The following is a 57,671-nucleotide window of genomic DNA, read 5'->3' as shown; positions in this document are numbered from 1 at the left end:
CCAGGTCGACCCGCGCGTCACCGGCCTGCCCGCCGGCGGCCCGCGGCGCACGCCGGGGCTGCGCCGCGAGGAGGTCGCCCTGCTGTCCGGGGTGAGCTCCACCTGGTACACGTGGCTGGAGCAGGGCCGCGACATCCGCCCGTCCCGGCAGGTGGTCGACGCGTTGGCCCGCACACTGCGCATGACCCCGGCCGAGCACGGCTACGTGCTGCGGCTGGCCGGCCACGGCGGCGCCGCACCCGGCGACCCCGACGGCGGGATGCCCGGCCACGTGCAGCGCCTGCTGGACGCGCTGGGCCCCTCCCCCGCCTACGCCATCACCACCGACTGGTGGATCGCCGGGTGGAACCGCGCCTACGCGCGCTTCTACCCCGGGGTGGCGGCCGCCCCCGCGGACCGGCGCAACCTCCTGGAGCTGGTCTTCACCGACCCGGCGGTGCGGGCGCTGCTGGCGGACTGGGCCGGGGACAGCCGGCGGTTCCTCACCCAGTTCCGCGCCGAGGTGGGCCCGCGGCTGGCCGACCCGGCGGTCGTCGACCTCGTCACCCGGCTCGAGGCGGCCAGCCCGGAGTTCCGCGCCGGGTGGGCCAGCCACGACGTCGACCGGTTCAGCTCCGCCGAGCGCCGCTTCGAGCACCCCGAGGTGGGCAGCCTCCTGCTGGAGCACCACCAGCTCACGCCCGCCGACGCCCCCGGGCTGCAGCTGGTCGTCTACACCGCGGCCGAGGGCAGCGAGAGCGCCGGGCGGCTGCGCGCGCTGGCGGGTCAGGCCGCCGGGGGCTGAGGGACGTCGAAACGGCCGCCGGACCACCCCGCCAGCCGCGGCAGGTCGCGGGCCCGCAGGACCGGCAGCGGCACCTCCCCGCCGCCGGTGGTGACCAGCCGCAGCCGGGCGTTGCGGCCCACGCGGATGCCGGCCAGGTCGTCCCAGGGCACCCGGCGCTGCCCGACCAGCCCGCGCGTGGTGATCGCCTCCTCGTCGACGTCGACGCCCACCCGCAGCACCCAGACCGCCGCCAGCAGCGGGAGCAGCAGGACGAGCGCGGCCCACGGCGAGGCGGCGGCGAAGGGCAGCACGCAGACGGCGAGGAAGACGACGGGGAGCAGCGCGACCCGGCTCAGCCGCATGCGCGCGAGGGTTGCCACGTCCCCATGATCCCGCGTGGCCGGACCCCGTTCCCGTGATCCGGCGTCAGTAGTCGCCGACGACGTCGGCCAGGGACTCCCCGGCCAGCACGCGGCGCAGCTGCGCGACCACGGCGGCCTCCGCGCGGGCGGCGGTCTGCGGCACCGCCCCGCCCACGTGGGGGGTGAGCAGCAGTCCGGGCGCCGACCACAGCGGGTGCCCCTCGGGCAGCGGCTCGGGCTCGGTGACGTCGAGCGCGGCGCGCAGCCGGCCCGCGGTCAGCTCGGCCACCAGCGCGTCGGTGTCGACGACGACCCCGCGGGCGGCGTTGACCAGCAGCGCGCCGTCCCCCATCGCGGCGAGGAAGTCCGCGTCGACCAGGCCGGTGGTCTCCGGGGTGACCGGCACGACGAGGACGACGATGTCGGCGTGGGGCAGCAGCCGCGGCAGCTCGTCGGTGCCGTGGACGCCGTCGCGGGCGGTGCGGGCGACGTAGGTCAGCTCGACGTCGAAGCCGGACATCATCGCGCCGATCCGGCGGCCGATGTCACCCGCGCCGACGACGAGCACCCGCGCGCCGACCAGCGAGGAGAACGTGCCGGGGCTCCACCGGCCGGCGTCCTGCGCGCGGACCAGGTCGGGCAGGCCGCGCTGGGCGGCCAGCGTCGCGGCCAGCACCCACTCGGCCGTCGACGGCGTGTGCGCGCCGCGGGCGTTGCACAGCACGACGCCCTCGGGCAGCCGGCCGACGAACCGCTCGGCGCCGGCGCTGACCAGCTGGACCAGCCGCAGCCGCGGGAGCGCGGCGAGGAACGCCTCGTCCGGGCTCGCGCCGCCGCTGGGCGGCACCCACACCTGCGCCCGCGCGGCCTCCTCCGGCGGCGGGCCGTCGGCGGGGTCGGCGCGGAAGGCGCGCACGCGCGGGGACAGCGCCTCCACCGCCGCGGCCATCTCCCGGGTGGGCACCAGCACGGTCAGGGTCTCGTCGGGGCCGACGACGTCGGACCCGCGGATCTCGGGAGCCACGGCTCCCGACCCTAGGAGGCGCCGGCGGCGACCCCCGGGCCGGGAACCGCCTGCGGGGCGAGGCCCTGGGCGGTGGCGATGCGCGCGTCCTCGGGCCGGACCACCGACAGCTGGGTGGACTCCGGCGGCAGCACCGTCTGGAACAGCCAGTCGGCCGCGACCCGCACCCGGTTGGCCATCGCCGGCATCGCGTAGAGGTGGTAGCCGCGGGTGACGACCTTGGCCAGCGGCCCGGTCAGGGGCACGCCCAGCGGCCGGGCCACGGCGTCCCAGCCGCCGAGGTCGGCGACCAGGCCGAGGTCGCGGTGCCGGTACCGGCGGGGCCGGCCGACGCCGAGGCTGGCCGCGACGTTGCGGCCGAGGACGGCGCCCTGCCGCTGGGCGTGCTGCGCCGTCGGCGGGGTGTCCGGCAGCTCGCCGTCCTGCTCCCCGGCGGCGAGGTCGGGGACGGCGGCGGCGTCGCCCGCGGCCCACACGCCGGGCGCCCCGGGGACGGCGAGGTCGGGGTCGACGGCGAGCCGGCCCCGGCGCAGCGGCAGCCCCAGCCGGCCGACCAGCGGGTGCGCGACGACCCCGGCGCCCCACACCAGCGTGCGGGTCGGGATCGCCTCGCCGTCGGTGAGGACGACGGCGTCCTCGTCGGCGGAGACCACCGACGTGCGCAGCCGGACGTCGACGCCGCGGCGGGCGAGCACGTCCAGCGCGCGGCGGCCGAGCTCGGGGCCCAGCTCCGGCAGCACCGCCGGCGCGAGGTCGACGAGCACCCACCGCACCTCGGCGGCGCGGGTGCGGTCCCACCGGCTCTCGATCCGGCGCAGCCAGCGCTGGGTCTGGGCGACCACCTCGGTGCCGGTGTAGCCCGCGCCGACGGCGACCACGGTGAGCCGCGCGGCGCGCTCGGCCCGGCCGGCCGGGGTGTCGGGCAGGGCGTCGGCGAGGTCGAGCTGCTCGAGCAGGTGGTCGCGGAGGAACACCGCCTCGACCAGCGTCTTGAGCGCCCGGCCGTGCTCGGGGACGCCGGGGACGGGCACCTGGCGGGTCACCGCGCCCGGGGTGAGCAGGAGCCGGTCCCACGCCATCGCCGTCGGGGTCCCGTGCGCCGGCCGCAGCGTGAGCGACCGCGCGGCCAGGTCGACCTCCTCGACCCGGCCCAGGACCAGGCGCACCCGGGGCAGCAGCCGCCGCAGCGAGACCGCGATGTGCCGGGCCTCGACCACGCCGGTGGCCACCTCGGGCAGCAGCGGGCTGTAGAGCAGGTAGTCCGTCGGCGTGACCAGGACCAGGTCGGCGGCGTCCGGGGGGAGCAGCCGCTGCAGCCTGCGCAGGGCGGTGAGTCCGGCGAAGCCGCCGCCGACGGTGACCACCCGCGGCCGCCCGCCGCCGTCTCCCGCGATCCGCATGCCGGCCTCCGCTGCTCGCCCGGGTGAGGACGGCAACCTACCGGGGACGGGCACCGCTCCGGGGCGCTGCGCGCGTGCCGGAGCGGTGCCCGGCGTGCGGCTGCCGGTGGCGTCGCGCCCGTACTGTGGAGCGGGTGAGGCGGCAGCGGGGACGGCGCGGCGCCGCGGCGGGCTGCGCGGTCGCCCTGGCGCTCGTGCTCGCCGGCTGTGGCGAGGACGGCTACGAGCCGGCCGGGCCGTTCCGGCCGCTGCCCGAGGGGGCGCCGCCCGAGGTCGGGCCGCCCACCGAGTCCTCCCCCGCGCCCTCGCCCGGCGACCCCGCGGACCCCGGCTCCGGCACCACCGCCGGCGACCCGAACGTCGTCGCCACCGACCTGCTGGTGCCCACCGGGCTGGTCGTGCTGCCCGACGGCAGCGCGGTCGTGGGCGAGCGCGAGACCGGCCGGCTGCTGCACGTGTTCCCCGACCGGTCGCCCGCGCAGGAGCTCATGGTCCTGCCCGGCGTCGACACCGGCGGCGACGGCGGGCTGCTCGGCCTGGCGCTGTCCCCCACGTTCGACGAGGACGGGCTGTTCTACGCCTACGTGTCGACGGCCACCGACAACCGCGTCGTCCGCTTCCCGCTCGGCGGCACGCCCAACCCGGTGCTCACCGGCATCCCCCGCGGCGAGGTGCACAACGGCGGCGGGCTCGCGTTCGCCCCCGACGGCACCCTGTTCGTCGGCACCGGCGACACCGGCAACCCGGCGCTGGCGCAGGACCCGGCCTCGCTCGGCGGCAAGGTGCTGCACGTCGACGTGTTCGGCCAGCCCGCGACCGCCTCGGGCCCGGTGTACAGCCGCGGCTTCTCCGACGTCACGGCGGTCTGCCCGTCCGGCGACGAGGCGGGCACGCTCTACGCCGTCGACGAGTCCTCCGCCGGGCCCGACGAGCTCAACGAGCTGGTCGAGGGCAGCGACCACGGCTGGCCGGCCGCGGGCCCCGGGACGATGGCGCCGCTGTTCGAGGTCGGCAACGCCGAGGGCGGCCTGGGCGGCTGCGCCGCCGCGGGGACCACGGTGTTCCTCGGCGCGCTCGACGGCCAGCGGGTGCACGTCGTCCAGCTCGACGGTGACGGCGGGATCAGCGGGGACCCGACCGAGCTCATCAGCGGCCGCTACGGCCGGCTGCGCACCGTCGTCCTCGACAGCGAGGGCGCGTTGTGGGTGACCACGTCCAACCGGGACGGCATCGGCGCCCCCGCCGAGGACGACGACAAGGTGCTGCGGATCCTGCCGCCGTCGTCGACCGGCTCCTCCCCCGTGTGACCGTGCACTCCCGCGGACCCGCACGGCGCGGATCCGCGGGAGTGCCCGCAGGTCAGCTGCCGAGGACGCGCTCCTCGAGCATCCGGCGCACGGTCGGGGCGTCGGCCTGGCCGCGGGTGGCCTTCATGACCTGCCCGACCAGCGCGCCGAGCGCCTGGACCTTGCCCGAGCGCACCTTCTCCACGACGTCGGGCGCGCCGGCGATCGCGGCCTCGACGGCGGCGACGAGCTCGTCGGACTCCCCCATCACCGCCAGGCCCCGGGCCTCGACGACGGCGCGCGGGTCGCCCTCGCCGGCCAGGACGCCGTCGAGCGCCTGACGGGCCAGCTTGTCGTTGACGGTGCCCTCGGCGACCAGCGTCGTCAGCTCGGCGACCTGGGCCGGGGTGACGGCGAGGTCGGCGAGCTCGACGCCGGCGTCGTTGGCCCGGCGGGCGAGCTCGCCCAGCCACCACTTGCGGGCGTCGGCCGGCGTGGCGCCGGCGGCGACGGTCTGCTCGACCAGCCCGAGCGCCCCGGCGTTGACCAGCCAGGTCATCTCGGTGGCCGACAGGCCCCACTCCTCCTGCAGCCGGCGGCGGCGGGCGGCGGGCAGCTCGGGCAGCCCGGCGGCCAGCTTCTCCACCCACTCGGCGTCGGGCGCGAGCGGCACGAGGTCGGGCTCGGGGAAGTACCGGTAGTCGGTCGCCTCCTCCTTGCTGCGGCCCGGCGAGGTGCTGCCGGTGTCCTCGTGGAAGTGCCGGGTCTCCTGCAGCACCCGCCCGCCGGCGTCGAGGACGGCGGCCTGCCGGCGCATCTCGTAGCGCACCGCCCGCTCCACCGACCGCAGCGAGTTGACGTTCTTGGTCTCGGTGCGGGTGCCCCACTCCAGGCTGCCGATCGGCGCGAGCGAGGTGTTGACGTCGCAGCGCAGGCTGCCCTGCTCCATCCGCACGTCCGAGGCGCCGAGGGTCTGGATGATCTCGCGCAGCTCGGTGACGTAGGCGCGGGCGACCTCGGGGGCCTTGGCGCCGGCGCCGGCCACGGGGCGGGTGACGATCTCCACCAGCGGGATGCCGGCGCGGTTGAAGTCGACCAGCGAGTGGTCGGCGCCGTGGATGCGGCCGGTGGCGCCGCCGACGTGCAGGTTCTTGCCGGTGTCCTCCTCGAGGTGCACCCGCTCGATCTCCACGCGGTAGGTCTCGCCGTCCACCTCGACGTCGAGGTGCCCGGCGGTGCACAGCGGCTCGTCGTACTGGCTGGTCTGGAAGCCCTTCGGGATGTCCGGGTAGAAGTAGTTCTTCCGGGCGAAGCGCGACCAGGACGCGATCCGGCAGCCCAGCGCCAGGCCGATCCGGATGGTCGACTCGACGGCGGTGGCGTTGGCCACCGGCAGCGACCCGGGCAAGCCGAGGCAGACCGGGCAGGTCTGGGTGTTGGGCTCGGCGCCGAACGTCGTCGAGCAGCCGCAGAACATCTTCGACTCGGTGCCCAGCTCGACGTGGGTCTCCAGGCCGATGACCGGCTCGTAGCGGGTGAGGACGTCGTCGAGGTCGACGAGGGGCTCGGTCACGGGGTGGGCCCTCCCTTCGGGGTGGTGCTTCGGCCGGTGACCCAGGCACCGAGGCCGGTCAGCACGCCCAGGACGATGAAGACGGCGAAGACGGCCCTGCCGGTGACCAGCCAGAGCACCAGGCCGGCCAGGACGACGAAGGCCACCAGGCCCCAGGCGGCCTTGAGCGGGCCGGTCACGCGGCACGCTCCGCGAGCCGGTCGGCGAGCGGCGCGCCCTGGGCCGCCTCGACGGCGGCGGCCACCCGGTAGCAGCGGTCGTCGGCCAGCGCCGGCGCCATCACCTGCAGGCCGACCGGCAGCCCCTCCGACAGCCCGCACGGCACCGAGATGGCCGGGACGCCGGCCAGGCTCGCGGGCAGCGTGCACAGGTCGGCGGCGTACATGGCCAGCGGGTCGTCGACGCGGGCGCCGATCGGCCAGGCCACCGTCGGGCTGGTCGGGCTGACCAGCACGTCGACGCCGCCGTCGAAGGCGGCGGAGAAGTCGCGGGTGATGAGCGAGCGGACCTTCTGCGCCTGGCCGTAGTAGGCGTCGTAGTAGCCCGCCGACAGCGCGTAGGTGCCGAGGATGATGCGGCGCTTGACCTCGGCGCCGAAGCCCTGCTCGCGGGTGAGCGCCATGACCTCGTCGATGTCGCGGGTGCCGTCGTCGCCGACCCGGATGCCGAACCGCATGCCCTCGAAGCGGGCCAGGTTCGACGACGCCTCGCTCGGCGCGATCAGGTAGTACGCCGGCAGCGCCAGCCCGAACGACGGGCAGGAGACCTCGTGCACCTCGGCGCCGGCCGCCTCCAGCAGCGCGACCGACTCGGCGAACCGCTCGAGCACGCCGGCGTCGTAGCCCTCGCGCGCGCCCTCGCCGCCCAGCTCCCGGACGACGCCGACCCGCAGGCCGGACAGGTCGCCGCCGGCGCCGCGGCGGGCGGCCTCGACGACGGTGGGCACGGGGGCGTCGATGCTCGTGGAGTCGCGCGGGTCGTGACCGCCGATCGCCTCGTGCAGCAGGGCGGCGTCCACGACCGTGCGGGCCATCGGGCCGGCCTGGTCGAGGCTGGAGGAGAAGGCGATCAGGCCGTAGCGCGACACCGAGCCGTAGGTGGGCTTGTGGCCGACCAGGCCGGTGACCGCCGCGGGCTGGCGGATCGAGCCGCCGGTGTCGGTGCCGAGCGCGAACGGGGCGAGCCGGCCGGCGACCGCGGCGCTGGAGCCGCCCGACGAGCCGCCGGGGATGCGGTCGCGGTCCCACGGGTTGCGGGTGACCTTGTAGGCGGAGTTCTCGGTGGACGAGCCCATCGCGAACTCGTCCATGTTGGTCTTGCCGAGCAGCACCGTGCCGGCCTCGTGCAGCCGGGTGGCGACGGTGGCCGAGTACGGCGGTCGCCAGCCCTCGAGGATCCGCGAGCCGCTGGTGGTGGGCACGCCCTCGGTGACGAAGACGTCCTTGAGCGCGACCGGGATGCCGGCCAGCCCCGTGCCGGCGGTGCCCGAGGCGTCGATCTCGCCGGCCCGCTGCAGCGCGGCCTCGGCGTCGACGTGCAGGTAGGCGCCGAGGTCGCCGTCCTCGGCGGCGATGCGGTCCAGGTGGGCGCGGGTGACCTCGACGGCGGAGGTCTCGCCGGCGGCGAGCGCGCTCTGCAGCGCGGTGACCGGCAGGGCGGTGAGGTCGCTCACTCCTCCTCCCCCAGGATGCGCGGCACGCGGAAGCGGCCGTCCTCGGCGGCGGGCGCGCCGGCCAGGACGGCGTCGCGCGGCAGGCACGGGGTGGCGACGTCGTCGCGCAGCACGTTGGTCAGCGGGACGGCGTGGGTCATCGGGGCGACGTCCTCGACGTCGGCGCGCTGCACCTGGGCCACCGCGTCGAGGACCGCGCCCAGCTGGCCGGCGAAGCGGTCGAGCTCCTCGTCGGTGACGGCCAGCCGGGCCAGCCGCGCGAGGTGCGCGATGTCCTGGCGGCCGAGGGCGGGCGACGCTCCGCGGTCGGGCGTGGTGGGGCTCATGCTGGGGGAGGACTCCTGTCGTCGGCGCCGGCCGGCGCCAGGGACGCAACCTGTTCACTGTACGTGGGGCCGGTGGGGCGCCGGTCCGGCCGGGCGCGGTGCTCGACCCGGGGCTCCGTATGCGGGAAGCTGCTCGGACCCACGATCGACGGAGATCGGCTCACCTCGTCGCCTGCGGAGGCACCCGTGTCCTATCTCCTGCGGCTGGTCGTGCCCGACCGCCCCGGTCTGCTCGGCGCGGTGGCGACCGCCCTGGGCACCGCGGGCGTCGACATCGTCTCGGTGGACGTGCTGGAGCGCGGCAACGGCGTCGCCGTCGACGACGTCGTGGTCGACCTCCCGCCCGGCCGGCTCCCGGACAGCCTGATCACCGCCGTGCAGTCGGTGCCCGGCGTGGAGGTGGAGACGCTGCGCCCCTTCGCCGGGCCGCTGGACACCCACCGCGAGCTCGACCTGCTCGAGGAGCTGGCCCGGGCGGCCGAGTCACCCCCGCCCGCCCTCGCGGTCAAGCTGCTGGCCGCCGAACTGCCGCGGGTGTTCCACAGCGGCTGGGCGGCGGTGCTGCACGCCGACGGCGACGGCGGCTGCGAGGCGCTGGCCGCCTCCGACGCGGCGCCGGCGTTCGAGGGCATGCGGCTGCCGTGGCTGCCGCTGTCCTCGCCGCGGCTGCTGCCCAGCGAGGACGACTGGCTGCCCGAGCGCTGGCGGGAGATGGCCGTCGAGATGATGGCCGCGCCCTTCGGCGACCCGCGCACCGCCGTCGTCCTGGGGCGCTCGGGCGGGCCCGCCTACCGCCGCTCGGAGCTGCTGCGGCTGACCCACCTCACCGGGATCGCGGCCAGCGTCGCCCACCTGCCGCCGGCCTGACTCACTCCCCCGCCGGCTGGCTCCCGTCGCCGGTCGTCGCGACCGCGCGGGCGGCCTCGGGCCCCTCCTCGAGCAGCACGCGCAGGCCGTCGTCGTCGAGGATCGGCGCCTTGACCTGCACGGCCTTGTCGTACTTGCTGCCGGGGTCGGCGCCGACCACCACGAAGCCGGTCTTCTTCGACACCGACCCGGTCACCTTGCCGCCGCGCTCCTGGATCGCGGCGATCGCCTGGTCGCGGCTGTAGTCGCGCAGCGACCCCGTGACGACGACGGTGACGCCGGTCAGCGGCCCGGGCGGGGCGTCCTCGCCGGCGTCGGCCAGCTTCACGCCGGCCCGGCGCCACTTCTCCACGACCTCGCGGTGCCAGTCGACGGCGAACCAGTCGCGCACCGAGCGGGCGATGGTCGGGCCCACGCCGTCGGCGGCGGCGAGCTCCTCCTCCGACGCCTCGGCGATCCGGTCCAGCGAGCGGAAGTCGCGGGCCAGCGCCTGGGCGGCGGTCGGCCCCACGTGCCGGATCGACAGGGCCACGAGCACCCGCCACAGCAGCACGTCCTTGCGCGCCTGCAGGTTGGCCAGCAGCCGCTGCCCGTTGGCCGAGAGCGTGCCGTCCTTCTTGGTGAAGAAGTCGGTGCCGCGGAGCTTCTCCTCGGTGAGGTCGAAGACGTCGCCCTCGTCCTCGAGCAGGTGCTCGGCCAGCAGCGCGATCGCGGCCTCGTAGCCGAGCACCTCGATGTCGAAGGCGCCGCGGCCGGCCACGTGGAAGACGCGCTCCCGCAGCTGCGCCGGGCAGGACCGGGCGTTCGGGCAGCGGATGTCGGCGTCGCCCTCCTTCTCGTGCCGCAGCTCGGTGCCGCACTCGGGGCAGTGCGTCGGCATGACGAACTCGGTCTCGTCGCCGGTGCGCGCGGCGACGACGGGCCCGAGGACCTCGGGGATGACGTCGCCGGCCTTGCGGATGACGACCGTGTCGCCGATGAGCACGCCCTTGCGCCTGACCTCGCTGGCGTTGTGCAGCGTGGCCAGCTGCACGGTGGAGCCGGCGACCTTGACCGGCTCCATGTAGGCGAACGGCGTCACGCGGCCGGTGCGCCCGACGTTGACCCGGATGTCGAGGAGCTTGGTGGTGGCCTCCTCCGGCGGGTACTTGAACGCGATCGCCCAGCGCGGCGCCCGGGAGGTCGAGCCCAGCCGGCGCTGCAGCGCGACCTGGTCCACCTTGAGCACGACGCCGTCGATCTCGTGCTCCACCGAGTGCCGCTGCTCGCGGTAGCGCTCGACGTAGGCCCACACCGCCTCGAGGTCGTCGACCACCGCGAACCGGTCGCTCACCGGCAGGCCGAGCGCGCGCAGCCGCTCGTAGGCCTCCGACTGCCGCTCCGGCTCGAAGCCGCGCCGCGCACCGAGGCCGTGCACCACCAGCCGCAGCGGCCGGGAGGCGGTCACCCGCGGGTCCTTCTGCCGCAGCGAGCCCGCCGCGGCGTTGCGCGGGTTGGCGAACGGCGGCTTGCCCTGCTCGACCATGCCGGCGTTGACGTCGGCGAAGGCCGCCGTCGGGAAGTAGATCTCGCCGCGCACCTCGAGCAGCGCGGGCACGTCGTCGCCGGTCAGCTGCTGCGGGACGTCGCCCATCGTGCGCACGTTGGGGGTGACGTCCTCCCCCGTCGTCCCGTCGCCGCGGGTGGCCGCGCGGACCAGCCGGCCGTCCTCGTAGACCAGCGCGACCGCGACCCCGTCGACCTTGAGCTCGCACAGCCAGCGCACGCCCGCCCCGGCGTCGCGGGTGACCCGCCCGGCCCACGCCGACAGCTCGTCGGCGTCGAAGACGTTGTCCAGGCTCTGCATGCGCTCGAGGTGCCGGACCGGGGCGAAGGTGGCGGTGAACCCGCCGTTGACCTTCTGGCTCGGCGAGTCGGGCGTGACCAGCGCCGGGTGGTCGGCCTCGATGGCCTTGAGCTGGGCCATGAGCTCGTCGTACTGACCGTCGCTGACCAGCGGCTCGTCGCGCACGTAGTACGCGAAGGCGTAGCGGTCGAGCTCCTCGGACAGGTCGCGGTGGCGCGTGCGCGCGTCGTCGGGGACCTCGGTGAGGTCCTCCCGCTCGGCGACCGCGGCGACGTGCGGGGTGTCCAGCTCGGCGTCCGTGCTCACGCGGGCACGGTATCCGCCGGGTCTGACTCCGGCGCCGGTCCGCCCGATCGGGTGTCGGTCACTCGGGCAGCAGGTACCGCGCGGCCTCGCGGACGTGGGCCATCGCCGCCCGCGCGTGGGCGGGGCTCGCGCCGGCCAGGCCGCAGGCCGGGGTGAGGGTGACCGCCTCGTGCAGCGTCTCGGCCGGGAAGCCGAGTTCGCGCCACCACGCACGCAGCCGCGAGGCGGTGGCCTTCGGCGCCGGCAGCGGCGCGTCGGTCCCGGGGACGACGCCGGGCAGCAGGTGGGTGCCGGCCTCGACGGCGGCGCCGACGGCGTCGAGGTCCTGGACCAGCCCGAGGTCGAACGACAGCCCGGCCGCGCCCGTGGCGCGCAGCAGGTCCAGCGGCGCCCGGCTCGCGCAGCAGTGCACGACCACCGGGACGGGCAGCGCGGTCACGACCGCGGCGAGCTCCGCCTCGACGTCGGGCGCGGCGACGGCCGGCAGCCGGCCGAAGCCGCTCGCCGTCGGCAGCGCGCCCTGCAGGACCGACGGCAGCGAGGGCTCGTCGAGCTGGACGACGACCTGCGCGCCGGGCACCCGCGCGGTCACGGCCGCGACGTGCGCGGCGATGCCCTCGGCCAGCGACTGCCCGAGGTCGCGGCGGGCGCCGGCGTCGACGACGGCCCGCTCGCCGCGCTCCCGCTCGAGGCCGGCGGCCAGCGTCCACGGCCCCGCGGCCTGCACCTTGAACGGGCCCCGGTGGCCACCGGCGACGTCGTGCAGGGCGTCGAGGTCGCGGGCGAGGAGCTCCTGGGCGCGGCGCAGGTCCCGGCCGGGGCGCGGCACGAGGCGCCAGCCGGCGGGGGTCAGGTCGACGGCGAGGTCGACGAGGAGGGCGGCGCTGCGGCCGAGCAGGTCCGCACCCGCGCCGCGGGCGGGCAGCTCGGGCAGGTGAGGCAGGCCGGGCAGCTCCCCCAGGACGACCCGCAGGGCCTCGGCCGGGTCGGTGCCGGGCAGCGACCCGACGCCGGAGGCCGGCCCCCACGGTGCGGGAGCCGGCCTCGGGTCGGTGCCGGTCGGGTCGGGCTCGGTCGGGGTGGCCACGGCGGCGACGGTAGTACCGCCGCCGCCGTGACCGGCCGGGCCCGGGGTGATGCGGTCGGTCAGACGGCCGTGCTGTGGTTCGCGGGCGGCGGGCTGACCGGGGAGCGGGTCGCGAAGTACGCGACCAGTGCGTCGACGTCGAACGGACCGGTGGCGACGTTCGTGCCGCCGGTGAAGGCGGTGAAGCCGTCACCGCCGCCGACGAGGAACGAGTTGGCCACGACGCGGTACTCCTGCGTCGGCACGAGCGGCGTCCCGTTGATCGTGATCGACGAGTCGATCACCCGCTCGCCGTAGGGCAGGTCCAGGTCGTAGCTGTAGGCGAAGCCCTGCGAGGTGCCCAGGATCAGCTGGCTGTTGCGCGGCCCGGCGTTCTGAGCCTGGAACTGCTGCTCGAGGACGTCGTCGATCTGGGCGCCGGTCAGCGTCAGGGCGTTGACCGTGTTGCCGAATGGCTGGACGTCGAAGAGTTCGCCGTAGGTCACCTCGCCGGCGGCGATGTTGGTGCGCACCCCACCGGGGTTGGTGAAGCCGATGACCGGGCTGCCGAAGACCGGGTCGCTCAGCGCCTCGAGCTGGGCCTGGGCGACCAGGTTCACGATCGGCTGCTCGGTGGCCCGGTTGGCCGACCCGGCGGCGCCGATGGTCGCCGTCGCGCTGCCGACGACCCGGTTGCGGGCCTCTGCCGACCGACCGTTCCAGTAGTCGACGATCGCCTTCACCTCGGCGTCGACCGCGGTCCGGGAGACGGGGACGTTCGTCGCGGCGTAAGTGGCGCGCCGGTCGACGTCACCGGTGTTCGGGTTGATGGTCAGACGGACGTCGGTGACCAGACGACCGTAGAAGCCGGCCTGGGTGACCAGCCGAGGCTCGCTGCCGCGCACCGGCAGCAGGCAGTTGTAGGTCTCGTGGCTGTGCGCGCTGACGATGAAGTCGACCTGCTTGTCCATGCGGGTGTTGAGGTCGACGATCGGGCCGGTCAGGCCGGTGCAGCCGTTGGCCGTGGGAGCCGCGTTGGGGTCGGTGACGTCACCGCCCTCGTGGACCAGGACACCGATCGAGCGGATGCCCAGCTTCTTCAGCTCGTGCGTCCAGCGGTTGACGGCCTCGGCCTCGTCGACGAACTGGACGTCGGTGATGCCGGTCGGCGAGACGATGGTCGGCGTCGTCTCGGTGACGACGCCGATGAGCGCCACCTTCTGCCCGCCGGCGACGTCGAACACCTGGTACGGCGGCAGCATCGGCTCACCGGTCTCCCGGGAGACGACGTTGGCGGCCAGGTACGGGAACTCCGTGCCGTGGAAGGCGTGCTCGCCGGTCCCGAAGCAGCCGTCGACACCGACGACGACGCCCTCGCACGCCGTGACGTCGTCGCTGTAGGTGCCGTCGGTGGCGCCGGAGATGCGGCGCAGCTCCTCGGTGCCCCGGTCGAACTCGTGGTTGCCCACGGAGGAGACGTCCAGGCCCATGGCGTTGAGGGCCTCGATCGTCGGCTCGTCCTTGTAGACGCTCGACTCGAACGGCGAGGCGCTCACCAGGTCACCGGCGCCGACGAAGAACGAGTCGGTCGAGCCGCCGTTCTGCCCGGCGAACTGTGCCTGCAGCGCGTCGACGGTGGCGGCGATGTGCGCGGCGCCGCCGACCGGGGTCGTGACGTCGTCGGTCGTGCCGTAGGCACCATCAGGACCGGGCGCGGTGGCCAGCGAGCCGTCGGCTCCGCTCTGCGGCGTGATCCGCCCGTGGAAGTCGTTCATCGCGATCAGCTGGACCGGGATGGACGGCTTGGGCGCGGCCTGGGCCGCGCTCGGGACGGCCACGAGACCGGCCGTGGTCGCCACCGCGACGGCGGCGGCGAGGGAGAAGCGCGTTCGGCGCAAGGAGTCCTCCGGAGGACATGCGGAGCGGGCAACCGGAGACGGTGGCCCGGGTGGGGTCGTGAGCCGAGCTACGTACCCGTGCTCAGGAAGCGGCTCGGACGACACGGTAGGTGACGGAGGGTTCCGACACCAGGTCCTCCGGGTGACGATCAGGTGTCCGGCGGTCAGCCGGTGACGGTCCCCTGACCGAGCACCAGGTCGCCCCGCTCCGGGTCGGGCGCGTAGAGGACGGCCGACTGCCCGGGCGCGACGCCGCGCTGCGCCTCGTCGAGCGCGACCACCAGGCCGCCGTCGGGACCGGCGGTCACCGTGCAGGGGACGGCGGTCGCGTGCGCCCGCAGCTGCACCTCCGCGCGCAGCGGGAGCTGCGGTGCCGCCCCGGTCCACGTCGGCCGGCCGGTGCGCACCTCGGCGACGCCGGCGAGCTCGGCGGTCCCCACCGTCACGGTCCGGGTGACCGGCTCGATGGACAGGACGTAGCGCGGCCGCTGGTCGCCGACGGCGATGCCCAGCCCGCGCCGCTGCCCCACGGTGAACCCGTGCGTGCCCTCGTGCGTGCCGACGGTGGCGCCGGTGGCGGCGTCGACGACCGGCCCGGGCGCCGTCCCCAGCCGCCGGGTGAGGAAGCCGCGGGTGTCGCCGTCGGGGATGAAGCAGATGTCGTGCGAGTCCGGCTTGGTCGCGACGGCGAACCCGCGCTCGGCGGCGATCGCGCGCACCCGCTCCTTGGTCATCGACCCCAGCGGGAACACCGCCCCCGCCAGCTGGCGCGGGGTGAGCACGCCGAGCACGTAGGACTGGTCCTTGGCCGCGTCCACCGACCGGCGCAGCCGGCCGCCCTCCAGCCGCGCGTGGTGGCCGGTGACGACGGCGTCGAAGCCGAGCGCCAGCGCCCGGTCGAGCACCGCGGTGAACTTGATCTTCTCGTTGCAGCGCAGGCACGGGTTGGGCGTGCGCCCGGCGGCGTACTCGGCGACGAAGTCCTCGACGACGTCCTCGGTGAACCGCTCCGCGAGGTCCCAGACGTAGAACGGGATGCCGAGCTCGTCGGCGACCCGCCGGGCGTCGTGGGCGTCCTCGACGCTGCAGCAGCCGCGGGCGCCGCTGCGCAGCGTCTGCCGGTCCGGCGAGAGCGCGAGGTGCACCCCGGTGACGTCGTGGCCGGCGTCGACCGCCAGCGCCGCGGCGACCGCGCTGTCCACTCCCCCGCTCATCGCGGCGAGCACGCGCACGGGCGCTACCTCCCCGCCCCGCGGGCGCGCTCCACCACGGGGGCGATCACGGCCAGCAGCGCGTCGACGTCGTCGCCGGTGCTCGGCGAGCCCAGGCTGAACCGCAGCGAGCTGCGCGCCCGGGCGGCGTCGGCGCCGACGGCGGTGAGCACGTGGCTGGGCCGGGCCACCCCGGCGCTGCACGCCGACCCGGTCGAGCACTCGATGCCGCGGGCGTCGAGCAGCATGAGCAGCGCGTCGCCCTCGGCGCCGGGGAAGGACAGGTGCGCGTTGCCGGGCAGCCGGCCGGGCCCGCCGGCGACGACGTCGTCCAGCGGGGCGCCGTTGAGCTGCGCGTCGGGGACCTGCTCGAGCACCCCGGCCACCAGCCGGTCGCGCAGCGCGGCCAGCCGGGCGGCCCGCTCGGGCCGGGAGCCGGCGGCGGTGGTCACGGCGACGGCGAGGCCGACGATGGCCGCCACGTCGAGGGTGCCCGAGCGGACGTCGCGCTCCTGACCGCCGCCGTGCAGCAGCGGCATGCACTCCGCGTCGCGGCGCAGCAGCAGCACCCCGGCGCCCATCGGGCCGCCGAGCTTGTGGCCGGTCATGGTGAGCGCGTCGACGCCGCTGGCGGCGAAGTCCACCGGCACCTGGCCGACGGCCTGCACCGCGTCGGTGTGCAGCGGCACCCCCGCCGCGTGCGCCACCTCCGCCAGCGCGGCGACGTCGCTGACCGTGCCGATCTCGTTGTTGGCCCACATGACGCTGGCCACCGCGACGTCCGAGCCGTCGCCCAGCGCCTCGGCCAGCGCCTCCGGCGTCACCCGCCCGGTGGACTCCAGGCGCAGCCAGGTGACCTCCGCGCCCTCGTGCTTGGCCAGCCACTCGGCGCTGTCGAGGACGGCGTGGTGCTCGGCCGGGCTCACCACGAGCCGCCGCCTGCGCGAGTCGGCCTCGCGTCGCGCCCAGTACAGGCCCTTCACCGCGAGGTTGTCGCCCTCGGTGCCCCCGCCGGTGAACAGCACCTCCGACGGGCGGGCGCCCAGCGCCTCGGCCAGCCGCTCCCGGGACTGCTCGGCGGCCCGCCGCGCGGCGCGGCCGCTGGCGTGCAGCGAGGAGGCGTTGCCCACCCGGCCGAGCTGTTCCGTCATCGCGGCCAGGACCTCGGGGAGCACCGGCGTGGTCGCCGCGTGGTCGAGGTAGGTCACTCCGCCCAGGTTAGTCGCGCACGACGGACCCGCTCGGGTGACGCCGGTGACCCCGGAGACGGCGACGGGCGCCGGCCCCCGGAGGGATCGGCGCCCGTCGCTGGTGACGTGCCGGAACGGCCCGCTGCAGGGCCCCGCGCCGCGCGGAGCGTGGTGTGGGGGGCAGCGGGGCCCTTCGACTACTTGCGGGCGGCGATCTTCTCGGTGGCGGCCGGCACCACCTGGAAGAGGTCACCGACGACGCCGAAGTCGGCCAGCTCGAAGATCGGGGCCTCGGGGTCCTTGTTGACGGCCACGATCGTCTTCGAGGTCTGCATGCCGGCGCGGTGCTGGATCGCGCCGGAGATGCCGACCGCGATGTAGAGCTGCGGCGAGACGGTCTTGCCGGTCTGCCCGACCTGGAAGCTGTGCGGGTAGAAGCCGGAGTCGACCGCGGCACGCGAGGCACCGACGGCGGCGCCGAGCGAGTCGGCCAGGGCCTCGATGATCGAGAAGTTCTCCGCGCTGGCCACGCCGCGGCCACCGGAGACGACGATCGAGGCCTCGGTCAGCTCGGGCCGGTTGCTCTTCTGCTCCACGACCCGGTCGACGACGCGGGTCTGCCTCGCCTGGTCGGACAGGCTGACCTCGACCGGGACCTCCTCACCGGCGGCGGGGGCCGGCTCGGGGGTGACCGAGTTGCCGCGCAGCGTGTAGACCGGGGTGCCGGTCGTCACCTTCGAGTGGACGATCTGCTGGCCGGCGAAGACCACCTGGGTGGCGGTGCCGTCGGCGGCGATCTCGCTGACGTCGGTCAGGAAGCCGCTGCCGGTCTTGAGCGCCAGCCGCGCGGCGACCTCCCGGCCCTCCGCGGAGGACGGGATGACGACGGCGGCCGGGGACGCCTGCTGCACCAGCTGGGCGAGCACCTCGGCCTTGGGGGCGACGAGGTACTCGTCGATCTCCGGGGACTCGGCGACGTAGACCTTCGCCGCGCCGTACTGGGCGAGCTGCTCGCGGGCGCCGGCGGCGACGCCGGGGCCGCCGGCGACGACCGCCGAGACCTCACCCAGCGCGCGTGCGGCGGTGAGGGCCTCGAGGGTGCCCTTGCGGACGGTGCCGTCGGCCGGGTTCAGCTCGACGAGGACCAGGACCTCTGCCATGGCTGTTCAGTCTCCTCTTCGCTTCGGATCCGGGCCGGGTCAGACGAGCTTCTGGGCGGCGAGGAAGCCCACGAGCTCCTCGGCGCCGTTGCCCTCGTCGGTGACCTTGACACCCTCGCCCTTCGGCGGGCGGCCGGCGAAGTCGAGGACCTGGCTGGTGGCGGTGGCGAGGCCGACGGCCGAGGCGTCCACGCCCAGGTCGGCCAGCGACCGGCTCTCCACCGGCTTCTTCTTCGCGGCCATGATCCCCTTGAAGGAGGGGTAGCGCGGCTCGTTGATGGTGTCCCAGGTGGACACGATGGCCGGCAGCGGGGCCTCCAGGGCCCAGTAGCCGCCGTCGGTCTGCCGCTCCACCTTCACCGTCGAGCCCTCGACGGTGAGCTTGCGGGCGCCGGAGACCTGCGGGATGCCCAGCCGCTCGGACAGCAGCGCCGGCATGACGCCCATCTGGCCGTCGGTCGACGTGGCGCCCATGAGGACCAGGTCGTACTCGAGCTGCTGCAGCGCCGCGGCGAGGACCGCCGAGGTCTGGACGGCGCACGAGCCGTGGATGGCGTCGTCCTGCACGTGGACGGCCTTGTCCGCGCCCATGGAGAGGGCCTTGCGGATGGCGTCGGTGGCGCTGCCGGGGCCGACGGTCAGCACGGTGACCTCGCCGCCCTGCGCCTCCTTGACCTGCAGCGCCTCCTCGATCGCGTACTCGTCGATCTCGTTGATGACGTTGTCCGCGGTGGCGCGGGCGACGGTGTTGTCCGACGGGTCCAGCGAGCGCTGGGTGCCCGAGTCGGGGACCTGCTTGACCAGAACGACGATGTTCATCGCCAGACCTACCTCCGCAGTCGGTCATGGGGGACGCGGGCCACGGCCCGCCTGGCTCCGATAGTGGAGGTTACTGCGGGGTAACGGAGCGGCGGACCGGGGTGCCGGTGAGCCCGGTCACGCCGTCCAGCGGCCGGTGGCGGTGAACTCCTCGAGGACCGCCCGGTGGGGCGCGAGGTCCAGTCCGTGCTCGGCCACCCAGACGTCGGAGTGGTAGGTGTGCGCGTACCGCTCGCCGCCGTCGCAGAGCAGGGTGACCACGCTGCCGGCCCGCCCCTCGGCGACCATCTCCGCGACCAGCCGGAAGGCGCCCCACAGGTTGGTGCCGGTCGAGCCGCCGGCCAGCCGCCCGGTCACCCGCTCCAGGTGCCGCACCGCCGCCAGCGACGCGGCGTCGGGGACGCGGATCATCCGGTCGACCACCGACGGCAGGAACGACGGCTCGACCCGCGGTCGGCCGATCCCCTCGATCCGCGAGGGCATCCCCGTCGTCCAGGCCGGCTCCTCCTCCACCCAGCCGGGGAAGAACGCCGAGTTCTCCGGGTCGACGACGGCCAGCCGGGTGGGGTGCCGGCGGTAGCGCAGGTAGCGGCCGAAGGTCGCGCTCGTGCCGCCCGTGCCCGCCCCGACGACGACCCACTCCGGCACCGGGTGGCGCTCCAGGGCCATCTGCTCGAACACCGACTCGGCGATGGTGTTGTTGCCGCGCCAGTCGGTGGCCCGCTCGGCGTTGCTGAACTGGTCCAGGTAGTGCCCGCCGCACTCGGCGGCCAGCCGGCGCGCCTCGTCGTAGACGTCGGGGGCGTGGTCGACGAAGTGGCAGCGGCCGCCGGCGAACTCGATGAGCGCGACCTTCTCCTGGCTGGTCGAGGCGGGCATGACCGCGACGAAGGGCAGGCCCAGCATCCGGGCGAAGTAGGCCTCGCTGACCGCCGTCGACCCGCTGGAGGCCTCGACGACGGTGCTGCCCTCGGTGATCCAGCCCGAGCACAGCGCGTGCAGGAACAGCGAGCGGGCCAGCCGGTGCTTGAGGCTGCCGGTCGGGTGGGTCGACTCGTCCTTGAGGTAGAGGTCGACGCCCCACTCCGGCGGCAGCGGGTAGACGAGCAGGTGGGTGTCGGCGCTGCGCACCGCGTCGGCCTCGACGACGGCGATCGCCCGCTCCACCCACGCCCGCCCGGCGGGGTCGGACCGGTCGACGTCGGTGACCCCGTCCTCGGGGCTGGGGCGCTCGCTCACCCGGCCATCCTCGTGCACGGCCCCGGCGACCTGCGGCGACACCGGCGCGGCGCCGGGCACCCTGTGTCGTGGCACCGTCGCCGTCCGGCGGGACGCGGCGGTCCGCACGAGGACCTGCGAGCCGATCCGGTCCGCGCGCCGCCGGCCGGTCCCTACCCTCCCGACGCCCGCGCCACCGATCGGCCACGTCCCGGACCGGCCGCCGAGGGAGCCGACCATGCCCCGTCAGTTCGGCCGCTACCTGCTCGAGGAGATGATCGGCGCGGGTGGCATGGGCGAGGTGTGGCGGGCGCGCGACACGCGCTTCGACCGGCTCGTCGCGCTCAAGCTCCTGCCCGAGGCGCTCAACCGGGACACGGAGTTCGCCGCCCGGTTCCGCCGGGAGTCGTACGTCGCGGCGCGGCTGCGCGAGCCGCACGTCGTCCCGATCCACGACTTCGGCGAGATCGACGGACGGCTGTACCTCGACATGCGCCTGGTCGACGGGCGCGACCTCGGCCGCCTCCTGGAGGACGGGCCGATCCCGCCGCAGCGCGCGCTGTCCCTGCTCGGCCAGGTCGCCGACGCCCTCGAGGCCGCGCACGCCGACGGGCTGGTCCACCGCGACGTGAAGCCCAGCAACGTGCTGGTGACGCCGACCGACTTCGTCTACGTCGTCGACTTCGGCATCGCCCGGTCGGTCGGCAGCACCCGCACCTCGCTGACGATCACCGGCGCCACCGTCGGGACGCTGGACTACATGGCGCCCGAGCGCTTCACCGACCAGCCCATCGACGGGCGGGTGGACGTCTACTCGCTGGCCTGCGTCCTCGCCCAGACCCTCACCGCCCGCAAGCCCTTCGGCGGGGAGGACCTGCCGGCGCTGCTCTACGCCCACCTCTACGCCGACCCCCCGCGGCCCAGCGAGGTCGTCCCCACCCTCCCGCGGGCGCTCGACGACGTGGTCGCGCGCGGGATGGCCAAGCGGCCCGAGGAGCGGTACGCCACGCCGGGCGAGCTGGTCCGCGCGGCCCGGGAGGCCCTCGCGGAGCCGCCGGTGCCGGTCGTGCCGCCCACGGCCCCCCGGCAGGCGGCGACGGCCGCCGCTCCCCCGCCTCCCCCGCCGCCCGCCGCGCCGACGGTCCTCGGGGTCCGGTCCGGGGACGGGCGGCACAGCTCGGTGCGGCCCCTGGCGCCGGCCGGCCGGCCGCCGCACCGGGGCCGCCGCGCCGCCCTGGTCGCCGGCCTGGTGCTCCTGCTCGCCGTCGGGGGGCTCGCCTGGTGGCTGTGGCCGCGGGGGCAGGACGCCGACGGGACGGCGGGGGCCGCGGAGAGCACGACGCCGTCCCCGCAGGACACCGCCCCGCCGCCGAGCCCGCCGCCGCCGGCCAGCCTCGCCGTCCCCACCCGGCTCGGGGAGCCGATCGAGGTCCCGCCGACCCCGGGCTTCCTCGCCGTGGCCCCCAACGGCCGCTATGCCTACACCGCCCACCGGGCGGAGGGGGTGGTCAGCGTCCTGGACACGAACTCGCTGGAGGTCGTCTCCCGGATACCCATCCCGGCCGGGCCGCCGCAGTTCGTCACGTTCTCCCCCGACGGCGGCCGCGCCTACGTGACGGTGACCGACGCGGACCACACCGAGAACTCCGTGGCCTTCGTCGACACCGCCACCAACGAGGTGGTCCGCACCGTGGAGGTGGGCCTGCGCCCCTTCGCGCCGGCGACCTCGCCCGACGGCCGGCTGCTGTACATCCCGCTGCACGACGAGGGCCGGGTCGAGGTGCTCGACACGGAGAGCGGCGACGAGGTCGCCTCCTACGACGTCGCGCCCAACCCGCACTGGATCGCCGTCTCCGCCGACGGCACGCGCGCCTACACCGCCAACCACGAGTCCGACGTGCTGTCGGTGCTCGACCTCACCGACGGCGGGCGGGTGCTGCAGGAGATCCCGGCCGGCGACTCGCCGCACAGCGTGGCCGTCTCCCCCGACGGGAGCCGGGTCGCGGTGGTGGCCTACGACAGCAGCGAGGTCCACCTGGTCGACACCGCCACCGGCGCGGCGGTCAGCGGCCCCGTGGGGCTGCAGCCGCAGGACGTCAGCTGGGCGGCGGACGGCCGGCGCCTCTACACCGCGGACGTCGACGGCGACACCATGTCGGTGGTCGACGCCCGGACCCTGCAGGTGACCGCCAGCGTGCCGACCGGGGACGGCCCGACCAGCGTCGCCGTCTCCCCCGACGGCCTGCGGGCCTACGTCACCAACCTCAACGACGCGACGGTGGTCGTCTACGAGCTGACCGCCTGAGGGTCGGCGCCCGCGGGCTCGACCAGCGCGGGGCGCTCGGCCGGGGTGACGGTGACCGCCGTCCCGGGCGTGAGGCCCTGGCTCCCGGCGCTGGGGACGTCCGCCTGCACCTCGACCCCGTCGGGCAGCGCGACCGCCAGGCGGGTGGTGGCGCCGGAGAACGTGCGGGTGACCACCCGGCCCACCCCGCGCGGGTCCTCGACGACCTCCAGCGCCTCGGGCCGCACCAGCGCGAACGCGGGCCCGGACGACGGGGCGGCGCCGAGCACCTCGCGGCGCACGCCGAGGAACTCGACGTCGCCGTCGCCGAGGACGGCCGGGATGCGGTTCATGGTGCCGACGAAGCCGGCCACGAACGCCGTCGCCGGGCGCTCGTAGAGGTCGTCGGGGGTGGCCACCTGCTCCAGCCGGCCGTCGCGCATGACGCCGACCCGGTCGGCGACCGACAGCGCCTCGGACTGGTCGTGGGTGACGAACACGGTGGTGATGCCCAGCTCGAGCTGGATGCGGCGGATCTCCTCGCGCAGCTGCACGCGCACCTGGGCGTCGAGCGCCGACAGCGGCTCGTCCAGCAGCAGCACCTGCGGCGCCACGGCCAGCGCGCGGGCCAGCGCCACCCGCTGCTGCTGGCCGCCGGAGAGCTGGTGCGGGTAGCGCTGCCCGCGGTCGGCGAGCCCGACCAGCTCCAGCAGCTCCGCGGCCCGCCCGGCGCGCTCCTCCCTGCCCCGGCGGCGCACCCGCAGCCCGAAGGCGACGTTCTCGGCCACGGTCATGTTCGGGAAGAGGCTGTAGGCCTGGAACACCATCCCGACGTCGCGCTTCGACGGCGGGATGCCGGTGACGTCGCGGCGGTCGAACCAGACCCGGCCGGCGTCGGGCACCTCGAAGCCGGCGATCGCGCGCAGCGCCGTCGTCTTGCCGCAGCCCGAGGGCCCCAGCAGGGCGAGGAACTCCCCGCCCGCGACGTCCAGGTCCAGCCCGTCGAGCGCGAGCACCGGGCCGTAGCGGCGGGTCAGCCCCTCCAGGCGGACGCCGACCGGCGCCTGCTCGCGCAGGTCGGCGGGCGCGGCGGCCCGGGGGGCTGCGGGGACGGCGGTCATGCGGGGTCCTCCTCGCGGCGCCGGCGGTCCAGCGCGGAGATGAGCAGCAGCAGCACCCAGGTCAGCAGCAGCGAGAGCACCGAGACCGCCACCGACAGCCGCGGCTGCGAGCCGGAGATGCGCACGATCCAGGTGGGGAAGGTCTCGAAGCCGAGGATGTTGGCGACGGTGAACTCGCCCAGCACCAGCGCCAGGGTGAGGAAGGCGGCGTTGAGCACCGACGTGCGCAGCACCGGCAGGACGACCGAGGCCATCACCCGCGGCCACGAGGCACCGAGCACCCGCGCGGCCTCGGTGAGCGTGCGCAGCTGGGCGCCGCGGACGCCGGCGTCGAGCGCCCGGTAGACGAACGGCAGCGCCAGCACGACGTAGACGAGCACCAGGATCCACGGCAGCGCCGGCTCCTGGAGCGCGAAGAACGCCTCGGCGAGCGGGGTGCCGTAGAAGTGGTCGGGCGCCCAGGCCAGCACGCTGCGCACGCCGACCACCAGCGCGATCGGCGGCAGCAGCAGCGGCACGAGGGTGAGGAACTCGACCAGCGGGCGCAGCCGCGGCAGCCGCAGCTCCACGAGCACCACGGTGGGCACCACGAGCAGCAGCGCGATCCCGACGGTGAGCACCCCGAGCAGCAGCGAGCGGCCGAAGTTCTCGGCGAACCCCTCGGCGCCGGGGATGCTCGTGTAGGCGTCGGCGGTGACCCCGTCGCGGCCCCGGACGGTGAACCACAGCGAGGCGCCCAGCGGCACCAGGAAGTACAGGCCGAGGACGGCGAACACCGCCCACCGCCACCGGCCGCGGCCCCGCCGGGCGGGCCGGACCGGGGTCTCCGGCTCGACACCGCCGGCCCCGGTGACGCCCGCGGTGGAGACGCCGGCCGTCGTCGCGCTCACGCCAGCCACCGCGACGTGCGCCGCTGCACCCAGGTGTAGAAGGCCATCACCAGCCCGACGAGGACGACCATCCCCAGGGCCAGCGCCTTGCCGAGGTTCTCCGCGCCGACGACGACGTTGCTCGACAGCGAGTCGGCGATCTGCAGCGTCACCAGCGGCAGGCTCGAGCCGACCAGCGCCTTGGCCGTGGCGTAGGCGGCGAACGCGGAGGCGAACAGCAGCATCGTGGCGCCGAGCACCGGCGGGAGGAGGACGGGCCCGCCGACGTGGCGCCAGTACTGCCAGCGGCTGGCGCCGAGGACGTCGGAGGCCTCGCGCCACTGCGGCCGCAGCGCCTCGACCGCCGGGACGATGGTCAGCACCATCAGCGGCACGAGGAAGTACAGGTAGACCAGCGCGAGGCCGGCCATCGAGTACAGCGAGAAGCCGTCGAGGCCGAGGGTGTCGGTCAGCAGGGCGGTGACCACACCGGCGTTGCCGATGGTGGCGAGGAACGCGAACGCCAGCGGGACGCCGCCGAAGTTGGCCAGCACGCCCGAGGCGGTGAGCACCAGCCGCCGCAGCAGCCGGCCGCGCCGGGTGCCGACGACGGCGAAGGCGAGCGCCAGGCCGAGCACCGCGCCCAGCACCGCGGTGACCGCCGACAGCTGCAGGCTGCCGAGGTAGGCGCGGGCGTAGGCGCCGCCGGTGACCGTGCCGAGGTTCGCCGTCGACCAGCTCTCCTCGAAGGTGACCGGGTCGGTGGCGCGGAACGCCTCCACCGCCAGCACGCCCACCGGCAGCAGCAGGAAGACCGCGACGTAGAGCAGGAACGGCAGGACGCCCAGCGCGGGCAGCAGCCCGCCGCGCCGGCGTCCGCTGCGGGACGCCGGCGCGGCGGGGGCGGGTGCGGTGCTCAGCCCGACATCTCCTGGTTCCACCGGGTGGCGACCACCTGCTGGGCGGCGCTCTCCTGCTCCTGGGTCGGGAAGTCCGCGGTGCCCTCGACCGGCGGCAGCGCGGCCAGCGCCTCGGCGTCGGCGGTCCCGGCCTCCTCCATCACCGGCAGCCGGACCGGCCGCGCACCGCCGGCCAGGTACAGGTTCTGGCCGCGGTCGCTGTAGAGGAACTCCTGCCACAGCCGCGCGGCGGCCGGGTGCGGGGCGTAGGCGCTGATCGCCTGGCTGTAGTAGCTGCCGAACAGCCCGTCGGAGGGGACGGCGACCTGCCACTCGACGCCCTGCTCGGCGAGGGTCCCGGTCAGGGCGGCGTTGTTGTAGTCCCAGTCGATGGCCAGCGGGGTCTCCCCGCTCTGGATCGTCGCCGGGGTGATCTCGACCGGGTTCCAGTTGCCGGCGTCCTTGACCTGGACGAAGAAGTCGATGCCCGGGCCGATGTCGTCCAGGCTGCCGCCGTTGGCCAGCGACGCCGCCCAGACCCCGGAGAAGGCCGCCGCGGCCTGGGTCGGGTTGCCGTTGAGCGCCACCTGGCCGGCGTACTGCGGGTCGAGCAGCTGGGCGAAGGTGGTCGGGCACTCGGCGATCACCGTGGCGTTGCAGCCGATGGAGATGTAGCCGCCGTAGTCGTTGTACCAGTACCCCTCGGGGTCCTTCTGGCCCTCGGGGATGTCGTCCCAGGTCTCCACCTGGTAGGGCGCGAGCAGGTCCTGCGCCTGCGCCTGGCGGGCGAAGGCGGTGCCCAGGTCGAGGACGTCGGGCGCGCGGTCCTGGCCGCGCTGGCTCTCGACGGCGTTGATCTCGTCCTGGCTGGACCCGTCGGGCGAGGCGCTGTTGACGGTGATCCCGTACTCCTCCTCGAAGGCGGAGATGATCTCGCCGTAGTTCGCCCAGTCCGGCGGCAGCGCGATCACGTTGAGCTCACCCTCCGCCTGGGCCGCCTCGACGAGGGCGTCCATGCCGCCGAGGTCCTCGGCCGAGCGCGCGGTGGCCGCGTCCGATCCGCCGCCCCCGCCTCCCGAGCCGCCGTCGTCGCCGCCGCCGCACGCGGTCAGCACGAGGGTCGCGGCCGCCACGACGGTCGCGGTCCTCAGGGTGGGGGTGGATCGCACGGGTCCTCCTCGGGAGCTGTCGGACTGCCCTCCGGGCCCGGCGGGACGCCGTCCGGGGGCTCGACGGATGGTGGCAGAACCGGACCGTCCGGAGGGCCGGTTCCGGTGACGGTCCGGGGAACGTTCGGGAGACGCCGGGGGTCAGCGCCCGGTGAAGGTCGCCTTGCCGGGCCCGCTCTCGAGGAAGGAGCGCATCCCGGTCTTCTGGTCCTCGGTGTCGAACAGCCCGGCGAACAGCCGGCTCTCCAGGGCCAGGCCCCGCTCCAGCGGCCCGTCGAGCCCCTCGTCGATCGCCTGCTTGGCCGCGGCCAGCGCCAGCGGCGGCCCGGCGGCGAACTTCCGCGCCATGGCGACGGCGGTGTCGTACACCTCGGCGTCCGGGACGACGGCGTCGGCCAGGCCCATCTCCAGCGCCTCCTCGGCGCCGACGTGCCGACCGGTGAAGACGAGGTCCTTGGCCTTGGCGGGGCCGACCAGGCGGGCCAGCCGCTGGGTGCCGCCGGCGCCGGGGATGACGCCGAGCAGGATCTCGGGCTGGCCGACCTTCGCGCCGGCGCCCATGACCCGGAAGTCGGCGCACAGCGCGAGCTCGTACCCGCCGCCGAGGGCGTAGCCGGTGATGGCGGCGATGACCGGCTTGGGGATGCGGGCGACCGTGGCGAAGCTGTGCGTGAGCTCGCGGCCCCAGGCCACCATCGTGGAGCCGGTCAGCTGCGACATCGCCTTGATGTCGGCGCCGGCGGCGAACACCCGCTCCCCGCCGTAGATCACGACGGCGCGCACGTCGGCCCGCTCGGTCGCCTCGATCGCCGCGGTCCGCACCTCGGTGTGCAGCTGCTCGTCGATCGCGTTCATCTTGGGCCGGTCGAGGCGGATCGTGCCCACCCCGTCCTCCACCGACAGGGTCACGAACTCGGGCGCTGCCATGCACGGCCTCCAGGGGGGACGACGTCGTCGCCCGGACCCTAACCAGCGGGCCGTGGTCAGCCCCGGCGACGGGCGGTGAAGCGGCCGTCGGAGCGCTCGAGCGCCAGCGGCAGGCCGAACGTCTCCGACAGCAGCTCGGCGGTGATCACCTGCTCCAGCGGGCCCGACGCGACCACCGCCCCCTGGCGCAGCAGCAGCGCGTGCGTGTAGCCCGGCGGGATCTCCTCGACGTGGTGGGTGACCAGCACCTGCGCCGGGGCGTAGAGGTAGGTGGCGAGGTCCGACAGCCGGCTCACCAGGTCCTCGCGGCCGCCGAGGTCCAGGCCCGCGCCGGGCTCGTCGAGCAGCAGCAGCTCCGGGTCGGGCATCAGCGCGCGGGCGATCTGCACCCGCTTGCGCTCCCCCTCGCTGAGGGTGCCGAAGGGCCGGTGCGCGATCCGCTGCACGCCCCACTGCTGCATGAGCGTCGCGGCGCGGGTGAGGTCGTGGATGTCGTAGCGCTCCCGCGCGCGGCCGACGATCGCGTACCCGGCGGACAGGACGACGTCGCCGGTGCGCTCCCCCGACTCGATCCGCTGCGCCAGTGCCGCGCTGGTCAGGCCGATCCGCGGGCGCAGTTCGAAGACGTCGACCGCGCCCATCGTCTCGCCGAGCAGCCGCACCTCACCGCGCGTGGGGTGCATGTGCGCCCCGGCCAGCTGCAGCAGCGTCGTCTTGCCCGCGCCGTTCGGGCCGAGCACCACCCAGCGCTGCTCGGGCCGGACGGTCCAGTCCACCCCCCGCAGCAGGTGCGACTGCCCGCGGACGACGTCCACGCCGCTCATCTCGACGACCGGTTCTGCTCCGCCGGCGGCGGGACTGCTCGACACGACCCCATCCAACCAACCCGCCCGCCTGCACCCGGGGAGGTGGCGGTCTTGGCAGGATCACCCGGTGAGGACCACCAGCGAGGACGTCGAGGTCTGGCCGGGCTCCCCCGCTCCCCTGGGCGCGCACTGGGACGGCACCGGCACGAACTTCGCGCTGTGGTCGGCCGGCGCCACCGCCGTCGACCTGTGCCTGTTCGACGACGGCGGCTTCGAGCACCGGCACCGGCTGCAGGAGACCACCCACCAGGTCTGGCACGGGCGGCTGCCCGGCATCGGCCCCGGCCAGCGCTACGGCTACCGGGTGCACGGGCCCTGGGACCCCGGCGCCGGCCACCGGTGGAACCCGGAGAAGCTGCTGCTGGACCCCTACGCCCGCGCCGTCGACGGCGACCTCTCGCTGCACCCCGCGCTGTTCGCCTACCGCGCCGACGGCCCGGACACCGGCCCGGCCGACCCGCGGGACTCCGCGCCGTACGTGCCGCGCGGCGTCGTCGTCCACGACTCCTTCCCCTGGGACGGCGACCGGCGGCCGGCCACCTCGTGGTCGGACACCGTCGTCTACGAGCTGCACGTCAAGGGCGCGACCATGCGCCACCCCGGCGTGCCGCCGGCGCTGCGCGGCACCTACGCGGGGCTGGCGCACCCGGCGTTCGTCGAGCACCTGGTGTCGCTGGGCGTCACCGCCGTCGAACTGCTGCCGGTGCACCACTTCGTCAGCGAGCCGCACCTGCTGCGCCGCGGGCTGACCAACTACTGGGGCTACAACACCCTCGGCTACTTCGCCCCGCACGCCGCCTACAGCTCGGCCGGGTCCGGCGGGGCGCAGGTGACCGAGTTCAAGGCGATGGTGAAGGCGCTGCACGCGGCCGGCATCGAGGTGGTCCTCGACGTCGTCTACAACCACACCGCCGAGGGCGACCACACCGGGCCGTCGCTGTCGCTCAAGGGCATCGACAACCCCGGCTACTACCGGCTCAACGGCGAGAACCGGGCCCGCTACACCGACTACACCGGCTGCGGGAACACCCTCGACGTCCGCCGGCCGCAGGTGCTGGCGATGCTCATGGACTCCCTGCGGTACTGGGTCACCGAGATGCACGTCGACGGCTTCCGGTTCGACCTCGCCGCCGCGCTGGCCCGGTCCTTCCACGACGTCGACCGGCTGTCGGCGTTCTTCGACGTCGTCCACCAGGACCCGGTGGTCAGCCAGGTGAAGCTCATCGCCGAGCCGTGGGACGTCGGCGAGGGCGGCTACCAGGTGGGCAACTTCCCGCCGCTGTGGACCGAGTGGAACGGCCGCTACCGCGACACCGTGCGCGACGTCTGGGCCGGCTCGCACGTCGGCGTCCGCGACCTGGCCTACCGGCTGACCGGCTCCTCGGACCTCTACCGCTCCGACGGCCGCCGCCCGTTCGCCAGCGTCAACTTCGTCACCGCCCACGACGGGTTCACCCTCACCGACCTGGTCACCTACGAGCGCAAGCGCAACGAGGCCAACGGCGAGGACAACCGGGACGGCGAGAGCCACAACCGCAACTGGAACTGCGGCGTCGAGGGGCCCAGCGACGACCCGGAGGTGCAGGCGCTGCGCGGGCGCCAGGTCCGCAACCTGCTGACGACGCTGCTGCTGTCGACCGGCGTGCCGATGCTCACCGCCGGCGACGAGCTCGGCCGCACCCAGGGTGGCAACAACAACGCCTACTGCCAGGACAACGAGGTGTCCTGGATCGACTGGGACGCCGTCGACGGGGACCTGCTCGCCTTCGTCCGCCGGCTGGTGCGGCTGCGCCACGACGCGCCGGTGCTGCGCCAGGAGGCCTTCTTCGAGGGCCACGAGATCCCGGGCACCGGCGGCACCCGCGACCTGGCCTGGTTCGCGCCCGGCGGCGGGCAGCTGACCACCGCGGACTGGTTCGACACCGGCCTGCAGACGGTCGGCATGTACCTCGACGGCCGCGGCATCCGGCACCGCGACGAGCGCGGCCGCCCGGTCGTCGACGACTCCTACCTCGTGCAGCTGCACGCCGGGCCGGAGCCGGTGACGGTGCAGCTGCCGGGGGCGCCGTGGTCCGACGGCTACGAGCTCGTGCTGAGCACCGAGTACCCGACCGGGGCGCCGCCGCGGCCGGCCGTCGTCGCGCCGGGACCGATCGAGGTGCCGCCGCGCACCGTCTGGCTGCTGCGCGTCCTGCGCCGCCCGCACGATCAGGTGAGCTGATCGTGCGGCGTCCCGGCTCACCGTCGACGCCGAGCCAGGACGCGTTCCGGTGAGCCGGGACGCGTCGACGTGAGCCAGGAGACGCCGCGGGCCCGGTCCCCTCGGGGGACCGAGCCCGCGGGAGGCGGTGCGCCTAGTCCTGGGGCTGCTCGTAGGTGATGACCGTCCAGCCGAGCAGGAGGCGGTCACCGTCGGAGAGCGGGTGGGCGACGCCGGGCTCGAGCTGGGTCCACTCGGTGGCCTCGGGGCCGGCGACGTGGGTGCCGTTGAGCGAGCCGAGGTCGGTGAGGGTGACCTCGCGGCCGGAGCGCTGGATGGCCGCGTGCGCCGAGGAGAGCACGTTCTGCGTGTCGGCGATCGGCACCGGCCGGGCGTTGCCCGCGGTCACCAGCTCGTGGCTGTCGGGGCGGCGGCCGAGGACGAGGTCCTCGTCGACGGTGACGACCAGGCCGTCGTCGAAGCGGAGCACCGGCGCGGCGGCGGCGTCGGGCTTCCAGAACGCCGTCTCCTCGCCGCCGTCGTCGACGCGGGTGGAACCCTGCCCCGACGGTGAGGACCCGACCGCGGCGCCGTAGGACGGCGCGGCGGCGAAGCCGGCGTCCGAGCCCGCGCTGAACGACGACGCCGGCGTGTGGGTGGCCGGCGGGACGGCGGCCGGGGCGGAGGAGGCCGCCGCGAGCTGCAGCAGCGCGCCGGCGCCGGGGACCGCGCCCTCGACGAGGTCGTAGGCGACGCCCGGCGGCATCTGCGGCGTGGCCTGGCCCGGGCCGACGTAGAGCGTGGCGCCGAGCGGGAACCCGGCGGCCAGGCTGCACCCGTCGGCCGGCTGGCCGGAGACCGGGACACCGTCGACGGCCGGCTGGCCCTTGCCGGACCACAGCGCGACGCCGGTGCCGGTGCCGCCGCTGGTGTCGACGAGGACGAGCGCGAAGGAGGCCGAGCCGCCCCCGAGCGCGGGCACCTGGGCGGCGACCGCCGCGAGGACGCGGTCGGCGCCGGGGCCGGACACGCCGAGGCAGGCGTGCAGGGCGGCGACGAGGGCCGGCGAGCCGGGAGCGTCGACCCAGAGCAGTCCCCCGCCGCGACGGGCCACGAGGGCGTCTCCGGGCAGGACTTCACAGCGGTCGGGCATGCGCGCCAGCCTAGTGACCGCACGCCGCCGCGCGTGGTCCGGCCGCACCGCCACGCCACCCGTGGGGACGCTGCGACCGGCGTGACTGGTGGGTCGCCGCTACGCCGAACGCACCAGGCCCAGCTCCGCGGGGTCGGCCAGGTGCTCGGAGTGCGGCAGCACGCGCACCGTGTACCCGAACGCGCCGGTGCGCTCGAGCGGCAGGGTCGCGGTGAACCAGTGCCGCGAGCCCTCGGTGTGCTCGTGCCGCATCGGCACCGTCGTCACCTGGTGCAGGCCGTCGGCGTCGTCGACCCGCCCGTAGGCCGCCTGCACCTCGACGTCGGCCGGGGTGAGGTGCGGCAGCTCCACCTCCGCGCGCAGCGCCAGGGTCGAGCCGATCTCCGGGGTGTCGCCGGCGCCGGTGGCCTCGACGTGGGCGACCCGCACACCCGACCAGTTCTCCAGCAGGTGCGCCCGCCACTGCGCCTCGGCCCGCGCCGGCGCGTACCCGCCGTCGGCCATGGTCCGCGACGAGCCGGCGGCCGGCACGTACAGCCGCTCCACGTAGTCGCGCACCATCCGGGTGGCGAGCACCCTCGGGCCGGTCTCGCGCAGCGTGTGCCGGACCATCTCGACCCAGCGGGTGGGGATGCCGTCGCGGTCGGTCTCGTAGAACCGCGGCAGCACCTGGGTGGACAGCAGGTCGTAGATGGCCCGCGCCTCGACGTCGTCGCGCCGCTCGGGGTCGGTGACGCCGTCGGCGGTGGGGATCGCCCAGCCGTTCTGGCCGTCGAACCACTCGTCCCACCAGCCGTCGCGGATGGACAGGTTGAGCCCGCCGTTGAGCGCGGCCTTCATGCCCGAGGTGCCGCAGGCCTCCAGCGGCCGCAGCGGGTTGTTCAGCCAGACGTCGCAGCCCCAGTAGAGGTAGCGGGCCATCCCGATGTCGTAGCCGGGCAGGAACGCGATGCGGTGCCGGATCGCGGGGTCGTCGGCGAACTTCACCATCTGCTGGATCAGCTGCTTGCCGCCGTCGTCGGCCGGGTGGCTCTTGCCGGCGATGACCAGCTGGACCGGCCGCTCCCCGTCGAGCAGCAGGGCCCGGAGGCGGTCGGGGTCGCGCAGCATGAGGGTCAGCCGCTTGTAGGAGGGCACCCGGCGGGCGAAGCCGATGGTGAGGACGTCGGGGTCGAAGGCGGTGTCGGTCCAGCGCACCTCGGCCTCGGCCGCGCCACGCGAGCGCGCCGTCTCGCGCAGCCGGCGGCGCACCTCCTCGACCAGCCGGCCGCGCAGCATCCGGCGGGTGTTCCACAGCTCCAGCGCCGGGATCCGGTCGACGCCGTCGAACGACGCCGGCCCGGTGCCCTCGAACGGGTCGCCGTCGCTGGAGGTCTGGGTGCCCAGCTCCACCAGCTCCCGGGCGGTCCAGGTGGGCGCGTGCACGCCGTTGGTGATCGAGGTGATCGGGACGTCGGCCTCGTCGAAGCCCGGCCACAGCGGGTTGAACATGGACCGGCTGACGTGCCCGTGCAGCTCGCTGACGCCGTTGGCCCGCTGCCCCAGCCGCAGGCCCATGTGCGCCATGTTGAACTTCGTCGGGTCGTCCTCGGCACCGAGCGGGATGAGGTGCTCGAGCGGGACGCCGAACCCGGCGAAGTACCGCTCGATCAGCGCGCGCGGGAACCGGTCGATGCCGGCGGGCACCGGCGTGTGCGTGGTGAACACCGTGCCGGCGCGGACGGCCTGCAGCGCCTCGGGGAAGGTCAGCCCGTGCGACTCGGTGAGCTCGCGGATCCGCTCGATCCCCTGGAAGCCGGCGTGGCCCTCGTTGGCGTGGAACACCTCCGGCTGCGGGGTGCCGGTGAGCTGGCAGTAGGCGCGCAGCGCCCGGACGCCACCGATGCCGAGCAGCATCTCCTGGCGCAGCCGGTGGTCCTCGTCGCCGCCGTAGAGCCGGTCGGTGACCCCGCGCTCGGCCGGGGCGTTCTCCTCGATGTCGCTGTCGAGCAGCAGCAGCGACACCCGGCCCACCTGCGCCCGCCACACGTGCGCGTGCAGGGTGCGGCCCTCGGGCAGCGGGACGGCGATGACGACGGCGGCCCCGTCGGGCTGGCGCAGCAGCTTGACCGGCAGGCCGTGCGGGTCCAGCGACGGGTAGTGCTCCAGCTGCCAGCCGTCGGCCGACAGGCCCTGCTCGAAGTAGCCGGCCCGGTAGAGCAGGCCGACGCCGATCAGCGGCACGCCGAGGTCGGAGGCGGCCTTGAGGTGGTCGCCGGCGAGGATGCCCAGGCCGCCGGAGTACTGCGGCAGCACCTCGGTGATGCCGAACTCGGCGGAGAAGTAGGCGATGCTGCGCGGCGCCTCGGGGCCCAGCGACTGGTACCAGTGCTCGGAGGACAGGTAGTCGTCGAGGTCGTCGACGACGTCCTGGAGGCGGCGGAGGAACCGGCGGTCGGTCGACAGCGTGGCCAGCCGCTCGGCCGACACCTCGCCCAGGACCTTCACCGGGTCGTTGTTGCAGGTCCGCCAGAGTTCGGGGTCCAGCGCCTCGAACAGGTCGCGGGTCTCCGGGTGCCACGACCAGCGCAGGTTCATGACCAGCTGGGACAGCGGCATGAGGGCCTCGGGGAGGGCCGCCCGGACGGTGAACCTACGCAGAGCTCGCACGCGGGGAGCCTAGCCAGCGGGAGGCCTCCGGACAGGTCGGAGGCACCACACGACCGGGTGCCGGGCACCCGGTGGGGGACGTCTCGGCGGCCGAGGTGTGACCGGTGCCGGACCTGGATAGCGTGGCCGGGATGACTCGCCGCGCTGACCTCCGCCTCGGCATCACCGATGTCGCCCCCGTCGTGTCCTGCGGGTCGTTCTCGGCCCGCGCCGTGGTCGGCGAGCACCTGCCGGTCACCGCCACCGTCTTCCGGGAGGGCCACGACGCCGTCGCGGCCGACGTCGTCTGGACCGCTCCGGACGGCACCCGGGGTCCCCTCAACCGCATGCGCCGCTTCGGCGAGGAGCCCGACCGGTGGATCACCACCGTGGTGCCCGACCGGGAGGGACGCTGGACGTTCCGGGTCGAGGCGTGGAGCGACCCGCTGGCCACCTGGCACCACGCCGTCGAGGTGAAGATCGAGGCCGGCCAGGGCCCCGGGGAGCTGGCCAACGACCTCGAGGAGGGCGCCCGGCTGCTCGAGCGGGTCGCCGAGGGCGCCGACGACGAGTGGCGCGGCCGCCTCGGCGACGCCGTCGCGGCGCTGCGCGACACCTCCCGCACGCTGCCCGACCGGGTCGCGCCCGCGCTGGCCGCCGGGGTGCAGCGCTACCTCGACGAGCACCCGGTCCGCGAGCTGGTCACCCCGACGCCGGAGTACGAGGTCTGGGTCGACCGGCCGCGCGCGCTCTACGGCTCCTGGTACGAGTTCTTCCCCCGCTCCGAGGGCCCCGTCGTCGGCGGCGTCCCCGTGCACGGGACGTTCCAGACCGCGGGCGACCGGCTGCCGGCGGTCGCCGAGATGGGCTTCGACGTCGTCTACCTGCCGCCGGTCCACCCGATCGGCAAGGTCAACCGCAAGGGCCCGAACACGCCGCAGTTCCCCGGCGGCAACCCCCACGAGGTCGGCCCGGACGACGTCGGCTCGCCGTGGGCGATCGGCAGCGACGAGGGCGGCCACGACGCCGTCCACCCGCAGCTGGGCACGATGGAGGACTTCCGCGCCTTCGTCGCCCGCACCCGCGGCCTGGGCATGGAGGTGGCGCTGGACCTGGCGCTGCAGGCCGCGCCCGACCACCCGTGGGTCAAGGAGCACCCGGAGTGGTTCACCACCAAGCCCGACGGGACCATCGCCTACGCGGAGAACCCGCCGAAGAAGTACCAGGACATCTACCCGGTCAACTTCGACAACGACCCCGAGGGCATCTACGCCGAGGTGCTGCGGGTGGTGCGGGTCTGGATGGACGCCGGCGTGCGGATCTTCCGGGTGGACAACCCGCACACCAAGCCGCTGGACTTCTGGCACTGGCTGATCTGGAAGGTCAAGGAGACCGACCCGGACGTGCTCTTCCTCGCCGAGGCCTTCACGCGGCCGGCGATGATGCACCAGCTGGCGCGGATCGGGTTCACCCAGTCCTACACGTACTTCACGTGGCGGACCGCGCGCGGCGAGATCGAGGACTACGGCCGCGAGCTCGCCACCAACGCGCACTACATGCGGCCGAACTTCTTCGTGAACACCCCGGACATCCTGCACGCGAGCCTGCAGTACGGCGGCCCGCCGATGTTCAAGATCCGCGCGGTGCTCGCGTCGATGATGAGCCCGACCTGGGGCGTCTACTCCGGGTACGAGCTGTACGAGCACGTGGCGGTGCGGCCGGGCAGCGAGGAGTACCTCGACAGCGAGAAGTACCGGCTGCGCCCGCGTGACTGGGCCGGCGCCGAGGCGGCCGGCCGGAGCCTGGCGCCCTACCTGCGGAAGCTCAACGAGATCCGCCGCCGGCACCCGGCGCTGCAGCAGCTGCGGACGCTGCGGTTCCACCAGGTCGACAACCCGAACCTCATCTGCTTCAGCAAGACCGACCCGGCCTCGCAGGACGCCGTCCTCGTGGTCTGCGCCCTCGACAGCCAGAACCGGCAGATCGGGACGACGGCGCTGGACATGCCGGCCCTCGGGCTGGACTGGCACGAGCGCTTCGCCGTCACCGACGAGGTCACCGGCGCCCGCTACGACTGGGGTCAGTTCAACTACGTCGAGCTGGACCCCTACTGGGAGCCGGCGCACGTGTTCTCGGTCCACCTGCCCCGGCCGGTGACCTGGCCGCCGCCGGTCTCCTGACCCCTCCCCACCTCCTGACGAACGAGGGCTTCCCGCACCGATGACGCTCCCCGTGCCCGACTCCCCCGACGCGGGCTCCGCGCTGCCACCGCGGGGCAGCGACCCGCTCTGGTACAAGCGCGCCGTCTTCTACGAGGTGCTCGTCCGCGGCTTCGCCGACAGCAACGCCGACGGCGTGGGCGACCTCCGCGGCATGATCGACAAGCTCGACTACCTGCAGTGGCTCGGGGTCGACTGCCTCTGGCTGCCGCCGTTCTTCGCCTCGCCGCTGCGCGACGGCGGGTACGACGTCAGCGACTACACCGCGGTGCTGCCGGAGTTCGGCGACATCGACGACTTCCGGGACCTGCTGCACGCCGCCCACGCCCGCGGCATCCGCGTGATCATCGACTTCGTCATGAACCACACCTCGGACCAGCACCCCTGGTTCCAGGCCAGCCGCAGCGACCCCGAGGGCCCCTACGGCGACTTCTACGTGTGGGCCGACGACGACACCGGCTACGCCGACGCGCGGATCATCTTCGTCGACACCGAGTCGTCCAACTGGACGTTCGACCCGGTGCGCAAGCAGTACTTCTGGCACCGTTTCTTCTCGCACCAGCCGGACCTCAACTTCGAGAACCCGAAGGTGCAGGAGGCGATCATCGACGCCCTGCGCTTCTGGCTGGACCTGGGCATCGACGGCTTCCGGCTCGACGCCGTCCCCTACCTGTTCGAGGAGGAGGGGACCAACGGCGAGAACCTCCCCCGCACCCACGAGTTCCTCAAGCACGTGCGCAAGGTGGTCGACGCCGACTACCCCGACCGCGTGCTGCTGTGCGAGGCCAACCAGTGGCCGGCCGACGTCGTCGAGTACTTCGGCGAGGACGGCGACGAGTGCCAGATGGCCTTCCACTTCCCGGTGATGCCGCGCCTGTTCATGGCCGCCCGCCGGGAGCAGCGGTTCCCGATCTCGGAGATCATGGCCCAGACGCCGCCGATCCCCGACAACTGCCAGTGGGGCATCTTCCTGCGCAACCACGACGAGCTGACCCTCGAGATGGTCACCGACGAGGAGCGCGACTACATGTGGGCGGAGTACGCCAAGGACCCCCGCATGAAGGCCAACATCGGCATCCGCCGCCGGCTGGCGCCGCTGCTGGAGAACGACACCAACACCCTCGAGCTGTTCAACGCGCTGCTGCTGTCGCTGCCCGGCTCGCCGGTCCTGTACTACGGCGACGAGATCGGCATGGGCGACAACATCTGGCTCGGTGACCGCGACGGCGTCCGCACGCCGATGCAGTGGACGCCCGACCGCAACGGCGGCTTCTCCACCGCCGACCCGCAGCGGATGTACCTGCCGCTGAACCAGGACCCGGTCTACGGCTACCAGACCACCAACGTCGAGGCGCAGCTGCGCAACACCAACTCGATGCTGCAGTGGATCCGCCGGATGATCGCCGTCCGCAAGGAGCACCCCACCTTCGGCCTGGGCAGCTACGAGGAGGTCGGGTCGCGCAACCCCACGGTGCTGTCGTTCGTCCGCGAGTTCGGCGACGACGTGGTGCTGTGCGTCAACAACCTCTCCCGCTTCCCGCAGCCGGTGGAGCTGGACCTGCGCCGCTTCGAGGGCTACACGCCCATCGAGCTCACCGGCCGGGTCGAGTTCCCGCAGATCGGCGTGCTGCCCTACATGCTCACCCTGGCCGGGCACGGCTTCTACTGGTTCGAGCTGGCCAGGCCGGTGGAGCCGGTCGAGGAGCCGGCCGCGGAGCCGGAGGCCGCCACCAGCCCGGTCGCCGACTCGCTGCTGGCCGCCGGCCTGGTCAGCGAGGCCGAGGAGATCCCCGGCGACAGCGACACCAGGACCGGCGACGACGTCCCGCCCAGCACCGGAGGACCCCGATGAGCGGAGCACCCGAATGAGCAAGGCCCTGGCCGACGTCCTGCGCGAGTGGATGCCGCACCAGCGCTGGTTCGGTGGCAAGGGACGGGAGTGGGCCGACGTCACCGAGGAGGGCTTCTTCCTCTCGCGGTCCGAGCCGGTCCTGTCGGTCCACCGCGTGCGGGTGACCTACGCCGACGGCGCCGTCGAGACCTACCTGGTGCCGCTGTCGTGGCGGGCGCACCCGGAGGAGGAGCTGTCCTCGGCGCTGGTGGGCGCCGTCCCGGCCAGGGGCGCGGACGGCACCGACCGGGAGAACTACGCCTACGACGCGATGCGCGACCGCGACGCCACCCCGCCGTGGCTGGTGCACCTGGTGGCCGCCTCGACGGTGGGGCCGATGCACTTCCACCCCGCCGGCGTCGCGCCGATCCCCGAGGGCGTGCCCGGCGACGTCGTCTCGACCGAGCAGAGCAACACCTCGCTGGTCTACGGCCAGGACGCCATCTTCAAGCTGTTCCGCCGCCTCGAGCCCGGGCTCAACCCCGACGTCGAGATCGGCGAGGCGCTGCGCAAGACGGAGAACCCGCACATCGCGCCGCTGCTCGGCTACATCGAGATCGACGACCCCGACGGCGGCGAGCCGGCGACCGCGGCGATGCTGCAGACGTTCGTCCGCGGCGCCAGCGACGGGTGGCGGCTGGCCACCGCCAGCGTCCGCGACCTCTACGCGGAGGGCGACCTGCACGCCGACGAGGTCGGGGGCGACTTCGCCGCCGACAGCGAGCGGCTGGGCGCGGCGACCGCCTCGGTGCACGCCGACCTCGCCCGCGTCCTGGACACCGAGCCGGCCGACCGCGAGTGGTTCGCCGCCACCGCGCGGGCGATGACCGACCGGCTGGAGGCCGCGCTGCCCGTCGTCCCGCAGCTGGAGGAGCACCTCGAGGGCCTGCGCGCGGTGTACGCCGCGGTGGCCGACAGCCCGGAGCAGGTGGTGCGCCAGCGGGTGCACGGCGACTTCCACCTGGGCCAGGTGCTGCGGACGGCGACCGGCTGGGTGGTGCTCGACTTCGAGGGCGAGCCGGCCCGGCCGCTGGCCGAGCGGCGGCAGCTGGACAGCCCGCTGCGCGACGTGGCGGGCATGCTGCGCAGCTTCGACTACGCAGCCCGGCACATGCTCGTGGAGCAGCCCGACGACCCCCAGCGCGCCTACCGGGCGCAGGAGTGGGCCGAGCGCAACCGCGGCGCGTTCTGCGCGGGCTACTCGGCGGCCAGCGGCATCGACCCGTGCGGGGACTCGCCTCTCCTGCGGGCCTTCGAGGCGGACAAGGCGGTCTACGAGTGCGTCTACGAGGCGCGCAACCGGCCGAACTGGCTGATGATCCCGCTGCACTCGCTGTCCCGGCTCACCGCCGCGAGCACCTGAGTCCCCCGCCGGACGACACGCAGCAGACGACGACGCAACAGACGACGACGCAGCAGACGACGCAGCAGACGACGAAGAGGACGGCAACGCGACGATGACGACGAGCGACCCGACACCCGCGAGCGGGACGGCCGCCGAGACCGCTGACTCGCCGGCCACCAAGGAGCAGCTGCAGCGGGCGGTCGAGGAGATGACCGCGCAGGCCGAGACCGCCGAGGCCGAGCCGGTCGTGAACCCGACCCCGGCGCGCAAGCGGACGCCGGCCAAGAAGGCCGCCGCGAAGCAGGCCCCGGCCAAGAAGGCCGCCGCGAGGAAGGCCCCGGCTGCGGACGCGGCCACCGCCGCGGTGGCCGGCGGCGACGGCGCCGCCGAGCCCGCCGCGGCGAAGAAGGCCACGAAGCGGACCGCGAAGAAGGCCGCGCCGGCCGCCGACGGCGAGGCGCCGGTCAAGGCCACCCGCAAGCGGGCGCCGCGCAAGACGGCCGCGGAGAGCATCGCCGAGCCCACCGCCGAGGTGGTCGCCGAGCAGGGCGGCACCGCGGCGCCGGTGGTCGCGCCCGCGCCGATCGCCGAGCCCGGCTCCCCCACGGGCGCGCCCGCCGGGCAGCCGGAGCCGCCCTCGCCCGACCCGGCCGAGCCCTCGACGCCGCAGGCGCCCGAGGAGGAGTCGGCTGCTGTCGGCACCGCCGACGGGGGAAGGGCCACCCCAGCGCCCGCAGCCGGCGACGGTGGCGGCCTCACCAGCGGCGCCGGCGGCGGGGGCGAGCACGACGCCCCCGAGGAGGTCACCGACGAGGACCTGCGGGCGATCGTCGACGGCTGGTCCCGCGACCCGCACCGGGTGCTCGGCGCGCACGCCGCCGCCGAGGGCTGGGTGGTGCGCACGCTGCGGCCCGACGCGTCCGCGGTGGTCGTCGTCGACCAGGACGACTCCCGCTACGAGGCCCGGCGGATCCACGGCGGCGGGATCTACGAGGCCGCGCTGCCGCAGCAGCCCGGGGACTACCGGCTCGAGGTGACCTACGGCGGGGACACCTTCACCGTCGACGACCCCTACCGCTGGATGCCCACGCTCGGCGACCTCGACCAGTACCTGATCGGCGAGGGCCGGCACGAGCGGCTGTGGGAGGCGCTCGGCGCGCACGTGCGGCGCTACGAGACCCCGCGCGGCACCGTCGAGGGCGTCTCCTTCGCCGTCTGGGCGCCCAACGCGCAGGGCGTGAAGGTCACCGGCGACTTCGACTACTGGGAGGCCCGGGCCTACCCGATGCGCCAGCTCGGCGGCATCGGCGTCTGGGAGATCTACATCCCCGGCGTCCAGGCCGGCACCCGCTACCGCTTCCACGTCCTGGGCGCCGACGGCGTCTGGCGGGAGAAGTCCGACCCGATGGCGTTCGCCACCGAGGTGCCGCCGGCCAACGCCTCCGTCGTCGTCGAGTCCTCCCACGAGTGGAACGACGACGCGTGGCTGGCCGAGCGCGAGCGCGGCAACTGGCACGAGCGGCCGATGAGCGTCTACGAGGTGCACCTGGGCTCCTGGCGGCAGGGCCTGTCCTACCGCCAGCTGGCCGAGGAGCTCGTCGACTACGCCGTCGCCGCCGGGTTCACCCACCTGGAGTTCCTGCCGGTCGCCGAGCACCCGTTCGGCGGCTCGTGGGGCTACCAGGTCACCAGCTACTACGCCCCGACGTCGCGGTTCGGCAGCCCCGACGACTTCCGGTACCTCGTCGACCGGGCGCACCAGGCCGGCCTCGGCGTCATCGTCGACTGGGTGCCGGCGCACTTCCCCAAGGACGCCTGGGCGCTGGGCCGGTTCGACGGCACCGCGCTCTACGAGCACGACGACCCGCGCCGCGGCGAGCAGCCGGACTGGGGCACGTTCGTCTTCAACTTCGGCCGCACCGAGGTGCGCAACTTCCTGGTCGCCAACGCGCTGTTCTGGGCCCAGGAGTTCCACGTCGACGGGCTGCGGGTCGACGCCGTCGCCTCGATGCTCTACCTGGACTACTCGCGCAAGGACGGCGAGTGGATCCCCAACGCGTACGGCGGGCGGGAGAACCTCGAGGCGGTGTCGTTCCTGCAGGAGGTCAACGCCACCGTCTACCGCGAGGTGCCGGGCGTGGTGACCATCGCCGAGGAGTCGACCGCCTGGCCCGGGGTCACCCGGCCCACCTACCTCGGCGGCCTGGGCTTCGGCTTCAAGTGGAACATGGGCTGGATGCACGACTCGCTGGCCTACGTCCAGCGCCAGCCGGTGCACCGCAGCTACCACCACAACCAGCTGACGTTCTCGATGATGTACGCCTACTCCGAGAACTACGTGCTGCCGATCAGCCACGACGAGGTCGTGTACGGCAAGGGCTCGCTGCTGCGGAAGATGCCGGGCGACCGGTGGCAGCAGCTGGCCGGCGTGCGCGGCTACCTCGCCTACATGTGGGCCCACCCCGGCAAGCAGCTGCTGTTCATGGGCTCGGAGTTCGCCCAGGACGGCGAGTGGGCCGAGAGCCGCTCGCTGGACTGGTGGCACCTCGACGACCCCGCGCACCGCGGCGTCCTGCAGCTGGTCACCGACCTCAACGCCCGGTACCGGGAGACCGAGGCGCTGTGGTCGCTCGACGTCGACCCGGCCGGCTTCCAGTGGATCGACGCCAACGACGCGTCGGGCAACGTCATCACCTTCCTGCGCTACGGCCGGCCGAAGGTGGCCGACGTCCCGACGCCGACCGAGGCGGCCGAGAGCGGCACCGACGCCGCGGTGGTCGAGGGCGGCGGGCAGACGCCCGGCCAGGTGCTCGCCGTCGTCTGCAACTTCTCCGGCGCCCCGCACCACGGCTACCGGATCGGCCTGCCGCGCGGCGGGCGCTGGCGCGAGGTGCTCAACACCGACGCCGAGGGCTACGGCGGCTCCGGGGTCGGCAACTACGGCGGGGTCGACGCGGTCGAGGAGCCCTGGCACGGCCAGCCGTTCTCGGCCACCGTCTCCGCGCCGCCGCTGGGCACCCTCTGGCTGCTGCACGAGGGCTGATCCCGGCCGCTCCCCCGGCTCCGACCTGCGACGGCCGGGCCGCTCCACCCGTGGAGCGGCCCGGCCGTCGTCGCGCGCGGACCCGTTCCCAGCCGCTGCCCGCCCGTGCATCATGGCCCGGCTCCGCGCCCCGGTGGCGCGGGCCGGCCCCGGCTCCCTCGGGGGCCCGCACCCCGGCAGAGAAGGAACCCCAGCTCCATGAGGCATGGTCTGCGCCGCGCGATCGTCGCGGCAGCGGCGGGCAGCGTGCTGCTCACCGGTTGCTCGAGCACCGTCGTCGGCGCCGCCTCCCGCGGACCGGGCGTCCCGGTCGACGTGTCCGACGGCGAGTTCCCCATCACCGGTTCCGCGGACACCGAGGCCGACCGGCTGGCCCGCAACGCCCTGGCCGACCTCGACACCTTCTGGAGCGAGGCCTACCCCGAGTTCTTCGGCGAGGAGTACCAGCCGATCACCGGCGGCTACTTCTCGGTCGACTCCACGGACATCGACGAGTCCGCCTACCCCAGCACCGGCATCGGCTGCGAGCGGGCGCCCGAGGACCCCGACGGCGTGGCGAACAACGCCCACTACGACCCCAACTGCGACGCCGTCGCCTACGACCGCGCGCTGCTGGACCAGCTCAGCGCCGAGTTCGGGCCCTACCTCGGCCCCGCGGTGATGGCGCACGAGATCGGCCACGCCATGCAGGGCCGGTTCGGTTTCGCCGACTCGACGATCGTCGTCGAGACGCAGGCCGACTGCCTGGCCGGCGCCTTCACCCGGTGGGTGATCGACGGCAACGCCGAGCACATCGCGCTGCGCGTCTCCGAGCTCGACCAGGTGGTGCTCGGCTTCATCGGCCTGCGCGACCCGGTCGGGTTCTCCCCCGACGACGACCGGGCGCACGGCTCGGGCTTCGACCGGCTGTCGGGCTTCTACGCCGGCTACGAGGGCGGCGTCGGCACCTGCCGGGACGACTTCACCGAGCAGCGGCTGTTCGTCGCCACCGAGTTCCTCACCGAGGACGACCTCGACAACGAGGGCAACGCGGCGTACGACGAGATCGGCCAGATCATCGGCACCACCCTCCCCGCCTTCTACGAGTCGGTCTTCCCGGGCCTGGGTGAGCAGTTCAGCGCCCCGACCGTCGAGTCGTTCGACGGCACCGCGCCCGACTGCGGCGACATGGGCGCCGAGGACCGCGACCTCGGCTTCTGCGAGGCCGACGGCACCGTCTACGTCGACGAGGCCGACCTGCTCGGCCCGGCCTACGAGGGGATCGGCGACTTCGCCGTGGCCACCGCCGTCTCCCTGGCCTACGCCCAGGCGGCGCGGGCGCAGCTCGGCCTGTCCATCGACGACGCCACGGCCGTCAGCTCCGCGGTGTGCCTGACCGGCTGGTACGCCGGGCGGTTCTGGACCGGCGACTTCCAGGCGCAGGAGATCTCCCTCTCCCCCGGCGACGTCGACGAGGCGGCGATCTTCCTGCTCACCTACGGCCAGCAGGAGAGCGTCTTCCCGAACACCGACCTGTCCGGCTTCGAGATGGTCGACGCCTTCCGCGACGGGTTCCTCAACGGCGGCGCCGGCTGCGAGATCGGTCTCTGACAGCGCACCACCCGTGACGGCGCCCGTCTCCCCCGGGGAGGCGGGCGCCGTCCGCGTTCACGCAGGCCCGTGGCGGGTAGAGGCTCCCGCGATGGACCTCCGCACGCGCTCCCGGGGCGCACTCGCCGTCGTCGTGGCGCTCGGCGTCCTCCTGACGTCGGGGTGCTCGTACGTCGTCATCGGGCAGGCGCGCTCGCAGGGTGCGCCGTCGCAGTCGGTGGGCGACGACGCCCTGCGCGTCGTCGGCGCCACCGACGGGCCGATCGACACCCTCGCCCGCAACGCCCTCGCCGACCTGCAGACGTTCTGGTCGGACACCTTCCCGGCCGTCTTCGGTCAGCAGTTCCAGCCGCTCACCGGCGGCTACTTCAGCGTCGACCCGGACGACGTCGACCCGGCGGCCTACCCCGAGGGCATCGGCTGCGGCGCCGACCCGCGCGAGCTGGAGAACAACGCCTTCTACTGCTCCTCGCAGGGCGTGCCCAACTCCGACTCGATCAGCTACGACCGCGCCTTCCTCGGCGAGCTGGCCGCGCAGTACGGCGAGGTGCTGCCGCAGCTGGTGATGGCGCACGAGTACGGCCACGCGGTGCAGGCCCGGGTCGGGGACCCGCAGCAGCTGTCCATCGCCATCGAGACCCAGGCCGACTGCCTGGCCGGCGCGTGGACGGCCTGGGTCGCTGACGGCAACGCCGAGTTCTCCTCCGTGGACACCGACGACCTCGACCAGCTGCTGCGCGGCTACTTCCTGCTGCGCGACCCGGTGGGCAGGGGCACGGGCGCCCAACAGGCGCACGGCTCCTACTTCGACCGGGTGTCGGCGTTCCAGGAGGGGTTCGACGACGGCGCCGAGGCGTGCCGCGACAACTACGGCCCCGGCCGTGTCTTCACCCAGGGTGAGTTCACGTCCGACGAGGACTTCGCCTCCGGCGGCAACGCGGACCCCGCGACCACCCAGCAGATCATCGAGGACTCGCTGCCGGAGTTCTGGACCCGCGCGTTCAGCGAGGTGCTGGACGCCGAGTTCACCCCGCCGCAGCTGGAGACCACCGCGAGCCCGCCGGACTGCGCCCCGGCCGACGTCGCCCTCGTCTACTGCCCAGACGGCGGCAGCACCGGGCTGGTCGCCTACGACGGTGACTTCGCCGAGCAGGCCTACGAGCTCGGCGACTTCGCCCTGGTCACGGGGGTGGCGATCCCCTACGCGCTGTCGGCGCGCGACCAGCTGGACCTGTCCACCGACGACACCGACGCGCTGCGGTCGGCGGTCTGCCTGACCGGCTGGTACTCCGCGCAGGTCTACAACAACCAGCTCCGGTCGGTGCGGATCTCGCCGGGGGACATCGACGAGAGCGTGCAGTTCCTGCTCGAGTACGGCAACGACCCCGACGTGCTGGCCGACGTCGAGCTGACCGGCTTCCAGCTCGTCGACGTGTTCCGCGCCGGGTTCCTGCAGGGCGCCGGCCCCTGCGACGTCGGGGTCTGAGACCCCGTCCGCCGAGCCGGCCCCCCGCAGGTCCCCACCGCGAGTGGTGGGGCCTCCTAGTACAGGGCGGCCATCAGCTGGCGCCGCGCCGCGGCGACCCGGGGGTCCTCGGCGCCCACGACGTCGAACAGCTCGACCAGGTGCCTGCGGGCCGCGTCGCGGTCCTCGCCGGCGGTGCGGCGGACGACGTCGACCAGCCGGGTGAAGGCACCCTCGACGTCGCCGGTGCCGAGCAGGAAGTCCGCGGCCCGGGCCTGGGCGGCGACGTCGTCGGGGGCGGCGTCGGCCTTCGCGAGCGCGTCGGGGCCGGCGGCGTCGGCGCGGCGGAACAGCTGCACCTGGCGCAGCGCGAGGCCGGCGACCGGGTGGTCGGGCTCGGCGTCGACGATGGCCCGGTAGGCGGCCTCGGCGGCCTCCAGGTCCCCGCGCTCGAGGGCTGCCTCGGCGGCGTCCAGGCGCGGGTCGTCGAGGCCCTCGTCGTCGGCCCCCTCCGCGCCGGGCACCGCGCCGCCGGTGGTGGCGCGCACCAGCTCGGTGACGAACTGGCGGGCCTGCTCCTCGGGGATGGCGCCGGTGAACTCGGCGACCAGCTGCCCCTGCCACACGGCCTTGACCGCCGGGATGCCCTGCACCCGCAGGCCCTGCGCCAGCGCGGGGTTGGCGTCCACGTCGACCTTGGCCAGCACCCACGAGCCGCCGCCCTCGGCGGCCAGCCGCTCGAGGACCGGGGACAGCTGCTTGCACGGCCCGCACCACTCGGCCCACAGGTCGAGGACGACCGGCACCTGGAAGGAGCGGTCGAGGACCTCGGTCTGGAAGGTGGCCTCGGTGACGTCCACGACGGCCGAGCCGGGGGCACCCGCCGTCGCGGCGGCGCTCGGGGGCGGGGCGGCCTGGGCCCGAGCGGCGGCCTCGGAGCGCGCCTTGACGGCGGCGAGGTCGACCGCACCGGCCAGGGAGGCGGCCAGCTGTGCCTGCTGGGCCTGCGCGCGCGGGTCGGGGCGTCCGGGACGGGTGGGCTGCATGCCGTCCATGATCCCACCGGCGGGCCGGTGTGGTGTCAGCCCTCGGCGGACGGGGCCGGATCGACCTCCGCGACGTCGCCGGCGCCCAGGCGGACCCGTCGCAGCAACTCGAACAGCTGCACCTGCTCGGCCTCGGGCAGGTCGTCCAGACCGAAGTCGAGCGCCATGAGCTGACCGGTGGCCACCTCGACGACCTCGCGGCCGCGGTCGGTGATCCCGGCCAGGACGCCGCGGCCGTCGGCGGGGTTGGGCCGGCGGTCGACGAAGCCGGCCCCCACCAACCGGTCGATGGCGTTGGTGACGCTGGTCGGGTGCACCATCAGCCGGCTGCCGATCACCTTGAGCGGCAGCTGCCCGGTGCGGCTGAAGGTCAGCAGCACGAGGACCTCGTACCGGGCGAAGGTCAGCCCGTGCGGGCGCAGCACCTCGTCGAAGCGGGCGAGCAGGATCTGCTGGACCCGGAACACCGACGTCGCCGCGCGCATCGCCGAGGCGGGGCCGAAGCGCTGCTCCCAGGTCTCCCCCGCCCGCTCGATCGGGTCGAACGGCAGCCCCAGCGCCCGGACCATGCGCCCGACGCTACCTGCCACGCGGCCCGCCCCGTCCCCCGCGCCGAGTGGTCACCCGGACGCGCCAGGTCGACCTGGTGTCCCCTCCGCCGCGCCGAGACGACCCCAGGTCGACAACGGGCGGCGCTGTGGACGGCGTCGGCGCGGCACCGTCCTCCTCCGCCATCCTCCGGCGGTGCCCACGCCACCCGTCCGTCCGGAGCGGCTGCGCGGCCGGGTGTTCCGCGGCTCATCCCAGGTCACCGCCGGCCGCCTCACCAGGGGACAGCTGCGCAGCACCGCCTGGCAGCGCCTGTTCCGTGACGTCTACGCGTGCTCGTCCGTCCCGGTCACCCACGAGGTGCGCGCCGGGGCGGCGGCCCTGCTGCTGATGCCGGGCGCGGTGGTCTCCGGCCGCAGCGCCGCCGTCCTCTGGGGTGTGGACGCCGCCGGACCGGCCGACGACGTGGAACTCACCCTGCCGCCCGGGTCACCGGCGTCCACCGCCTCGGGGATCCGTGTCCGCCGGTGGGGGCTGTCGGCCGACCAGGTCACCACCCGCCGCGGCGTCCCGGTGACCAACCCCGAGACCACCGCCGTCGACATCGGCCGCCGATCCGGGCCGCTGGAGGAGTCGGTCGCGCTCGTCGACGCCCTGATCGCGTGCAGGGCGACCAGCCTGGACGACGTCCGGACCACCGCGGCAGCCGCGACCGGCCCCGGGTGCCGGCGCGCACGGCGAGTCGCCGACCTGGCCGACGGGCTGGCCGAGTCACCCCGGGAGACCCGGCTGCGGCTGCTGCACGCCTCGCGACTACCGCGCCCGGTCGCGCAGCACATCGTCCTCGACGGGGACGGGCGGTTCGTGGCGCGGGTGGACCTCGCCTGGCCGGAGCAGCGGCTGGCCGTCGAGTACGAGGGCCGGGGGCACGGTCGGCCGCAGCAGGTGGCGCCGGACCGCGCCCGGCTCGACCGCCTGACCGCGGCGGGCTGGCGGGTCGTGTTCGTGACCGCCGAGGACCTGCGGGAGCCCGACGTCCTCGTCGCCCGCCTCGCCGTCGCTCTGGCCGGGTGAGCGCCCGGTGTCGTCCTGGTGTCCCCTGGGTGCGGCTGAGACAGCGCCAAGTCGACAACAGGCGCAGCGGGCCGCTCAGGCGGCGGGGCGCAGGCGGGGCACCTCGCGGACGCCGAACACCTCGCGCAGCGCCACCTGCGCGGCGTTGTCGCCGCAGGCGCCGTGCACCGCGGGCCCGGGCGGGGTGGCCGAGGACGCGAGGTACACGCCGTCGACCGGCGTCTTGTACGTGTTCCACCGCGGCACCGGGCGGAACAGCATCTGCCGCAGCGTGGCCTGGCCGTTGGAGATGTCCCCGCCGATGTACATCGGGTTCCACGCCTCCATCTGGACGGCGTTCTTGGTGACCCGGTCGACGACCGTGTCCTTGAAGCCCGGCGCGAACCGCTCCACCTGGTCCTCGATGGCCGCGGTCATGTCGACGTCGGAGCCGTGCGGCACGTGCACGTAGGCCCAGAAGACGTGCCCACCCTCGGGGGCGCGGGTCGGGTCGGGCACGGTCGGCTGGACGGCGAGCACGTACGGGCGCTCCGCGGCCCGCCCCTGGTTCGGGGCCCGCTCGCCGGCGATCGTCTCCTCCAGCGTCCCGGCGACGTGCAGCGTGCCGGCCCGCCGGACGTCGGGGTTGGTCCACGGCACCGGCTCGGACAGGATCCAGTCGATCTTGAACACGCCGGCGCCGTGCCGGTACCGCCGCACCCACCGCCGGTAGCCCTCGTTCACGCGGTCGCCGGCCATCGACACGAACGCCTCGGGCGAGGTGTCCAGCAGCACCGCCGGGACGCCGTCGAACTCGCGCAGGTCGGTGACCAGGTGCCCGGTGACCACCTCGCCGCCCTGCTGCTCCAGCGCGGTGACCATCGCGTCGGCGAGGTTCTGCGACCCGCCCTCGACCAGCGGCCACCCGACGTGGTGGCCGAGCATCGTCAGCAGCATCCCGAGCGCGGACGTCAGCGGCTGGCTGAGGTCCAGCATGCCGTGCGCGGCGGCCCCGCCCAGCAGCGCGCGGGCCTCCTCGGTGCGGAAGTAGCGGTGCGCCAGCCAGCTCACGTTGGGCAGCCCGTTGAGCCCGAAGTGCACGATCTGCGGCACGCTGCGGGTCGGCAGCCGCCGCAGCCGGCTGGTCAGGAAGAAGTCGACGACGTCCTGCCCGTGCTCCACCAGCGGCTCGAACAGCCGGCGGTAGGCCGCGCCGTCGGGCCCGAGCGCGTCGGCGGTCTCCTCCAGCGAGTGGTACTGGACCGCGGCCCGCCCGCCGTCGAGCGGGTGCGCGAAGTTGACCTCCGGCTGCACCAGCCGCACGCCGCGGCTGGGCAGGTCGAACTCGCGGAAGAACGGCGCCGCCGCGGCCATCGGCTGCACGATGGAGCAGACGTCGTGCCGGTACCCGGGCCGCATGAGCTCCTCGGTCCGCATGCCGCCGCCGGGCCTGTCCGCGGCCTCCACCACCTGCACGCGCAGGCCGGCGGCAGCCAGCCGCAGGGCGGCGGCCAGGCCGTTCGGCCCGGCCCCGACGACGACGGCGTCCGGCTTCCCGTTCACCGGGCCAGTCTGCCCGGGGCAGGTCAGAGCTGCGCGAGGAGCCGGTCGGCCGCGCGGTAGGGGTCGGTCTCCCCCGCCACCACCTCGTCGGCGAGCGCGGCCAGCGCCGCGGACCCGCGCACCTCGCCGATCCGCTCGCGCAGCCCGGCCAGCGCGATCGCCTCGATCTCCCGGGCGGCCCGCTCGGCCCGGCGGCGGACGCCCTCCCCGGCGTCGGCGAGCCAGCGGCGGTGCGCCTCGACCTCGGCGAGGACCCGGTCGATCCCCTCGTCGCGCGCGGCCACGGTCCGCACGATCGGCGGCCTCCACGCGCCCGGACCGGCGTGCCGCCCGCCGAGGGACTGCGCGTACCGCAGGTCCCGCACGGTCTGGTCGGCGCCGTCGCGGTCGGCCTTGTTGACGACGAACACGTCGGCCACCTCGAGGATCCCGGCCTTCGCCGCCTGGATGCCGTCGCCCATGCCCGGCGCCACGAGCACCAGCGTCGTGTCGGCCAGCGAGGCGATCTCCAGCTCCGACTGCCCGACGCCGACGGTCTCCACCAGCACGACGTCGCAGCCGGCCGCGTCGAGCACCCGCAGTGCCTGCGGCGTCGCCCAGGCCAGCCCGCCGAGGTGCCCCCGGGAGGCCATCGACCGGATGTAGACGCCGGGGTCGCCGGCGTGGTCCTGCATCCGCACCCGGTCGCCGAGCAGCGCCCCGCCGGAGAACGGCGACGACGGGTCGACGGCGAGCACGCCCACGCGCCTCCCGGCCGCCCGCAGCGCGCGCACCAGCGCCGTCGTCGTCGTGGACTTGCCCACGCCCGGGGAGCCGGTCAGGCCGATCACCTGCGCGTGCCCGGTGTGCGGGGCCAGCGCGGCGGCGACCTGGCGCAGCACCGGGCTCGCGTCCTCGACCAGCGAGATCAGCCGGGCCACCGCGCGGGCCTCGCCGTCGCGCGCGCGGGCGACCAGGTCGGGGACGTCGACAGCGCGCCGGCCCCGCCGCCCGCGGGGGGCGACGGGGCCGGGCGTCCGGACGGCCGTCCCCTGCGGGGACTCCGTCACGCCTTCGCGGGCACGTGCAGGATCAGCGCGTCGCCCTGGCCACCACCGCCGCACAGCGCGGCGGCGCCGACGCCGCCACCGCGGCGGCGCAGCTCGAGCGCGACGTCGAGCACGATGCGGGCGCCGCTCATGCCGATCGGGTGGCCGAGGGCGATCGCGCCGCCGTTGGGGTTGACCTTCTCCGGGTCGATGCCGAGCTCCCGGGTCGAGACGAGGGCGACCGCGGCGAAGGCCTCGTTGAACTCGACCAGGTCGAGGTCCTCGGGGTCGATGCCCTCCCGCTCGCAGGCCCGCTGGACCGCGCGCGAGGGCTGGCTCTGCAGGGTGGCGTCCGGCCCGGCGACGACGCCGTGGGCGCCGATCTCGGCGATCGGGGTGATGCCCAGCTCCGCGGCCTTCTCCGCGCTCATGACCACGACCGCGCACGCGCCGTCGGAGATCTGCGAGGCGGTGCCGGCGGTGATGGTGCCGTCCTTGGCGAAGGCCGGCTTGAGCCGCGCGAGGGTCTCGACGGTCGTGTCGGCGCGGACGCCCTCGTCGTCGCGGAACTCGATCGGGTCGCCCTTGCGCTGCGGGATGAGCACGGGGGTGATCGCCTCGTCGAAGACGCCGTTCTTCCCCGCCCGGGCGGCCTTCTGGTGGCTCTCCGCGGCGAAGGCGTCCTGCTCCTCGCGGGTCAGGTCGTACCGGCTGTTCGCCTGCTCGGTGAGGGCGCCCATGGCGACCTGGTCGAAGGTGTCCGACAGCCCGTCGTGGGCCATCGCGTCCACGAGGGTGGTGTTCCCGTACTTGGTGCCGGTGCGGGAGTTGGGCAGCAGGTGCGGCGCCTGGGTCATCGACTCCTGGCCGCCGGCCACGACGACGTCGAACTCCCCTGCGCGGATGAGCTGGTCGGCCAGCGCGATGGCGCTGAGGCCGGACAGGCACACCTTGTTGACGGTGATGGCCGGGACCGTCATGGGGATGCCGGCGGCGACGGCGGCGGGACGCGCCGGGTTCTGGCCGGCGCCGGCCTGCAGCACCTGACCCATGATCACGTACTCGACCTGGTCGCCCGAGATGCCGGCGCGCTCCAGGGCGGCCTTGATGGCGATGCCGCCGAGGTCGGCGGCGGAGAAGTCCTTGAGGGAGCCGAGGAGCCGACCCATGGGGGTCCGGGCGCCGCTGACGATGACCGAGCGGGACATGCTGCCTCCAGTGCGGGTCGCCGACGCTGGCGACCGCGGGTCGGGCCGCGCCGGGCGGACAGGTCGCGGCGGTCGGGCTGCCGGACAGGATAGATCGGTTCTCCAACCGGGGTCGACGGCCGACTCGGGAGGTCGTGTGGGGCACCGACCGGGTCCGCCGCGCCGTGCTGGCCGCCGCCGTCCCGCGTACCTCTACGAGAGCGAGGACGACCCCGACGGCGGGCTCGACGACGCCACCATCGAGCAGTTCCAGCAGGGCGTCCGCGGTGACCGGCCGGCGTTCCTCGACGACGCCACCGAGGACTTCTCCACCCCGGGCGGGCAGCGCCTGCTCGAGAGCCCGGCGGTCAGCGAGGCGCAGCGGCGGTACGCGCTGCAGATCGCCGCGTTCGCGTCGCCGAAGGGCACGCTCGACTGCACCACCGCGTTCGGCCGCACCGACTTCCGGGCCGGCGTCGCGGAGGTCACCGTCCCCACGCTGGTGAGCCACGGCGACAGCGACGCGAACCGTCCCGTTCGAGGTGAGCGGCACGCGCGCGCACGAGGCGATCACCGGCAGCCAGCTGGTCGTCATCGAGGGCGGCCCGCACGGCGTCAACGCGTCGCACGCCGAGGAGTTCGACCGGGCGCTGCAGGACCTCCTCGCGCGCTGACCCCCTCCGCACGGCCGACCGGGGGCCCGTCGTGGTCGACGGGCCCCCGTGGCGTGATGGTGGCCACACCGGGGAGTCGTCTCAGACGTCTTGCGTCAGGATGACGCGGTGACCGCCGACGCGACTGCTCCCGCGGGCCTGCCCGCCGAACTGTTCACCACCATCGACCACGTGGGCATCGCCGTCCCCGACCTAGACGAGGCGATCGCCTTCTACGCACGGGCCTTCGGCGTGCGCTCGGTCCACGAGGAGACCAACGAGGAGCAGGGCGTCCGCGAGGCGATGCTCGCCGTCGGCTCCGGCGACACCCGCATCCAGCTGCTCGCCCCGCTGACCCCGGAGTCGACGATCGCCAGGTTCATCGGCCGGTCGGGGCCGGGCCTGCAGCAGCTCGCCTTCCGCGTCGACGACGTCGAGGCGGTCAGCGCCACCCTCCGTGAGCGCGGCCTGCGGCTGCTCTACGACACCCCGAAGCGCGGGACGTCGGGCAGCCGCGTCAACTTCGTGCACCCCAAGGACGCCGGCGGCGTCCTGGTCGAGCTGGTCGAGCCCGCCCGCGCCCAGCACTGACAACCCGCGGTCGGAGCCACCCGACCTGCGCGCAACCCCTGGGTTACCGGTCGGTAACCTGCCGCGCACCGCCCTACCACCCCTCCGAGCCGACGAAGACCCGGGAGAGACACGTGGACGAGATCAGGGACGCCATCCTCGCCGACCAGCTCAGCGACATCGGCGGTCTGCCGGTGCCGGAGTCCTACCGGGCGGTCCTCGTCCGCAAGGACGAGCAGGACATGTTCGCGGGGATGCCGACCAAGGAGAAGGACCCGCGCAAGTCGCTGCACGTGGAGGAGGTCGCCACCCCCGAGCTCGGCCCGGGCGAGGCGGTCGTGGCCGTCATGGCCTCCTCGGTGAACTACAACACCGTCTGGACCTCGATCTTCGAGCCGGTCTCCACCTTCGGGTTCCTCGAGCGCTACGGCCGCCAGAACGACCTGACCAAGCGGCACGACCTGCCCTACCACGTGGTCGGCTCCGACCTGGCCGGCGTCGTGCTGCGGGTGGGCCCGGGCGTGAACAAGTGGAAGCCCGGCGACGAGGTCGTGGCGCACTGCCTGTCGGTGGAGCTGGAGGACCCGGCCGGCCACGACGACACGATGATGGACCCGCAGCAGCGGATCTGGGGCTTCGAGACCAACTTCGGCGGCCTCGCCGAGCTGGCGCTGGTCAAGAGCAACCAGCTCATGCCCAAGCCCGCGCACCTGTCCTGGGAGGAGGCGGCCGCCCCCGGGCTGGTCAACTCCACCGCCTACCGGCAGCTGGTGTCCCGCAACGGCGCGGGGATGAAGCAGGGCGACGTCGTCCTGATCTGGGGCGCCTCGGGCGGGCTGGGCTCCTACGCCACCCAGATGGCCCTCAACGGCGGCGCGATCCCCGTGTGCGTGGTCTCCAGCCCGGAGAAGGCCGACATCGTCCGCTCGATGGGCGCCGAGCTGGTCATCGACCGGTCCGCCGAGGGCTACCGGTTCTGGAAGGACGAGCAGACCCAGGACCCCAGGGAGTGGCAGCGGTTCGGCAAGCGGATCCGCGAGCTGACCGGCGGGGACGACGTCGACATCGTCTTCGAGCACCCCGGCCGGGAGACCTTCGGCGCCAGCGTCTACGTCGCCAAGAAGGGCGGCACGATCGTCACCTGCGCCTCCACCAGCGGCTACATGCACTCCTACGACAACCGCTACCTGTGGATGAACCTGAAGCGGATCGTCGGGTCGCACTTCGCCAACTACAAGGAGGCGTGGGAGGCCAACCGGCTCATCGACAAGGGGCTGGTCCACCCGACGCTGTCGAGGACCTACGCGATGGACGAGGTCGGCCAGGCCGCCTACGACGTCCACCACAACCTCCACCAGGGCAAGGTCGGCGTGCTGACCCTCGCCCCGCAGGAGGGCCTCGGCGTCAAGGACGCCGAGAAGCGGGAGAAGCACCTGCCCGCGATCAACCGCTTCCGCGGCATCTGAGAGAACCCCGGACGGGGGTGCCCGGACGCCGGCAGGCGTCCGGGCACCCTGGGGGGAGCCGCCTCGTCGTCCGACGGGGCGCCGTCCGGGGCCCACCGGCACCACCCGGGGCGCACACGCCGAACGGCCGGACCCGCCTCGACACGCTGACGACCCTCCCCCGACTCTGCGAGGATGACCCGCATGACCGATCCCCGCCGCGACCTGCTGCCGATGCGCGAGGCCCAGCACTCGTTCGACGTGGTGCTGCGGGGTTACGACCGCCACCAGGTGGCCGAGACCATCGAGCGCCTCGAGGCCGACATCCGGGTCGCGCTCGCCGACCGGGACGCCGCGGCCGCCCGGGTCAGCGAGCTGGCCGGCCAGCTCTCGGCGATGCACGGGGAGATCGACCAGCTCCGCCGGAAGGCCGCGACCTCCGGCCCGGCCACGTTCGAGAACATGAGCGAGCGCATCTCGCACATGCTCCGCCTGGCCGAGGAGGAGGCCGCCGACATCCGCGCGACCGCCGAGCAGGAGGCCCGGGCGCTGCGGGAGCAGACCGCCGCCGAGGAGCGCGCGATGCTCGAGCGGCACGCGGCCGGGCGGGCCGAGGTGGAGCGGATGCTCGCCGAGGCCCGCCAGAACGCCGAGCAGATCGCCAGCAAGGCGCAGATCCGCGCCGACGAGCTGGTGGCCAAGGCGCAGGAGAAGGTCGCCCGGCTCGACGCGGAGTCGCAGGCCCGCCGCGCCAAGGTCGAGGAGGACTTTGAGATCGCGCAGCGCGCCCGCCGCGCCGAGGCCGCGCGGATCGAGGAGGAGCGCGACCAGCAGTCGGTGCGGGCCGCGCAGGAGCGCGTCGCCGCCGCCGAGGCGCACGCGGCGGGCGTCGTCGCCGACGCCGAGGCCTCCGCCGCCGCCGTCCGCCGGGTGCGCGACGAGCTCGCTGCCCGGCTCAACGAGGCCCGACGGGTGCTGTCCACCCTGCCGGACCTGGCCGACCGCCCCCAGCAGCAGCGCCCGGGCCCGCCGGCGCAGCAGGCCGTCCGCCCGCCGGCCCCGGCGCCCCAGCCCGCCGCGCAGCCGGCTCCCCAGCCGGCGGCCTCGGCCCCGCAGTCGTCGCCGCAGGAGCAGCAGCCCGCGGCCCGCCGGGACGCCGACGGCACGCGGGCCGCGGTGCCGCCGGCCGTCGGCCGTCCCGCCGGGGAGCCGCAGACGCTCGTGCAGCCCGCCGTCGGCCCGCAGACGGCCGTGCAGCGCGCCGTCGGCCCGCAGAGCGGCGGCCAGCCGGCGGCGCCGCGCCCGACCCCGCACGCCCGGCCCGCCGAGGCCCCGGCCGGAGAGGCCGCCGCCGCCCGGCAGCCCACGCGGCCGTCGTCGCCGCAGACGCTGCCCGCCGTGCAGCCGGCGGCCGGGCAGGAGTCCGCGTCCGGCCGGCCGTCGGTGGCCGAGACCCAGCAGATCCGCCCGGTGCACACCGCGAGCCAGGAGGAGGGCCGGCACGGCGGCGGGTCGAGCCGCGCCGAGCAGCCGTCCCCCGACGGCGCCCCGGAGCCCCAGGGCCCGCAGACCGCGGTGCAGCCGGCCGTCCGCAGCGGCGACACCGGCGGCCAGCCCGCCGTCCCCGGGCGTCCCTGACCTGCTGCCCGGCGCGCCGCGGACCGCGGCCCGCCGGGCGCTCGGCGACGCCGTCGGCGGGGCGCCGGTGCCCGCGGACCCGGAGGCCACCGAGCGGCTGCGGGTGTGGCTCGCCGCACAGCTGCCGCCCTTCGCCCCGGGCGACGTCGAGGTGACCGCCGCCGGGGTGCTCGTGTCGTCCCGCCACGTCTCCGCGCCGGAGACCCCGGTGACCACCGCCTGGCGGCGCGCCCGGGGGATCCCAGGGGGTGTGGGCCGCGGACCCGCGAGGTAGACGTTGGGTCATCCCCTGACGACAGCGGGTCCGACCCTGCACCGGGAGGCGGAAGTGAGCAGGACGAGCCGGGTCCTGGCGGTGGTGGCCCTGACCGCGGCGGTGGCGGGGCTGCCCACCGGCCCGGCGGCCGCGGACGACGGCGGCCTGCTCCGGCTCGCGCACCTGTCCCCCGACACCCCCGCCGTCGACGTCTACGTCGACCCGGTCGCCGACCCCGCGGCCGGCCAGGTCCTCCCCGCGGTCGGCTACGGCACGGTGTCGGACTACCGACCGGTCCCGGCCGGCGCCTACGCGGTCAGCATGCGCGCGGCCGGCGCGGACCCGCAGAGCCCGCCGGTGCTGTCGACGACGGTGCAGGTCGCCGCGGACAGCGCGCACACCGTGGCCGGCGTCGGCCCCTTCGCCGACCTGGGCCTCGAGGTGCTCGACGACGACCTCACCCCGCCGCCGCCGGGCACCGCGCGACTGCGGGTCGTCGCCGCGGCGGCCGGCGCGCAGACCCTCGACGTCGCCGTCCCCGGCGGGCCGTCGCTGGCCACCGGCCTGGGCTTCGCCGCCACGACCGGCTACGTCGACGTCCCCGCCGGCGCCACGGCGGTCACCGTGACGCCGCAGGGCGGCCAGGCCACGGACCTCCCGGTGCAGGTCGACGCCGGCTCGGTGTACAGCGTGCTGGTGCTCGACCGGGCCGGCGGCGGGCTGACCGTCCGCACCACGCTCGACGCCGCCGGCCCCGGGGTCGTCCCCTCGGGCGGGGTGCAGGCCGGCGCCGGTGGCGCGGCCGGCTCCTCCTCGCTGCCCGCCCTGGTCGCGACCGCGGCCGCCGTCCTCGCCGCCGCCGCGGCCCTGTTCCTGCTCACCACGCGGCGGACGGCGACCGGCGCCGCTCCGGGCCGGCACGCCGCGGGGGGGCGGGGGGGGGGGGGGGGGGGGGGGGGCGCCGCCGCGGCCCCCCCGCCCGCGCCCGCGCCGCCCCGCGCCCCCGGGGGCGGGTGCGGCCGGC

General features: G+C 75.0%; 47 protein-coding genes (1 of these 47 running past the window's edge). 18 read left to right on the top strand and 29 right to left on the bottom strand.

Annotation, left to right across the window (positions count from 1 at the left end):
- A protein-coding gene (locus ACI8AB_RS19670) for a helix-turn-helix transcriptional regulator (protein WP_456951503.1) crosses the window boundary here: on the top strand, positions 1-784 show its 3' portion. The gene continues 53 nt to the left of window position 1, outside the view; 784 of the gene's 837 nt are visible here — the last part of the coding sequence; its start codon lies off the left edge, out of view; the stop codon is at positions 782-784.
- Here the strand turns inward: ACI8AB_RS19670 and ACI8AB_RS19665 are convergent.
- From ACI8AB_RS19665 to ACI8AB_RS19655, 3 genes are read right to left on the bottom strand one after another with little or no spacing between them, the layout of a single operon-like run.
- A complete protein-coding gene (locus tag ACI8AB_RS19665; RefSeq protein ID WP_387992637.1) occupies positions 766-1,146 on the bottom strand; it encodes a PH domain-containing protein in 381 nt (126 codons plus the stop codon). The two genes, ACI8AB_RS19670 and ACI8AB_RS19665, sit on opposite strands and share 19 nt — an antisense overlap.
- Positions 1,147-1,192: 46 nt before the next feature.
- Entirely contained in the window at positions 1,193-2,152 is a 960-nt protein-coding gene (locus ACI8AB_RS19660) for a 2-hydroxyacid dehydrogenase (RefSeq protein ID WP_456951502.1), read from the bottom strand.
- Between the two features lie 11 nt (positions 2,153-2,163).
- The gene (locus ACI8AB_RS19655) at positions 2,164-3,552 is read right to left on the bottom strand and encodes an NAD(P)/FAD-dependent oxidoreductase (protein ID WP_456951501.1); all 1,389 of its coding nucleotides are present in this window, start codon (positions 3,550-3,552) and stop codon (positions 2,164-2,166) included.
- Between the two features lie 134 nt (positions 3,553-3,686).
- On the opposite strand from ACI8AB_RS19655, the gene ACI8AB_RS19650 reads away from it, so the two are divergent.
- Positions 3,687-4,859, top strand: coding sequence for a PQQ-dependent sugar dehydrogenase (locus ACI8AB_RS19650; RefSeq protein ID WP_456951500.1), 1,173 nt, complete (start codon positions 3,687-3,689; stop codon positions 4,857-4,859).
- A 52-nt stretch (positions 4,860-4,911) separates the two neighbouring features.
- On the opposite strand, the gene gatB is transcribed toward ACI8AB_RS19650, so the two are convergent.
- Genes gatB through gatC form a run of 4 tightly spaced genes read right to left on the bottom strand, consistent with a single transcriptional unit; the run spans position 4,912 to position 8,409 of the window.
- The gene (gene gatB / locus ACI8AB_RS19645) at positions 4,912-6,411 is read right to left on the bottom strand and encodes an Asp-tRNA(Asn)/Glu-tRNA(Gln) amidotransferase subunit GatB (protein WP_456951499.1); all 1,500 of its coding nucleotides are present in this window, start codon (positions 6,409-6,411) and stop codon (positions 4,912-4,914) included.
- Positions 6,408-6,590, bottom strand: coding sequence for a hypothetical protein (locus ACI8AB_RS19640; RefSeq protein WP_387992622.1), 183 nt, complete (start codon positions 6,588-6,590; stop codon positions 6,408-6,410). Before ACI8AB_RS19640 ends, gatB begins: the two co-directional genes overlap by 4 nt.
- On the bottom strand, positions 6,587-8,083 hold the full coding sequence (gatA, locus tag ACI8AB_RS19635) for an Asp-tRNA(Asn)/Glu-tRNA(Gln) amidotransferase subunit GatA (protein ID WP_456951498.1): 1,497 nt from the start codon (positions 8,081-8,083) through the stop codon (positions 6,587-6,589). The genes ACI8AB_RS19640 and gatA overlap by 4 nt, the downstream gene beginning before the upstream one ends.
- Complete coding sequence (gene gatC, locus ACI8AB_RS19630; RefSeq protein ID WP_387992616.1) at positions 8,080-8,409, bottom strand: Asp-tRNA(Asn)/Glu-tRNA(Gln) amidotransferase subunit GatC; 330 nt, start codon at positions 8,407-8,409, stop codon at positions 8,080-8,082. The genes gatA and gatC overlap by 4 nt, the downstream gene beginning before the upstream one ends.
- 186 nt (positions 8,410-8,595) lie before the next feature.
- Here gatC and ACI8AB_RS19625 point away from each other — a divergent pair, with 186 nt between their 5' ends.
- On the top strand, positions 8,596-9,276 hold the full coding sequence (locus ACI8AB_RS19625) for an ACT domain-containing protein (protein ID WP_456951497.1): 681 nt from the start codon (positions 8,596-8,598) through the stop codon (positions 9,274-9,276).
- Between the two features lies 1 nt (position 9,277).
- On the opposite strand, the gene ligA is transcribed toward ACI8AB_RS19625, so the two are convergent.
- The 8 genes from ligA to cds1 all read right to left on the bottom strand — a co-directional run bounded on the left by ligA (position 9,278) and on the right by cds1 (position 20,011).
- The gene (gene ligA / locus ACI8AB_RS19620) at positions 9,278-11,428 is read right to left on the bottom strand and encodes an NAD-dependent DNA ligase LigA (RefSeq protein WP_456951496.1); all 2,151 of its coding nucleotides are present in this window, start codon (positions 11,426-11,428) and stop codon (positions 9,278-9,280) included.
- A 58-nt stretch (positions 11,429-11,486) separates the two neighbouring features.
- Entirely contained in the window at positions 11,487-12,515 is a 1,029-nt protein-coding gene (locus ACI8AB_RS19615) for a methionine synthase (protein WP_456951495.1), read from the bottom strand.
- 59 nt (positions 12,516-12,574) lie between these two features.
- Positions 12,575-14,392, bottom strand: a complete 1,818-nt coding sequence (locus ACI8AB_RS19610; protein ID WP_456951494.1) for a bifunctional metallophosphatase/5'-nucleotidase — start codon at positions 14,390-14,392, stop codon at positions 12,575-12,577.
- 164 nt (positions 14,393-14,556) lie between these two features.
- The gene (gene mnmA / locus ACI8AB_RS19605; RefSeq protein ID WP_456951493.1) at positions 14,557-15,624 is read right to left on the bottom strand and encodes a tRNA 2-thiouridine(34) synthase MnmA; all 1,068 of its coding nucleotides are present in this window, start codon (positions 15,622-15,624) and stop codon (positions 14,557-14,559) included.
- A gap of 5 nt (positions 15,625-15,629) precedes the next feature.
- Complete coding sequence (locus ACI8AB_RS19600; RefSeq protein ID WP_456951492.1) at positions 15,630-16,811, bottom strand: cysteine desulfurase family protein; 1,182 nt, start codon at positions 16,809-16,811, stop codon at positions 15,630-15,632.
- A gap of 179 nt (positions 16,812-16,990) precedes the next feature.
- The gene (locus ACI8AB_RS19595) at positions 16,991-17,953 is read right to left on the bottom strand and encodes an electron transfer flavoprotein subunit alpha/FixB family protein (RefSeq protein ID WP_456951491.1); all 963 of its coding nucleotides are present in this window, start codon (positions 17,951-17,953) and stop codon (positions 16,991-16,993) included.
- Between the two features lie 39 nt (positions 17,954-17,992).
- On the bottom strand, positions 17,993-18,772 hold the full coding sequence (locus tag ACI8AB_RS19590; protein ID WP_387992592.1) for an electron transfer flavoprotein subunit beta/FixA family protein: 780 nt from the start codon (positions 18,770-18,772) through the stop codon (positions 17,993-17,995).
- 117 nt (positions 18,773-18,889) lie between these two features.
- Positions 18,890-20,011 (bottom strand): L-cysteine desulfhydrase Cds1, encoded by a 1,122-nt coding sequence (cds1, locus tag ACI8AB_RS19585; RefSeq protein ID WP_456951490.1) that lies wholly within the window; start codon positions 20,009-20,011, stop codon positions 18,890-18,892.
- Positions 20,012-20,228: 217 nt separating this feature from the next.
- Here cds1 and ACI8AB_RS19580 point away from each other — a divergent pair, with 217 nt between their 5' ends.
- Positions 20,229-22,295, top strand: coding sequence for a protein kinase domain-containing protein (locus tag ACI8AB_RS19580; protein WP_456951489.1), 2,067 nt, complete (start codon positions 20,229-20,231; stop codon positions 22,293-22,295).
- Here the strand turns inward: ACI8AB_RS19580 and ACI8AB_RS19575 are convergent.
- The 6 genes from ACI8AB_RS19575 to ACI8AB_RS19550 all read right to left on the bottom strand — a co-directional run bounded on the left by ACI8AB_RS19575 (position 22,277) and on the right by ACI8AB_RS19550 (position 28,128).
- Entirely contained in the window at positions 22,277-23,395 is a 1,119-nt protein-coding gene (locus tag ACI8AB_RS19575) for an ABC transporter ATP-binding protein (protein ID WP_456951488.1), read from the bottom strand. The genes ACI8AB_RS19580 and ACI8AB_RS19575 overlap by 19 nt on opposite strands.
- Positions 23,392-24,285 carry an ABC transporter permease subunit gene (locus tag ACI8AB_RS19570; RefSeq protein WP_456951487.1) on the bottom strand — a complete coding sequence of 298 codons (894 nt, stop codon included), beginning with the start codon at positions 24,283-24,285 and terminating at the stop codon, positions 23,392-23,394. The genes ACI8AB_RS19575 and ACI8AB_RS19570 overlap by 4 nt, the downstream gene beginning before the upstream one ends.
- On the bottom strand, positions 24,282-25,205 hold the full coding sequence (locus ACI8AB_RS19565) for an ABC transporter permease (RefSeq protein ID WP_456951486.1): 924 nt from the start codon (positions 25,203-25,205) through the stop codon (positions 24,282-24,284). Before ACI8AB_RS19565 ends, ACI8AB_RS19570 begins: the two co-directional genes overlap by 4 nt.
- Positions 25,181-26,332: an ABC transporter substrate-binding protein gene (locus tag ACI8AB_RS19560; RefSeq protein ID WP_456951485.1), complete on the bottom strand. Its 1,152-nt coding sequence runs from the start codon at positions 26,330-26,332 to the stop codon at positions 25,181-25,183. Before ACI8AB_RS19560 ends, ACI8AB_RS19565 begins: the two co-directional genes overlap by 25 nt.
- Positions 26,333-26,473: 141 nt before the next feature.
- Positions 26,474-27,259: an enoyl-CoA hydratase/isomerase family protein gene (locus ACI8AB_RS19555; RefSeq protein ID WP_456951484.1), complete on the bottom strand. Its 786-nt coding sequence runs from the start codon at positions 27,257-27,259 to the stop codon at positions 26,474-26,476.
- 56 nt (positions 27,260-27,315) lie between these two features.
- Complete coding sequence (locus ACI8AB_RS19550) at positions 27,316-28,128, bottom strand: ABC transporter ATP-binding protein (protein WP_456951483.1); 813 nt, start codon at positions 28,126-28,128, stop codon at positions 27,316-27,318.
- 64 nt (positions 28,129-28,192) lie between these two features.
- Between ACI8AB_RS19550 and glgX the strand changes: the two genes are divergently transcribed.
- Entirely contained in the window at positions 28,193-30,346 is a 2,154-nt protein-coding gene (glgX, locus tag ACI8AB_RS19545; RefSeq protein ID WP_456951482.1) for a glycogen debranching protein GlgX, read from the top strand.
- 133 nt (positions 30,347-30,479) lie between these two features.
- Here the strand turns inward: glgX and ACI8AB_RS19540 are convergent, their stop codons facing one another.
- Positions 30,480-31,478 carry an FHA domain-containing protein gene (locus ACI8AB_RS19540; RefSeq protein WP_456951481.1) on the bottom strand — a complete coding sequence of 333 codons (999 nt, stop codon included), beginning with the start codon at positions 31,476-31,478 and terminating at the stop codon, positions 30,480-30,482.
- Between the two features lie 99 nt (positions 31,479-31,577).
- Positions 31,578-34,127, bottom strand: coding sequence for an alpha-glucan family phosphorylase (glgP, locus tag ACI8AB_RS19535; protein ID WP_456951480.1), 2,550 nt, complete (start codon positions 34,125-34,127; stop codon positions 31,578-31,580).
- A gap of 131 nt (positions 34,128-34,258) precedes the next feature.
- Here glgP and ACI8AB_RS19530 point away from each other — a divergent pair, with 131 nt between their 5' ends.
- The 6 genes from ACI8AB_RS19530 to ACI8AB_RS19505 all read left to right on the top strand — a co-directional run bounded on the left by ACI8AB_RS19530 (position 34,259) and on the right by ACI8AB_RS19505 (position 45,680).
- Entirely contained in the window at positions 34,259-36,286 is a 2,028-nt protein-coding gene (locus ACI8AB_RS19530; RefSeq protein WP_456951479.1) for an alpha-1,4-glucan--maltose-1-phosphate maltosyltransferase, read from the top strand.
- Between the two features lie 40 nt (positions 36,287-36,326).
- The gene (gene treS / locus ACI8AB_RS19525; protein ID WP_456951478.1) at positions 36,327-38,177 is read left to right on the top strand and encodes a maltose alpha-D-glucosyltransferase; all 1,851 of its coding nucleotides are present in this window, start codon (positions 36,327-36,329) and stop codon (positions 38,175-38,177) included.
- Positions 38,178-38,190: 13 nt separating this feature from the next.
- Positions 38,191-39,579, top strand: coding sequence for a maltokinase N-terminal cap-like domain-containing protein (locus ACI8AB_RS19520; RefSeq protein ID WP_456951477.1), 1,389 nt, complete (start codon positions 38,191-38,193; stop codon positions 39,577-39,579).
- Between the two features lie 94 nt (positions 39,580-39,673).
- Positions 39,674-42,604, top strand: coding sequence for a 1,4-alpha-glucan branching protein GlgB (glgB, locus tag ACI8AB_RS19515; RefSeq protein ID WP_456951476.1), 2,931 nt, complete (start codon positions 39,674-39,676; stop codon positions 42,602-42,604).
- Positions 42,605-42,802: 198 nt separating this feature from the next.
- A complete protein-coding gene (locus tag ACI8AB_RS19510) occupies positions 42,803-44,194 on the top strand; it encodes a neutral zinc metallopeptidase (RefSeq protein ID WP_387992546.1) in 1,392 nt (463 codons plus the stop codon).
- Between the two features lie 91 nt (positions 44,195-44,285).
- Complete coding sequence (locus ACI8AB_RS19505; RefSeq protein WP_456951475.1) at positions 44,286-45,680, top strand: neutral zinc metallopeptidase; 1,395 nt, start codon at positions 44,286-44,288, stop codon at positions 45,678-45,680.
- A gap of 56 nt (positions 45,681-45,736) precedes the next feature.
- On the opposite strand, the gene ACI8AB_RS19500 is transcribed toward ACI8AB_RS19505, so the two are convergent.
- Together ACI8AB_RS19500 and ACI8AB_RS19495 are read right to left on the bottom strand one after the other, a co-directional pair.
- On the bottom strand, positions 45,737-46,705 hold the full coding sequence (locus ACI8AB_RS19500; RefSeq protein WP_456951474.1) for a tetratricopeptide repeat protein: 969 nt from the start codon (positions 46,703-46,705) through the stop codon (positions 45,737-45,739).
- 35 nt (positions 46,706-46,740) lie between these two features.
- Positions 46,741-47,274 carry a MarR family winged helix-turn-helix transcriptional regulator gene (locus tag ACI8AB_RS19495; RefSeq protein WP_456951473.1) on the bottom strand — a complete coding sequence of 178 codons (534 nt, stop codon included), beginning with the start codon at positions 47,272-47,274 and terminating at the stop codon, positions 46,741-46,743.
- A gap of 175 nt (positions 47,275-47,449) precedes the next feature.
- On the opposite strand from ACI8AB_RS19495, the gene ACI8AB_RS19490 reads away from it, so the two are divergent.
- Complete coding sequence (locus ACI8AB_RS19490; protein WP_456951472.1) at positions 47,450-48,328, top strand: hypothetical protein; 879 nt, start codon at positions 47,450-47,452, stop codon at positions 48,326-48,328.
- Between the two features lie 75 nt (positions 48,329-48,403).
- On the opposite strand, the gene ACI8AB_RS19485 is transcribed toward ACI8AB_RS19490, so the two are convergent.
- From ACI8AB_RS19485 to ACI8AB_RS19470, 4 genes are all read right to left on the bottom strand, one after another.
- A complete protein-coding gene (locus ACI8AB_RS19485; RefSeq protein ID WP_456951471.1) occupies positions 48,404-49,870 on the bottom strand; it encodes a phytoene desaturase family protein in 1,467 nt (488 codons plus the stop codon).
- Positions 49,871-49,893: 23 nt separating this feature from the next.
- Positions 49,894-50,919 carry a methylmalonyl Co-A mutase-associated GTPase MeaB gene (gene meaB / locus ACI8AB_RS19480; protein ID WP_456951470.1) on the bottom strand — a complete coding sequence of 342 codons (1,026 nt, stop codon included), beginning with the start codon at positions 50,917-50,919 and terminating at the stop codon, positions 49,894-49,896.
- Complete coding sequence (locus tag ACI8AB_RS19475; RefSeq protein ID WP_456951469.1) at positions 50,916-52,106, bottom strand: acetyl-CoA C-acetyltransferase; 1,191 nt, start codon at positions 52,104-52,106, stop codon at positions 50,916-50,918. The genes meaB and ACI8AB_RS19475 overlap by 4 nt, the downstream gene beginning before the upstream one ends.
- Positions 52,107-52,298: 192 nt before the next feature.
- Positions 52,299-52,574: a hypothetical protein gene (locus tag ACI8AB_RS19470; RefSeq protein WP_456951468.1), complete on the bottom strand. Its 276-nt coding sequence runs from the start codon at positions 52,572-52,574 to the stop codon at positions 52,299-52,301.
- Between the two features lie 53 nt (positions 52,575-52,627).
- Here ACI8AB_RS19470 and ACI8AB_RS19465 point away from each other — a divergent pair, with 53 nt between their 5' ends.
- The 6 genes from ACI8AB_RS19465 to ACI8AB_RS19440 all read left to right on the top strand — a co-directional run.
- The gene (locus ACI8AB_RS19465; RefSeq protein ID WP_456951467.1) at positions 52,628-52,759 is read left to right on the top strand and encodes an alpha/beta fold hydrolase; all 132 of its coding nucleotides are present in this window, start codon (positions 52,628-52,630) and stop codon (positions 52,757-52,759) included.
- A 108-nt stretch (positions 52,760-52,867) separates the two neighbouring features.
- Entirely contained in the window at positions 52,868-53,329 is a 462-nt protein-coding gene (gene mce, locus ACI8AB_RS19460; RefSeq protein ID WP_456951466.1) for a methylmalonyl-CoA epimerase, read from the top strand.
- A gap of 113 nt (positions 53,330-53,442) precedes the next feature.
- A complete protein-coding gene (gene ccrA / locus ACI8AB_RS19455) occupies positions 53,443-54,774 on the top strand; it encodes a crotonyl-CoA carboxylase/reductase (protein WP_456951465.1) in 1,332 nt (443 codons plus the stop codon).
- 183 nt (positions 54,775-54,957) lie between these two features.
- Positions 54,958-56,391, top strand: coding sequence for a hypothetical protein (locus tag ACI8AB_RS19450; RefSeq protein WP_456951464.1), 1,434 nt, complete (start codon positions 54,958-54,960; stop codon positions 56,389-56,391).
- A gap of 67 nt (positions 56,392-56,458) precedes the next feature.
- Positions 56,459-56,665 (top strand): hypothetical protein, encoded by a 207-nt coding sequence (locus ACI8AB_RS19445; protein ID WP_456951463.1) that lies wholly within the window; start codon positions 56,459-56,461, stop codon positions 56,663-56,665.
- Between the two features lie 54 nt (positions 56,666-56,719).
- Positions 56,720-57,671, top strand: a 952-nt coding sequence (locus ACI8AB_RS19440; protein WP_456951462.1) for a DUF4397 domain-containing protein, incomplete at its 3' end; no start/stop codon positions are given.

Source organism: Geodermatophilus sp. SYSU D00698 (assembly GCF_054050335.1).
Note: the sequence above shows the minus strand (reverse complement) of the source record. Positions and strands in the feature narration are given on the sequence as shown.

Bases quoted from the DNA above. Each gene is read 5' to 3' on its own strand.
- ACI8AB_RS19475 (WP_456951469.1), bottom strand. From the start codon at position 52,106: ATGTCCCGCTCGGTCATCGTCAGCGGCGCCCGGACCCCCATGGGTCGG.
- ACI8AB_RS19505 (WP_456951475.1), top strand. From the start codon at position 44,286: ATGGACCTCCGCACGCGCTCCCGGGGCGCACTCGCCGTCGTCGTGGCG.
- gatC (WP_387992616.1), bottom strand. From the start codon at position 8,409: ATGAGCCCCACCACGCCCGACCGCGGAGCGTCGCCCGCCCTCGGCCGC.
- glgB (WP_456951476.1), top strand. From the start codon at position 39,674: ATGACGACGAGCGACCCGACACCCGCGAGCGGGACGGCCGCCGAGACC.
- ACI8AB_RS19530 (WP_456951479.1), top strand. From the start codon at position 34,259: ATGACTCGCCGCGCTGACCTCCGCCTCGGCATCACCGATGTCGCCCCC.
- treS (WP_456951478.1), top strand. From the start codon at position 36,327: ATGACGCTCCCCGTGCCCGACTCCCCCGACGCGGGCTCCGCGCTGCCA.
- ACI8AB_RS19495 (WP_456951473.1), bottom strand. From the start codon at position 47,274: ATGGTCCGGGCGCTGGGGCTGCCGTTCGACCCGATCGAGCGGGCGGGG.
- ACI8AB_RS19580 (WP_456951489.1), top strand. From the start codon at position 20,229: ATGCCCCGTCAGTTCGGCCGCTACCTGCTCGAGGAGATGATCGGCGCG.
- ACI8AB_RS19540 (WP_456951481.1), bottom strand. From the start codon at position 31,478: ATGCCCGACCGCTGTGAAGTCCTGCCCGGAGACGCCCTCGTGGCCCGT.
- ACI8AB_RS19575 (WP_456951488.1), bottom strand. From the start codon at position 23,395: ATGACCGCCGTCCCCGCAGCCCCCCGGGCCGCCGCGCCCGCCGACCTG.
- ACI8AB_RS19555 (WP_456951484.1), bottom strand. From the start codon at position 27,259: ATGGCAGCGCCCGAGTTCGTGACCCTGTCGGTGGAGGACGGGGTGGGC.
- ACI8AB_RS19500 (WP_456951474.1), bottom strand. From the start codon at position 46,705: ATGCAGCCCACCCGTCCCGGACGCCCCGACCCGCGCGCGCAGGCCCAG.
- ACI8AB_RS19655 (WP_456951501.1), bottom strand. From the start codon at position 3,552: ATGCGGATCGCGGGAGACGGCGGCGGGCGGCCGCGGGTGGTCACCGTC.
- ACI8AB_RS19590 (WP_387992592.1), bottom strand. From the start codon at position 18,772: ATGAACATCGTCGTTCTGGTCAAGCAGGTCCCCGACTCGGGCACCCAG.
- ACI8AB_RS19450 (WP_456951464.1), top strand. From the start codon at position 54,958: ATGACCGATCCCCGCCGCGACCTGCTGCCGATGCGCGAGGCCCAGCAC.
- ACI8AB_RS19595 (WP_456951491.1), bottom strand. From the start codon at position 17,953: ATGGCAGAGGTCCTGGTCCTCGTCGAGCTGAACCCGGCCGACGGCACC.
- ACI8AB_RS19510 (WP_387992546.1), top strand. From the start codon at position 42,803: ATGAGGCATGGTCTGCGCCGCGCGATCGTCGCGGCAGCGGCGGGCAGC.
- ACI8AB_RS19520 (WP_456951477.1), top strand. From the start codon at position 38,191: ATGAGCAAGGCCCTGGCCGACGTCCTGCGCGAGTGGATGCCGCACCAG.